This window comes from Methylocella sp. CPCC 101449, assembly GCF_031921685.1.
Lineage (GTDB): Bacteria > Pseudomonadota > Alphaproteobacteria > Rhizobiales > Beijerinckiaceae > Terripilifer.
Genome location: NZ_JAPDHU010000001.1, coordinates 519,045 through 575,445 on the forward strand (window position 1 = coordinate 519,045; position 56,401 = coordinate 575,445).

Sequence of the window (56,401 nt, forward strand, 5' to 3'; positions counted from 1 at the left end):
AACTGGGCATATGCGCGGCAAGCTGGTCGTCGATATGCAGGACGCGGCCGCTTCCTAAACGATTGCGCCCTGGCCTGGATCATGACCAGGGCGAGAATCGCCAATAAACGGTTTAGGGAGCTCGTTGGCTGAGCTGGCGGACAATCGCCAGCAGTGTCTCTCCGGAATCGACCAGTTCGCCGCTGTTGTCGATTTCGATCCACATACCGTTCTTTTCAGTATCGGGAGGATTACGCCGCAGCCGCGCTTCGATGCTTTCGGTATCCTCGCGGCCGCGCGCGGCCAAGCGACGGGCCAGGACCTCCGGCCGCGCCGTCACATGCACGACGGCGACGTGATCGAAAGAAGCCAGGATATCTGGCAAAGCGGCGCGCGAGCCATTGGCGATGGCGACGCCACCTGCCCGCACATGAACAGCCGCGCTCGTGGGAAGGCCGTAGTGCAGGCCATGGGCCTCCCAGGTCACTGCGAAACATCCCTCGGATGTGGCGGCGGCAAAGGCTTCCGGCGTCAGAAAATCATGGTCTTCCGTTGCGCCATCGGCGCGACGCGTCACGATGCGCCGCACGAAAAGAAAGGCTGTATCGGCGGCAAGCCGTTGCCGCACGAAGCTGATCAAACTGTCCTTGCCGGCACCACTGGGCCCGACAACGACAATCAATACGCCTTGCGGTTCACCCTTGGCTTGGTTCTTGGCCTGCGCGTCGCGAGGATCGGCCGAAACGTCAAGCAACGCGCTGTCCCTCACGCCACACCGAGCGCACGACCGGAACGCCGGACACGCGTTTCACACGAACGAGATCGCCGCGCAAGCCCGTTGCGATGCGACCGCGATCGTCGAGACCGACGGCGCGAGCCGGCGTCGCCGTCACCATACGGATCGTCTTAGCGAGCGGTATGGCGTTTTCGCCATCGGACAAGACGAAAGGCGCGTGGATCAGACTGAAGGGCACATAATCCGACGAGAGGACGTCGAGCACACCGATGCCTGCCAATTCCCGCGCCGAAATATTGCCGGAATGGGATTTGCCGCGCACGATGTTCGGCGCGCCCATGAGAACCGACATGCCAGCTTCGTGCGAGGCCTGCGCCGCTTCGATGCTGGTGGGAAATTCCGCGACCTGAACGCCGAAAGCCTTCGATTCCGCCACATGTTCCAGCGTCGCATCGTCATGACTTGCGGTGGCGATGCCGCAGTCATTGCAATATTCGGCGATTGTGCGCCGATGCCGGGCCGAATAGAGGTCGGAGGCGGCACGGCGCCGGTCGGCGAAAGCCGTAAAGGCCTCGTCGCTTAATCCGCGCTTCTTCTTGTAGTAAAGCGCATATTGTTCGAACGTCTGAAATTGCCGCTGGCCGGGCGCGTGATCCATCAACGAGGCCAGACGGACATTGCGATCGGTCTTGAAATCCTCGAACTGCTCCAAGACATCTTCGGATGAGACTTCGCAACGCAGATGGATCAAGTGATCCGCGCGCAAACGCAGTTCGTCGCGCGCGGTCTCCAATGCATCGGCGACCTCCCGCATTTCACCACGGCGAAAGCCGCCTTCCTCATCGGAACCGAGCCGCAGGCAATCGAGCACCGTCGTGATGCCGGAGGCCGCAACCTGCGCGTCATGGGCTTGGATGGCAGCGAGGCTATCCCAGCGCACGCCTGGACGCGGCGAATAATGCGATTCCAAATGGTCGGTGTGCAATTCGACGAGACCGGGCATGACATAGTCGCCCTCCATGTCCTCGCCGACATTGGTTGCGCCCTGATCGACCGCGGCAATCACTCCATCGCGCAACAGGATCGATCCGGTGACGATTTCATCCTCCAGGACGAGCCGGGCATTTCTGAAAACAGTTTCGATCGACATTTCAGGATAACCTTCCGGCCTCGACAGTCTCGAAGCGATGCATGCTGTGAACTTTGAAGGGGGCGCCGCGCTCGGGCTCGACGAACAAGGTGATGCTGTCGACGCAGACCGGCGCGGCGATGATCGGGGTGAAATGATCGGCAAGCGCGGCTTCGATCCCGTCAGGTGCATCGGCGACCGATCCGGTCAAAGTCATATGAAAGCGGAACTCGTCGCGCACATAGGGATAGCCGTAGCGCACCAGATAGTTGAACTGGCGCAGCGACAGGCCGACGGAGCTGCGGCGCTGGATTTCGCCTTCGCTCAGCGGCGCGCGCAGGCCATTGAAATGATCGACCGCCGACCAGGCCAGGGAATCGAGCGGCTGGCAGGGCTCCGCTGGCGTCAAAGCATAGAAATTGCCGAGGCGTTTCACCTCAAGCCGCGGAATATGAAACGGCCGGCACGCGCGCGCGAAATCCGTGATGGATCGCAACAAGTCCTGTTCCGAGAAACTCGGGGCCAGATGAAACGGCGCCACCAATGTCGCGTGGAAGCCATAGCGTCGCGGTTCAGCCGTATGATGCCACAGATCCCGGGCCGGCAGCCTGTTGTGATCGCTCGCGGGTATGGCCTCGCCGCTGAAAGCGTCACGGCCGAGCCAGTTTTGCGCGGCAATCGTCAATGGATCGGATTTTTCCGGCGTGAAATACACCGCGTAACGCATCAGATGAACACCTTCCGCAGTTGTTGCGACAGAACGTCGATGACCGAGACGGTCACCAGCATGATGATCAGCATGGCCGAGGCTTCCGGGTAGTAGAAACCGCGGATGTTTTCGAACAACACCTGGCCAATGCCGCCCGCCCCGATCACGCCCAGCACGGTGGCGGCGCGAACGTTGGATTCAAAGCGATAAAGCGCATAGGACATCCACAGGGGGAGGACTTGCGGAATGACGCCGAAGATCACTTCCTGAAGATGCGAAGCGCCTGTTGCGCGGATCGCTTCGACGGGACGCGGATCGATCGCCTCCACCGCTTCGGAGAACAGTTTGGCGAGGATGCCCGTGGTGTGCACGAACAGTGCCATGACGCCAGCGAAGGGGCCAAGACCGACCGCGACCACGAAGAGAACGGCGAAGACGAGTTCGTGAATGGCCCGGCAGGCGTCCATCAAGCGGCGAACCGGCTGAACGACATACCAAGGCGTGATATTGCGCGCCGAGAGAATGCCAAAGGGCACGGCGAGCACTGTCGCCAAGAACGTGCCCCAGAGCGCGATCTGGATGGTCACGCCCATTTCGTGCAGGTAATAGCGCCACTCGGCGAAATTGGGATGGCTGAAGCCGCGCGCATATTGCGCCATATTGCTGGCATCGGTGAACAGAAACGTCCACCGCGACATTTCCACCGGTCCCCAGCTCCAAACGAGCAAGATGGCCAGAACGGCCCAGATCGCGGCGTTCCAAATCGTGCGCGTCCAATCCCGTGCAACTTCAACACGGGGCTGACCGGGAGCGGTGAGATTGGCGAGCTGGCTCATCGTGAGGTTCTCATGAACAAGCGGTATGCCGACCGCCCATCACGGGTGGCCGGCTTGCCTCAACAACGTTAGCTCTGCGAGCTCTTGATCCGCGCTTCGTAATCGGCCTTTTCGGTCCGCAGCTTGTCGAGCTGGGTCTTCTTTTCTTCGGCCGAGAGTTTGCTGTCGGCTTCGATCTTGGCGATGGTCCGGGTCAATTCCATCACGCGGATCGGCAGCAGCTGATCATTGGTCGAGGCCTTGAACGGCGCCCATTGCAGGGCCGTCAGGATTTCACGTTCCTTGGCCGCATTACCCTTCGACTTGTCCGTGCCATAGGTGAGGAAGAAATTGCGGATCTTTTCCTTGGTCGCTTCCGGCAGATTCTTGCGCCACACGATCGGATCGGAGGGGATCAACGGCGACTTCCAGAGGATGCGCAGCTTGGCGAAAGCGGCGGGATTGTTCTTTTCGATCAGCGCCAGATTTTCGGTGTTGTTGGCGGCCGCGTTCACCTGACCATTGGCCACCGCCATGGCATTGGTCTCATGGTTGGCGTTGGTGACGTTCTTGAAGCACTGCTTCGGGTCGATCCCCTTGGCGGCGAAAACGAAGGTGGTCGGAACCAGATAGCCGGAGGTGGAGTTCACATCCCCCAGGGCCGAAGTTCAGGGTCTTGTCGCATTTCAGCAGATCATCGAGCGTGGCGAGCTTGCTGTCCTTGGGCACCAGGATCAGCGACCAATAGCCGGGGCTGCCGTCGGAGCTGACGCTCTGCACGAAAATCTCGCCATCGGCACGATCGACCGCTTCCATGGCCGACTTGTTGCCATACCAGGCCATCTGCACTTTGCCGAAGCGCATGCCTTCGATCACGCCCGCATAGTCGGACGCGAAGAAGGGTTTTACGTCGAGACCGGTCTCGCGCTTCATATCGGCGAGGAAGGGCTCCCACTTCGGCCGCAGGTTCTGCTGCGATTCCGTCGAGATGATTCCGAAGTTGATTTCCTCGGCCTGAACATAGGCCGTGGCGGTGAGCGTCAAAGCGACGGAGAGCGCCGCTATAGTCTTGAATGAAAACGTCATGGCTTGGCTTCCCTGTTTTTTGATTGACGACAGACTAGGCGGTGGCGAACGCGCCGGTTGGAATCAGCGGTTGGCCGAACGGGTTGGACGGAGCTGCGGGCGCCGGCATCTCCGGCAGGATCAGTTCCTCGGAATTGGCGCCGTAGAGTTCCATCAAGGATTGATTGGTCAGTTCGCAGGAAGGGCCGTCGAAAACGATGCGGCCGTCACGCAAAGCGATCGTGCGCGGGCAATAGCGGCGGGCATATTCGACCTGATGCAGCGAGACGATACAGGTGATCTGTTCTTCGCGATTGATCGTCGCCAGCACTTCCATCACCCGTCGGGCCGATGAGGGATCGAGCGAAGCGATCGGCTCGTCGGCGATCAGAATGTTCGAACGTTGTACCAGCGTGCGGGCGATGGCGGCGCGTTGCTGCTGACCGCCCGAAAGGGTCGAGGCGCGTTGCCAGGCCACTTCGGCAATGCCGACGCGGGCGAGGGCTTCGCGCGCCAGGCGCTTCTCCTCGGCGGTGAACAGGCCCAAGGTGCCGCGCCACATCGGAATGCGCCCGAGATTGCCCAGCAAAACATTAGAGAGAACCGAGAGGCGGCCAACCAGATTGAACTGCTGGAAGACGACGCCGATATTGCGGCGCATTTCGCGCGCTCGCGCCACCAGGCGTCCGCCGCGCTGCATCGGGCTGCCGAGGATTTCGATGGTGCTTTGGCCGGCTTGCGCGGTTTCAAGGCCGCAGATGTGCCGGATGAGCGTGCTCTTGCCGGAGCCGGATGCACCGATCAGAGCGACCATCTCGCCCTTCTTGATGTCCAGGCTGATGTCGTCCAACGCGCGTTTCTTGCCGAACGTCTTTGAAAGATTACGAATAGAAATGGCGTCCATGAAGTCGCTCCTAAGCTTGGGTCCGAAGACGACGGAGTGTTCTGGGCGATGTGGGTTTATCGACTGCGGTCATCACCATTTGGGAGACCTGAATTCCGGCCATTCAAGCCGAGCCTCTATTCGGCTAAGCGCGCGACATGACGGGCGCTTGTCGCTGTTATGTCAGTTTGATGATCGTTCACAGAAGGCTGATTTGATGCACTGTTTTCATATCTTTCGAGGAATTCTTCGGCGGTTAAATTACGGAAATCATCGAGGGTGGCGTGCAGGCGGTCATGCGACCAATCCCACCAGGCGAGCGCCTGCATGCGATCGGCAATTCGGTCGGAAAAACGCTGACGGATGATCTTGGCCGGGACGCCGCCTACGATCGTGTAGGGAGGGACATCCTTGGTGACCACGGCTCCGGCACCCACCACCGCACCATTACCGATGGTGACGCCGGGCAGAACGGTCGCGCCATGGCCGATCCATGTATCGTGGCCGATGGTGATGCGCTTGGCGCGCCGGGCGGCGAAAAAATCTTCTTCGTATTCGGCGTCTTCGAAATAGTCGGAAGCGCGATAGGTGAAATGGTGCAACGTGGCGCGCGACATCGGATGATGGGTCGCATTGAGACGTACCGACGCCGCGATATTGGCGAACTTGCCGATGGTGACGCACCAGCTCTGGCAATTCTCCATCACATAGGAATAGTCGCCGAGCATGGTTTCGGTCAGACGGCCGCCTTCCGCCACTTCGGTGTAACGGCCGAGCTGACAGTTTTCGACGCGGACGGTCGGATGGATCAATGGCGATATGGAGAGGCGCGGCATATCAGGCGGCCTTTTTGTCGGGGGAAAAACGGGTGACATCGATCACGATATCGGCCACGGCGGTGCGCACGTCGGCATCGTGGAAAATGCCGAGCAAAGCGGTGCCCCCGGTTTTTTTCTCGGCGATCATGTCGACGACCACAGCCCTATTGACGGCATCGAGCGAAGCGGTGGGCTCGTCGAGCAGCAGGATCGGATGGTCGGTGATGAAGCCGCGCGCGATGTTGATGCGTTGCTGCTCGCCGCCCGAGAACGTTGCCGGTGGCAAATGCCACAGGCGCTCGGGCAGATTGAGACGATGCAGGAGATCGGACGCGCGCCGTGCGGCCTTTTCCCGATCGACGCCACGATGGACCAGCGGTTCGGTGACGATGTCGAGAGCGCTGACGCGCGGCATGGCGCGCAGGAACTGGCTGACGTAGCCGATGGTATCGCGCCGAATCTCGAGGATCTTGCGCGGGCCGGCCGTCGCCAGATCGACGTCTTCGCCATGATGGCGAACGAGAATGCTGCCCGCATTCACCGCATAATTGCCGTAGAGCATTTTGAGGATCGAACTCTTGCCCGCACCCGACGGCCCGCCGAGAACCGCGCATTGCCCGGCGGTGAGTGTGAACGCCGCGTGAGTGACGACCGGCAATTCGATGCCGCCGCGCAGATGCATGGTGAAGGTTTTGACGATGCCCGTGGCAACGAGAGCGTGCGACATGGGTCAGGCCTGCAAAATCGAGGAGACGAGGAGCTGCGTGTAAGGCGCCTGCGGATCGTCCAGCAGCCGGTCCGTCAGCCCCTGTTCGACCACGCGACCGTCCTTCATGACGATCATGCGATGCGACAGAAGCCGTGCGACGGCGAGATCGTGGGTGACGATGATGACGGCCAGATTGAGGTCGTTGACCAGGCCGCGCAGCAGATCGAGCAGACGCGCCTGCACCGACACGTCGAGGCCGCCGGTCGGCTCGTCCATGAAGACGAGCCTTGGCGCGGTGACGAGATTGCGGGCGATTTGCAGGCGCTGACGCATGCCGCCTGAAAAGGACCGCGGCTGGTCATCGATCCGGTCGGCGCTGATCTCGACGCGGTCGAGCCAGTTGATCGCCGTTTCGCGGATGCGGCCATAGTGACGGCCGCCTACGGCCATCAACCGTTCGCCGACATTGGCACCGGCCGACGTGCTCATACGCAGGCCATCGGCCGGGTTTTGATGGACGAAGCCCCAATCGGTACGCAGCAGATAGCGACGTTCGGCTTCGCTCAGCGCATAGAGATCGGGCATGGCGCCGTCGCGCCGGCGATAGGTCACCGATCCGGATGAAGGTTCCAGACGCGTCGAAATACAATTGAGCAGAGTGGTCTTGCCGGATCCGGACTCGCCGACGATCGCCAGCACTTCGCCCGGCCAGACATCGAAGGAAATATCGGCGCAGCCCATGCGGGCGCCGTAATATTTGCAGAGATCACGCACCGACAACAGCGGCTGTTCGGTGCTGCGGTCTTGAAGATTGTGGATTTGAGAGACGGCGATGTTCATTAGATCGCCTCCTCGGCCGTGACGCCCGTGTGGCCGTCCGCCCGGCGGCTTTCGCAATGATCGGTATCGGAGCACACGAACATACGATTGCCGTGATCGTCGAGAATCACTTCATCGAGGAAGACCTGTTCGGCGCCGCAGAGCGCGCAGGGTTTGTCGAACTTCTGAATTTCGAAGGGGTGATCCTCGAAATCGAGGCTGACGACCTCGGTGTGCGGCGGCAGCGCATAGATGCGCTTTTCGCGGCCGGCACCGAAGAGCTGCAAGGCCTCTGACATGTGCATTTTCGGATTGTCGAATTTCGGGATCGGCGACGGGTCCATGACATAGCGACCCTCGACCTTCACCGGATAAGCATAAGTGGTGGCAATATGGCCGTTGCGGGCAATGTCCTCGTACAGTTTCACATGCATGAGGCCATACTCTTCCAGCGCATGCATTTTGCGCGTTTCGGTCTCGCGCGGTTCGAGAAAACGCAGCGGTTCGGGGATCGGCACCTGATAGACCAGCACCTGCCCTTCGGTCAGCGATTCCTCCGGAATGCGATGGCGCGTTTGAATGATGCTGGCGTCCGCTGTCTTCGTCGTCGTCTCGACGCCAGAAACGCGTTCAAAGAATTTGCGAATCGACACCGCATTGGTGGTGTCGTCGGCGCCCTGGTCGATCACCTTCAGGACATCGTCGGGTCCCAGGATCGAAGCCGTCACCTGCACGCCGCCGGTGCCCCAACCATAGGGCATCGGCATTTCGCGGCTGGCGAAAGGAACCTGATAGCCGGGGATCGCGATCGCCTTCAGAATGGCGCGACGGATCATCCTTTTGGTCTGTTCGTCGAGATAGGCGAAATTGTAGTTGGCCGCTCGGTGATGTTGGTTCATTCCGCCGCCTCCTTGGCTTCGAAAGCGACGTCATTCGCGGCTTTGTGCTCGGCCCGCATGGTTCGCACCAAACCGAGTTCCGACTGGAAGTCGACATAATGCGGCAGTTTCAAATGTTCGACGAAGCCGGTCGCCTGCACGTTGTCGCAATGGGACAGAACGAATTCCTGGTCCTGGGCCGGGGCGACAATGTCCTCGCCCAGCTCTTCGGCACGCAGCACACGGTCACATAGCGCCATCGCCATCGCCTTGCGCTCGGCTAGGCCGAACACCAGGCCATAGCCGCGGGTGAACTGAGGCGGCACCTTGGCCGAGCCCTTGAACTGATTGACCATCTGGCATTCGGTCAATTGCACGCGACCGATCGGAACGGCGAAGCCCAGCTCCGGCATGAAGATTTCGACCTCGACTTCGCCGATGCGGATTTCGCCGGCGAAGGCATGAGAGCGGGCATAGCCGCGCTGGGTCGAATAGCCGAGCGCGAGCAGAAAGCCTTCGTCACCACGCGACAGGGATTGCAAGCGCATGGCGCGCGACAGTGGAAATTCGACCGGCGTCTCAGTGATGTCGCCGGGCTCGCCAAAACCAGCCTCATCTTCCTCGATCAACCCTTCGGCACCGAGGATATCGGCGATGCGGGTGACCGGCTCCTGAGGATCGGTGCGCTTGTCGCCGGCCTCGATCGCCGGATCGCCATCGAGCTCTTCGTCCAACAGACGATGGGTGTAATCGAACGTCGGCCCGAGAAGCTGGCCACCGGGCAGATCCTTGTAGCAGGCGGAGATGCGGCGCTCGACCAGCATGGAACCGGTATCGATCGGTTCGCTATGGCCGAAGCGCGGCAACGTGGTGCGATAGGCACGCAGCAGGAAGATCGCTTCGATCATATCGCCGCGCGCCTGCTTGATCGCCAGCGCCGCCAGTCGTCGATCATAGAGCGAGCCTTCGCTCATCACCCGATCGACACCAAGCGCCAATTGCTCGGCAATCTGCTCGAGAGTGAGGGCCGGCACCGAACGGTCGCCGCGCCGGCGATCGGCGAGGAGCCGATGGGCATTGTCGATCGCGGCTTCGCCGCCTTTGACAGCAACATACATGGCTCAGCTCTCCAATTCGACAAGGCGCGCGGTGCGTGGCAGACAGGCGATGGCCTCGGCACTCGTCAGAATGAGATCGACACCGCAGGGGAAACGTTCTCCGTTGTCGCGCCATTGCACGGTGAAATCCGCTGGCAGGCCTTGCGGTGCAATGGTCTTGCGGCCTTTGATGCCGGGTCCCGCGAAGGCCAGCGGCGCGCCGCCATCGAGGCTGTCCACTTGCAGGATCAGCGTCGTCGATTGATCGGGATAATTGTGCGAACCCAAAGCGAAATGTTCGAGCGGCGGCATCGATTTGGGATCGCCGACGAGCGCGAAATGCGCTTCGGCTGGCGTTGCCGCGACACGAGCACCAGTGTGGAAGGTGAGCCAGGACTGCAGCGCCGAATTCGCCAAGGCCGGATCGAGCCAGAACGGCGTATCGACATCGAGCAATGTGCAGGCAACCGTGCCGGCGATCGCGCTCAGCGGCGCCGGCGGCGTGGCATGCGCCAGAATGGCGAGCACATGGCCCGGCCGCGCCATCGCATCCATGATCACGCGGAATGCCGATTGCGCGTTGAAAACGGGATCGGCGAATCCGCCGTCCAATGTAGCGGCCTGATCCATCATTGATCCTCTCCGCGTACCATCGTGAAAAAATCGACGCGCGTGGCCGCCGTTTCCTGGCGACGTTTTTCATCGGCGGCATCGAGTTCGGATTTGATCGGCGCGATCAACGCGGCATCGATCCGTGTCGCCATCGCCGCGTCCTGACACAGCGCATCGATGACCGCCGACAGGCGCGCCTTCTCAACGTCGCGACCGAGCGCCATGGCATGGCCGATGGAGCCGTCTTCCAGCTTGACGCTGGCGCGAGTGACCGTGGCCTCCCCGACATTGAACGCCTCGCCGGTGCCGCCCACGCGACCACGCAGCATGACGAGGCCGGCTTCAGGGCCCCGCACGGATTTGTAGGCGGGATCGAGACCCAGCGTGGACCAGAGGTCGCGCAGCCTGCCGCCGTTGCTGCGCGCCAGGATCGCCATGCGGTCCCTGCGCGGGTGGGGGATGATGTCCAGGCTCATGTAAGCTCCAAATTTGTCTATTGATATAGACAAATAGACAAGATATCTTTACGTACCGAGTCTTGATGACGACGGCGTGACAGCGCGTCGAAAGGGAGTTGAAAAAGTGCAGAGAGCCGGTTTGCAGCGCGGCGTCGGCGTCGCGCTTTGGCGCCAGATTGCCGATGGAATTCGCTCGGGTCTGACCAATGGCCTGGTCGACGACAACGGCCGGCTGCCACCAGAAAGCGAGCTGGCCGAACGCTTTGGCGTCAATCGCCACACGGTGCGCGCGGCGATTTCGGCCTTGGCGCATGAAGGCGTGCTGCATTCGGTGCAAGGCAGCGGCACATTCGTGCGCCGTCGCAAGCGGCTGGTCTATCCGATCGGCGCCCGCACGCGCTTTTCCTCAGGCTTTGGCCAGCAGACGCGCGACCGGCAGACGGAACTTCTCGATTATGCGCGCGAAGCGGCTTCGCCCGAAGTGGCGGAAGCGCTTGGCCTTGCCGCAGGCGCCGATGTGTTGCGCCTGGAAATGCGCGGCATCGCCGACGGCCTGCCCGTTTCGCGTGCTACATCCTGGTTCAGCGCGGACCGCTTTCCAACGATCGTCGATATTTATCGCGAAACGAAATCGGTCACGGCTTCGCTCGCCCGTTTGGGCATCGCGGATTATCTGCGTGCGTCCACCGGCGTCGAAGCGCGCCATGCCGATGAAGCCGATACGGAAGAGTTGCAACTGTCGCCCGGCGCCATCGTCATCGTCACGCGGGCGCTCAACGTCGATCCGGACGGCGTTCCCATCCAGTTTTCCTTCACCCGTTTTCCCGCCGATCGCGTGGAACTCACCATCGAGACGGCGCGGCCGACACGATGATGTTTGTGGGGGACACTATGGCCAGGTGGCTTTGATGATCGTCGGGAGTTCGCTGACGACGAACGCATCGATGGAGCCATTGGGAGCCAGAGCGGTGAATTTGCCGTCCAAGGTCAGTTGCAGAAAGCCATGCACCATGGACCATATCGCCAAGCAAAGCCGCATGACTTCGGCGTCGTCAACGGGACGCCCCTGCCCCGCCCTGTAGAGACGAACCGTTTCTTCCAGTTCCTTCATCGCCGTCTTGCCGGCCACATGCAGGCGATCGTCGTCCGGCAACAGAAGATCGTGCCGAAACATCAGTTGGAAGCGACCCGGCTGCTTGAGGCCATAGCGTACATAGGCAATGCCTTGCGCTTGCAGCCGTTCGGCCGGCGAAACGTTGCCTTCGGCAGCGCGTTGCAGATCTATGGCAAGCTGATCGAAACCTGAAATGGCGATTTCGGTGAGAAGCCCAGCCGCGCTGCTGAAATGATGGGCCGGCGCGCCAGGCGAAACGCCGGCACGGCGGGCCACTTCGCGGAGCGAAAAGCCTTCAGCACCACGCTCGGCCAGCAGTTCCTCAGCGGCGCGGATCAGCGCCGCGCGCAGATCGCCATGGTGATAGCCCCTGCGCTCCCCGGCCCGCCCAGGCCGGGCCTTTTTTTTCAGCGCCGCAATGATGCCATCTATACAGTGTTTAGATTCCATGTCATGACGATCTTATCAGTGTTCAGATCGATCTGGAAGATGCGATGAGCAAATGGACAGAACAGGCCATACCTGATCAGAGCGGCCGCACCGTTCTGGTGACCGGGGCCAATAGCGGGCTGGGCTTCGTCACCAGCCTGGAACTGGCCCGCAAAGGCGCCCATGTGCTGATGACGGCGCGCGACCCCGCGAAAGGCGAAGACGCCCTCGCCCGCATCCGCGTCGCCGTGCCCAATGCCTCCATCGAACTGCGACGGCTCGACCTCGCCGATCTCGATCAGGTGAAAAGCTTTGCCCGACAGCTCATTGACGACAAGGTTCCGCTCGACGTCCTCATCAACAATGCCGGCGTGATGATGCCACCACGCACGCTCACCGGCCAAGGCTTCGAGCTGCAATTCGGCGTCAATCATCTGGCGCATTTCGCGCTGACCGGCCTGCTTCTTGAAACGCTGGCCAAAAGACAGGAGAGCCGCGTCGTCACCGTCTCGTCGGATCTGCATCGACGCGGACATATTCACTTCGACGATCTCGATGGCGCGAAGACCTACGGCCGCATCGCCTTTTACGCGCAATCGAAATTCGCCAATGTGCTGTTCGCGCTGGAGCTCGACCGGCGTCTGCGCGCGGCGCGCCTGCCTGTCCGCAGTCTCCTGGCTCATCCAGGTTATGCAGCGACCAATCTGCAAACAAGCGGCCCGACGGGCCTGCTCAACCTGTTCATGCGCATCGGCAACCGTTTTATGGCGCAGAGCATGGAAATGGGTGCCTTGCCGCAGCTCTACGCCGCCACCGCGCCGCAAGCCGAAAGCGGCCAATTCATCGGACCCGATGGCCGCAACGAGATGAAGGGCTATCCGACCGTGGTGCAACCGATCGCGAGCGCCCGCGATCCCGAGGTCGCAGCGAAACTCTGGACGCTTTCGGAACGGCTCACGGGCGTCAAACCCTCTTTTGCAACGGAGACTTCTGTATGAGTGCGAGTGACATCCTGCCCTTCTTCCAGGCTTGGCTGTCGGCCCCTTTGCGTGTGGCTTCGATCACGCCATCGGGTCAGGCGCTGGCTGATCTCATCACGTCGGAAATCTCCGCCACCACCGGCCCCGTGCTTGAACTGGGCGTCGGCACCGGCGTGTTCACCCGTGCGCTTCTGGCGCGCGGCGTCCTTGAAAGCAACTTGACCCTCGTCGAGAACGGGCCGGAGTTTGCCCTTTTGCTAGATCAGCGGTTTCCAAAAGCCCGTGTTCTAACCATGGATGCGGCGCGGCTGAGACGCTGCGATCAGTTAGAGAGCACATCGCTGGGCGCTGTCGTCAGCGGCCTGCCTTTGCTGTCCATGCGCCCGCGCAAGGTCATCTCGATCCTTGCCGGCGCGTTCACGCATTTGAAGCCCGGCGGCTCGTTCTATCAATTCACCTATGGTCCGCGCTGCCCGGTGCCGCGCCCGCTGCTCGATCGGCTCGATCTGAAAGCCACGCGCATCGGCGGCACCTACTGCAATCTGCCACCGGCAGCGGTTTATCGGATTTCGCGGCGAGCGCCCTTTCCGACAGGCAACCCGTAAAAGCGAAGGGGACCGGCTCTCGCCGGTCCCCTCTGATTATTCGGCCGTCGCTTCGGGGGCCAATGACTGTTTGAACTGCGCCATCTCCGTGCGACCACGGCGCGTCAACCACGCCTGGATGAAGACGAACAGGATCGGCACGAACAGCAGCGCCAGGACCACCACCGAAATCATGCCGCCGATCACGCCGGTGCCCAGTGCCTGCTGGCTCTTCGAGCTGGCGCCCGTCGCGATCACCATCGGCGCTACGCCAAAGATGAAGGCGAAACCGGTCATCAGAATCGGACGGAAGCGCAGGAAGCAGGCTTCCACGGTCGCCTCGACCAGCGCCTTGCCTTGGGCGCGCAAATCCTTGGCGAATTCGATGATCAGAATCGCGTCCTTCGCCGCCAGCCCGATAATCGTGATCAGACCAATGGTGAAATAGACGTCGTTTGGCATGCTGCGCGTCGTCACGGCCAGAACCGCGCCCAACATGCCAAGCGGCACGACGAGCAGAACCGAGATCGGAATCGTCCAACTCTCATAGAGCGCCGCGAGGATAAGGAAGACCACCAGTGCCGACAGGGCGAGCAGCAGCGGCGCCTGCGCACCGGCGAGCTTTTCCTGTAGCGACTGGCCGGTCCATTCGAAGCCGAAGCCACGCGGCAGAGTGCCGGCGATGCGTTCCATCTCGCGGATGGCGTCACCGCTGGTAAAGCCCGCTTGCGCCGTGCCGCTCATGCGCACGGAGGGATAGTAGTTGAAGCCGACGAGCTGCGTCGGGCCGGTCAACCACTTCACCGAAGCGAAGGAGGAGAACGGAACCAGCTTGCCTTGGGCATTGCGAACGTTGAAGCCCAGAATGTCATTGGCTTGCATGCGGCCTTCCACATCGGCCTGCACGATGACGCGCTGCATGCGGCCGCGGTTGGGGAAGTCGTTGATATAGGCCGAGCCCAGATTGGTCGAGATCGCGTCGTTGATGTCCTGGAAGGTAACGCCCAAGGCGCCGGCGTTCTCGCGATCGATCACGAGTTCGAGCTGCGGCGCGGGCGGCAGGCCTTCGACGAAGACATCGCGGACGATGCGGCTCTTCTTCGATTCCTCCAACACCTGATCCTTGGCTTGCATCAGCGCCGTATAACCGCGCTGGCCACGATCCTGCAGACGAAAGCTGAAGCCCGAGGAATTGCCGAGGTTGTCGATCGGCGGCGGCTGCTGGGCGTTGATCTTCGCATCCTTGATCGAACCCAGATCGCGATTGATGCGATTGACCACGGCCTCGGCCGACTGATCGGCCGGGCGTTGCGACCAGTCCTTCAAGGTGATGAAGGCCTGCGCCGTGTTCATGCCCTGGCCGAGGAAGCTGAAGCCGGTGAGGAAGGTGACGTTGTCGACCGCCGGCTGCTGCTTCAGATAGGCCTCGACCGTCTGGATGACGTCGCGCGTACGGCCGAAGGCCGAATCGGACGGCGTCTGCACGTCGGTGGTGATGAAGCCCTGATCGTCCACCGGCAAGAAGCCGGCGGGCAGACGCATGAAGCCCCAGGCCATGGCCACCGTCAGCGCCAGATAGATCACCATCAGGCGGCCAGTGCGCGCCAGGCCCCAACGCACATAGGAGGAATAGCGCGTCTTGGCGCCATCGACCGTGCGGTTGAAGAAGCCAAAGACGCCGCCACGATGATGATGACCGGCGGCCACGGGTTTCAGCAGCGTGCCGCATAGCGCCGGCGTCAGCGACAGGGCCATCAAAGCCGAGAAGCCGATGGCGGCCACCATGGTCACCGAGAACTGGCGGTAGATTATGCCGACCGAGCCGGGGAAGAAGGCCATCGGAATAAACACGCCGATCAGCACCAAGGTGATGCCGACGATAGCGCCGGTGATCTGGCCCATGGCCTTGCGTGTCGCCTCCTTGGGCGGCAAGCCTTCTTCCGACATGATGCGTTCGACGTTTTCGACGACAACGATGGCGTCGTCGACGAGAATGCCGATCGCCAACACCATGGCGAAGAGCGTCAACACGTTGATCGAGAAGCCGGCGAGCAAGAGCACCATACATGTGCCGAGCAACGCCACCGGCACCACAAGGGTCGGAATGATGGTGTAGCGGATGTTCTGGAGGAAGATGAACATCACTGCGAAGACGAGCACCATGGCTTCGGCCAGGGTCATCAACACCTTCTTGATCGAAGCGTCGATGACCGGTGTGATGTTATAGGGAATGTCGTATTTGATGTTGTCAGGGAAGAAGCGCGACAGCTCTTCCATTTTCGCCTTCACCGCATTGGCGGTGGCGAGCGCATTGCCCGTCGGCGACATCAACACCGACAGACCGGCGCTTTGCTCGCCGTTCAGCCGGGTGGTGAACTGATAGCCCATGCCGCCCACTTCGATGCGCGCGACATCGCGCAGACGCACGGTCGAGCCATCGGCGTTGGCGCGCAGCACGATGGAGCCGAATTCCTGCGGCGAAGACAGCTGGCCCTTGACGACGACGAGGGCGGAAATCTGCTGCGAATTTCGGCTCGGCTCGGCGCCGACGCTACCGGAGGCGACCTGCGCGTTCTGCGCTTCGATGGCACGGGTGACGTCGGCTGACGTCAGATTGTAGCCGATCAGCTTTTCCGTATCGACCCATATGCGCAGCGAGCGTTCGGTGGAGAACAGCGTGGCGCGGCCGACGCCAGGAATACGACGGACTTCACCGATGACGTTACGCACCATGAAATCGCCGAGACCGACTTCATCGAGGCTGCCGTCGGTGGACCGCAGGGTGATGATCTGCAGCACGGCACTGGAAGCTTCCTCGACGAGGATGCCTTGCTGGATGACGGCGCGCGGCAAGCGCGCCTCGACGCGCTTGATGCGGTTCTGCACTTCCACCGCCGCCATGCTGGAATCAGTGCCCGGCACGAAGTTGGCGATGATTTCGACCTGTCCCAGGGAGTCGCTGGTCGATTCGAAGTTCAGAATGCCGTTGGCGCCATTCAGCTCTTCTTCAATCAGGCGAGTGACGCTGTTGTAGAGATTTTCCGGCGTCGCGCCCGGATAGCTGGTGCTGATGGAAATCGACGGCGGCGCGATGATGGGATATTGCGCCACCGCCAGAAATGGCAGGGAGAGAAGGCCGCCCAGACAAATGAACAGGGCGACGACAGCCGCGAAGATCGGCCGATCGATAAAGAAGCGTGCCATGGATGTGCTCGGCTACCGTACGGCGCCGGTCGTGGAAACGGTCGTGGGTTGCTGGCCAGTATTGGTGGCGCGGGCAAGCCGCGATTGCCAAGGGCTGGCATCGACCGCGTCGCCGACCACGAATTTCTGGAAGCCTTCCGCCACCACCTGATCGCCAGGCTTCAACCCGTCCATGATCAGCCAATTATCCTCGAAGGCCGAGCCAACCTGGACCGGCTGAATGCGGACACGCTTCTCGGAGTTGACGACGAAGACATAGGCATTGCCGACATCGTCACGTTGCACGGCCTGCTGCGGCACGGCAATCGAGTCATGGTCGATGCCCTGCTCGATCTGCACGCGCACATACATGCCCGGCAGCAGATCACGCTTCGGATTGGCGAATTCGCCACGCAAAGTCACTTGGCCGGTGGTCGGATCAACCGTCACGCCGGAGAATAGCAGTTTGCCGTGATGTTCGTAAGCCGTGCCATCGCTGAATTCGAGCCGCACCTTGGCGGTGTCGGCGGCAACCTTTTCCAAGGTGCCGTCGGCCAGATCGCGCCGCAGCTGCTGCAGTTCGGTCACCGATTGGGTGAAGTCGGCATAGATGGGATCGAGCTGCTGAATGGTGGCAAGGCGGGTCGCCTCACCTTGGCCGACCAGCGCGCCTTCCGTCACCAGAGCCGCATCGACGCGGCCCTTAATGGGCGCCCGCACGGTCGTATATTCGAGATTGAGCTTGGCCCGCGCCACATCGGCGCGGCGCGCGGCCACGTCGGCTTCCGCCTGTTTCCAGGTGGCGACGGCGGTCTCTTGCTGAACGGTCGAGGCTGCGCTGGTGGCGACCAGCTTGTTGACGCGGCCGACCTGCGCTTCGGCCTGCTGCCGGGCGGCTTCAGCCTTGGCGAGAGCGGCATTGGCCGCCGACAGTTCGACCTCGAACGGCGCCGGATCGATGCGGAAAAGAACTTCGCCCGCTTCGACGTCGGCGCCCTGGGTAAAGGTGCGCGCCACGACGATGCCGGCGACGCGCGCCCTCACATCTGCGATACGGGCCGGAGTGACCCGGCCCGGCAGTTCGCGCACGAAGGAACGTGCTGATGGCTCCACGGTAACAACAGCGACCTGCGGCACTGCCTTGACTTCGGCCGTTTGAGCCGGCTGCGGCTCATTGCACCCGGCGAGGGCGAGAGCCGACAGAGAAACGGCCACAAGAAAGAATGCACGACAGCGGGCTGTCATCAAAAGCTCCTAATGTCCCCAATTGCATCGCAACACGACAGGCCTACCGGCGGGATAGGGCAACAGTTTGGCGCGCCAAAGATTTTCTCGGCGAAGTCGGCTCACTGCACTGCGGCCGATCTATATTGCGATGCACACATTCATATCGCATTGCACAATTTGTAACATGGGCCGGCCTGCGAAGAAAATCACAAATATGTAATCCAAGCCTTAAGTGTATTAAATCTCAGTAATATCTGTATATTTATCACCGTAAATATACATATATCGTGAGATTTCCGAAGCGTAGACCTATCTCGTGCGCGCGCCAATCGGCAGAAATACCTGTACAAAACAAGCCGCATATTCTTAAATTACTTTTATTATTTAATTCTACTGTGATTGATACGAAAATAATTGCGAGATCAGCCTCTTATTGCTTGGAGGTCATCCCGTCGAACTCTGCCCGCAGGGCGTGATCGTCCTGACCCAGGGCTGGCGTCGCGCCGGCATAAAGTGGCTCGCCATCGTGCAGAGCGCCCGGCGCGATCATGCGAATCACGCCGGCCGGCGTCATCACGTCGATCAGCCTGTTCTGTGGATGCGCCGCCAGATCCTCCATGGTGCTGACGCGGCCATAGGCGATCTTGGCCTTTTGCAGCCGTTCGACCACGCCTTCCCGGGGATGTGCCTGGAAAAGGCGGCCGATGATCGCATCGAGCTCGGCGCGATGCGCCACCCGCGCCGGATTGGAATTGAAACGCGCATCGACCGCCACCTCCGGCTGCCCCAGCGTCGTTTCGCAGAAAGACACCCATTCACGTTCGTTCTGAATGGAAAAGAGCACGGCCTTGCCGTCGCCGCAGGTATAAGCGCCATAAGGCGCAATGGTCGGATGATTGAGGCCGGAGCGTTCAGGCGTATAGCCGCCATAGGTGAATTGCAGGAACGGCACATTCATCCAATCGGCCAGCGCGTGAAACAAGGAAACGGCGATATGCCGGCCTTGGCCGGTGCGCTCGCGCGCGTAAAGCGCCGTGAGAATGGCTTGCACCGCTGTCATGCCGGCGCTGATATCGCACACGGAAACGCCGACCCGCGCCTGGCCCGCGGTGTTGCCGGTGATCTCCGACAAGCCGCTCTCCGCCTGCACCAGCAGATCATAAGCCTTCATGTTGCGGAACGGTCCTTCCTCGCCATAGCCTGAGATCGAGCAGGTGATGAGACGCGGATAGGCCTTACGCAAATCCTCCGGCGCGAAGCCGAGGCGTGCGATGGCGCCGGGCGCCAAATTCTGAATGAAGACATCGGCCTTGGCGATCATGCGGCGCAAGACGGCCTTGTCGCGCTCTTGCGACAGATCGAGACGGATCGACTGCTTACCGCGATTGAGCCAGACGAAATAAGCGCTCTCGCCGTTCACATAGCGATCGTAGCCACGGGCGAAATCGCCTTCCGGCCGCTCCACCTTGATCACCCGTGCGCCAGCATCCGCCAATTTTTCCGATGCATAGGGCGCCGCCACCGCCTGTTCGATGGACACCACCAGAATGCCGTCGAGATCCTTTGCCGCTTCCTGTTCCATATCCGCTCCCTGCTCCGTCTTTTTTCTATGACAGGAGAGACGAGCGCAAGCAGGTCTATCGCGACACTCTACAGGCTGCGGCCCCTCAACTGCGCCCAAAGGCCGGCGAAGGGACGGAAGACGAAACGCACCTGATGTTGGCCGGGCGTCAGTTCGACGGCGCGGAAGATCACATCGGCGCGCAACAATGGCGCCGGCACGCCATCTACCTCAACCTGCCACCAGGGATGCCAGACATCGTTGAGCACCAGCCAGCCGCCTTCGGGCGAGGACGCTTCGATGACGACCTCGGTGTTGCGATAGCTGACGATGCGGCCCGATCCTGGCGCCTTGGCCATCACGGCTTCAGGCGGATTTTCCAGGAGAACGGTCGAGCGATAGTCGACGTCGGGCCATTGCCCATTCTCGATCATCGCGGCGAAATCGGCTTTGCGCGCCGTGGTGGCGAAGAGCACGCGCGGCAGGGCTCTGGGATTTTCGTAGATGTAGGCGTTCTTGGTGCGCGTTAGCGGGATCAGATCGCCAGCTTTGAGATTTTTATCGAGCTGCTCGGCCGGCACGCCGGTGGCGATGTAGCGAATGCCGAGCAGATCGGCCATGGGCGAGCGATAGGACGCGAACAGGGGCGCGAAGCGACGCTGATCGGGAATGGCGACATGATCGATGGCGCCGGTCGCATCGGCGAACCATTTCAAACGCACCGGATTGTAACCGAGCCAATGATCGATGTTCTGCGACAGCGAGGCATTGGGCCAGTGGAAATCGATGGCGGCAAGCTCGACACGATCGCGTCGATCGGGCGTTTGGTTCTCCGCCAGTTTTTGCCGCAGGAAGGCCAGTGTCGGGTCGTTACTGCCGGGAACGAGCGCCTCGAAATTCTGGGCCGGCAAAGCCGTGGATTCATTCGGCCCATTGTTGAGACGCAAGTCCGCCGTCATGAACACGGCGACAAGGGCGATGCAGGCGAAGGTGTTGCGCGCCAGCGGCCGCATGATCATCGCCAACACGAGAGCGCCGAACAGACACAGTGCCGTCCATATCAAAGGCTGCGTCGCCTGCGCCAGCCGGCCTTTATCGAAGGCGATGCCAACACAGGCAAGAAATGCCACGGCAACTAGTGCCGCACCCATGGCGATAGCTCGTCGCGACAAGACCTGCTCGGCCGTTGCCAGGCGATGCACCAGATAGCCACCGACGATGGCGAGCATGGCGCCCAAGGGGAACGTCGCATCGGCCGGGCGGCGGAACAGGTCGGAACCTGGAATTTTGAACAGCAGTTCGAACACCGGTGTATAACCGCCGAGCGCGTAGAGCGTCATCAAAACAGCCGCGGCCGTGAACATACGAATGTCGCGCGAAAAGATGCCGCCCCGCACAAGACCGAAGGTCAGGATGGCGACGACAGGCAGAGCGCCGAGATAGACGTCGGCCATGTTGCGGGCGAGCGCCAGATCATTCGCGCCCCAAACCTCCGACACCGGCGGCCCCCAATAAGCGGCGAGCGGTCCATCGGTGCCGAAGAGATTGGCGCTGATCAAGGTGAAGAACGATGGTGGCGGCAGAGAGCCACGGACGGCGCCAGCAAAATCGATGACCGCGCGGTTCGACTGTTCGGCCAAAGCCAGCGTGAAGGCGATCGGCACGGCGATAACGATCACGCCGGTGATCGCGCCCGCCAGCAGCGCCGGCAGCGCGGACCATAAACGCCGGCCCAGACTTTCGCCGTCATTCTCGATCAGCCGCCATGCGGCGAATATCGCGAGCAGCAAGGCGCAGAGCAGCGCAACCTGATCGCGATCGATGATCATGAGACCCGCAGCCAGTCCCGCCAAAGCGCCATAAAAGGCCGAGCGACGGCGCAAGGCGCGCAGCAACAGCCAAAGCGCGATGGCGAACCAGGCCATGGACAGCACCTGGCCGACATGCTGGATGCGCCAGGCGTTGGACGCTCCGAAGGCAAAGGCAAAAGCCGCGACAGTGGCGCCGGCCGGATGCCAATGCTCATCCTTGAACAGCAGGATGATGGCGACACCGCCGGCAAACAGCATGAAGAAAAGCATGCCATCGAAAGCGGCGAAGCTCGGCGCCGGCGACAGGAGGGCGAGCAGCAGATAAGGCGGCGAGAAGATCAGCGATTGCGGATCGGCGATCTGCGGATGCCCCCCGAAAACGTTCGGCGTCCAGAACGGCAACTGTCCTTCGTGGATCGAACGGGCGAGGAAGGCGAGCTGCGGATAGAAATGCGCCTTGGCATCCCAGGGAATCGTCCAACCACCGAACAGCCAGGGCCAGGCGAAGACCAGCGAGCCGATGGCAAAAGCCAGAATCGCCAGCCCATAGTGCCAAGCGGGATGGGCCGGTTGCGACGCCGGACGATGAGAGGAATTCATGCGGTCAGTCTTTGCTGACACCATGAACCGTGGGCTGGACCGTAAGCTGATCCGCATCGATCAAATGGCCGGCGCGGTCACGCTTGGACGTGAGATAGCGGACATTGTGATCGTTCATGCGACCGATGATGCGCTCGTCGGCGGCAACGTCGAGGCCCGCCTCTTCCAGAGCGGCGATCTTGACCGGATTGTTGGTCATGATGCGCACGGATTTGACGCCAAGCTGCTTCAGCATGTCGGCGGCGAAATCGAAGCGGCGTTGATCATGGCCGAAACCCAAGGCTTCGTCGGCATCATAGGTGTCGAAGCCATGCGCCTGCAGATAATAGGCTTTCATCTTGTTGGAGAAGCCGTTGCCGCGTCCTTCCTGATCGAGATAGAGCAGGATGCCGCCGCCATTCTCCGCCATCGCCCGCGCGGTGTAGCGCAATTGATCGCCGCAGTCGCATTTCAGGCTGCCGAAGAGATCTCCGGTCAGGCAGGCCGAGTGCAGACGCACCGCCACCGGCTTCGACAGATCGGGCTTGCCGATGATCACGGCGACCTGATCGCGCAAACCCTCGCCGCCGCGGAAGACGACGAATTCGGTCTCCGGCGCGCCTTCCAGCGGCACGGGCGCGCGGCTGACGATCGACAGTTCGGTGACCTGGTGGGCGCGATAGGTTTCGATGGCGCTGGCATCGACGGTGGCGAGCATGGTGCCGGCGATCGACTTCGCCGCCACCGGCACGACGACCACGGCGGGCGCCACCAGTGACAGGCGCACGAGTTCCATCGCCGCCTTGTCGAGCTTGGACAGATGGGCGGCCGGCGCGTCGTAACGGGCGCCGATTTCCATGGCGAGTGTCTGAATGCGTTTGACGTCGATCAGCGGCAAAGCGATCACGCCGGGACCAGAGCGATCGAAGCCGAGCTTCTTCAGGCGTGGCGCCGTCAGCGCCAACCGCGCCCGACCACGCGCCAGGCTTTCGAGCAGATGCGCGGCGCCATCATCCAGCCCTTCGACGCCGACGGCGATCGCCAGCGATCGCCCAGCGCGGATCAGCACCGGTCGGCCAGAGCGAATTTCGGAAATAGCCCGCTCGACGGCGATCGAGGCGAAATCCCGGTCCGGTCGGAGAAGGCTCTTAATGTCAGACACGCGCATCCTCGTTACGTATAAACTCGCGGCACTTTCAAACGCGCTGGCCATGAACTAGTTGCGCAAGTTGACATTTCAATAGCTTATATAGCGAGGATTCTCCAGAAAATCCCTGAACAGCCAATGAATGCGATCACGATCCGGGTAGGGACCGGCCAGGGACCTGAGCAAGGACTTGAACAAGAACCTGGAAAGAAGGGACTGGTTCTCGAAGAATGACCGACCATGACTACGAACAGATTCTGGCGGCCGTTGGGCGAGCCGACCGGATCGTTTTAGGCCAGATCGGCCAATCGCTTGACGGCCGCATCGCGACCGCCAGCGGCGAATCCAAATATATCAATGGCCAAGCCGCTTTGGCCCACCTACACCGGCTGCGCGCCAGCGTCGATGCGGTGCTGATCGGGGCCGGCACCCTGGTGGCCGACGACCCGCAGCTCACCGTCCGCTTCTGTGATGGTAAAAATCCGGCCCGGATCGTCATCGATCCTTCGGGACGCGGCATTCCGGGTGGCCGCTGGCTAGCGCCGGATGGTGCCCTGCGCCTGGCGCTCAGCCCAACGGGCAAGGCGCCGGTCGAATGCGACGAGGTGCTGGCCTTCGAGCCGCCGGGCGATGCCCCCTTCGATCCAAGACAGATCGTCCAACTGCTCGCCGAACGGGGGCTGCGGCGCGTCCTCGTGGAAGGCGGGTCCCGGCTTTTATCAGCCTTTTTGGACGCGGACGCGCTCGACCGGTTGCATGTGATGATCGCGCCCCTAATCATCGGATCGGGCCGGATCGGGCTCGATCTCGCGCCCCTGGCCCGGCTCGCCGACGCGCGCCGGCCCCGCGTCCAGACCTTCGCCTTTAGCGACGGCGACGTTCTGTTCGATTGTGATCTACGATCAAACGCCGCGCAGGCCGACGGATTTGCCGATCAATCCGCCGATCAAGGAGCAAAGCCATGAGTGTGACTGGAAGCCAGCCCACCCGTTATGCCCCCACGGCGAAATGGCTGCATTGGATCATCGCCGCCTGCATCCTCTTCGTCATTCCTGCCGGCATCGTCATGGGGCGCCTGCCGGAAGGCGCATTGCAGAACCAGCTTTTCGACCTGCATCGCTCATTTGGTGTCTTGATCTTCGCGCTGGCGGTCTGGCGCGTCTATGTGCGGCAAAGCCGCGGCGCGCCGCCGCCCTATCCCGAGCTTTCGCGGCTGGAACGGATCGCCTCCACCGCCGTGCATCACACGCTTTATCTGTTGATCATCGTCATGCCAATCCTCGGCTGGCTGATGACCTCAGCCTATCGGGTCGACGTTTCGGTGTTCGGGCTTTTCACGCTGCCGCATCTGATGCCGCAGAGCGACAAGACCTACGAAGTGCTGTCGACCATCCATAAGATGGGTGGCATCCTGATGACCATTCTCGTGCTGGCCCATATCGCGGGCGCGCTGAAACACACGATCATCGATCGTAACGATCTCATCTGGCGCATGTTGCCGCAGCGGCGCTCGGACTAAATTTCCGCGTGTCACCACGCGAGATGCGAGGTGGATTCAAGACGTTGCAGGCGCCACCTCCGACTTCTTTGAATAATTCTAAACTATTGATATTGCAAGCAATTACGCTGGTAGCTATAGGACGACATGCGCGGCTCGCCGCTTTGGGTGCCATGTCCGATACGTTTTTCCTCACGCCTTCGCGGATCATCGAGGCCTATTATGACGAGTTGCAGCGCTTCACGCGCCGCAGGCTTCGTGGCGCGCCGGCGGCGGAAGATCTCGTGCAGGAAGCCTGCCTGCGCTTCACCCGCCTAGAGACGGCAAAGCTCACCAATCCCCGTGCCTTTCTCTATCGCATCCTCTCCAATCTCGTTGTCGATCATCAGCGCCAGCAACAACGCGAGCGTGCGGTCCCCATCGAAAGCGAAGCCGATATCGTCGATGAAACGGCGGATGCGGAGCGCACCATCATTTCGCGCGAGCGATTGCTTCTGCTGAGGCAGGCGGTGGAAGAATTGCCGCCACGTTGTCGCGAGTGCTTCGTGCTGCGCCGCTTCGACGACCTCTCCCAAGAGGAGATTGCTCAACGCATGGGTATCTCGCGCAACATGGTCGAGAAGCATCTGCGCACCGCCGCCCTTCACTGCATGAAGCGCCTGAGCGAAAACGGCTGACCCTTTCAAATTTTTCTGGCGAGAAGCTCCTGTTCCAAGCGGCTGAAGCGTCACAGCATTGAGCCCGTGCTATAGGAGCAGACGGATTCGGTTCTCGCGGGACGCCCCGGCGATGGTGGAAAATAAAGAAGTGGCACGGCAGGAAGCAGCGGAGTGGTACTTTCGCCGTGACGCTGGCGCACTGAGCGCAGAGGAAGACGCCCAATTCCAGCTCTGGTTCGCCGTACCCGCGCATCGCCGCGCCTACGAGGAGCTTGCCGCGACCTGGGTGGCGCTCGGCACGATCCCGCGTCCTAAGACCCCTCTCCCTGCCCGCCCGCCTGTTTGGCGCGGCCGCACCGGCCTGGCCGGTGCCGCGCTCGCGGCAGCCATTGTGCTGGCGCTGATCATCCCGCAAAGCGGCTGGTTTCTGCTTTGGCAAGCCGATGCCGCGACCGCCGTCGGCGAAACGCGCGAGGTGACGCTCGCGGACGGTTCCGTCGTCACACTCAATACCGATAGCGCCATTGCCATCGCTTACGATACGAGCGAGCGCCGTATCCGGCTGTTGCGTGGCGAAGCGCTGTTCACGGTGGCCAAGGATGCCGGGCGTCCTTTCACGGTGGAAACGCAAGGCGGCACGGCGCAAGCCTTGGGGACTGCCTTCACGGTTCGAGATGAAGACGACGGCGCGACCGTTGCCGTCGTCGAAAGCCGCGTCGCGGTTCGCTATCCCGCGAACGCCACCGGAACCGTCACCGTCTCGCCTGGAGAAGCCGTCAGTTACGCGCATGGTCGCCTCGGCCCCGTGGAACCCGTCGATATCGACGAGCTGACAGCCTGGCGACGCGGCAAGCTGATCTTCGTCGATCGCCCCCTTGGAGAGGTGATCGACGAACTCAATCGCTACCATCGCGGGCGCCTGCAGATTATCGATCCCGCGATCCGCTCGCATCGTGTCAGCGGCGTCTTCTCGACGGGAGATCCGCTCGCCGTGGTCGACGCGCTCGAAACTTCGCTCGGCCTGCACTCGACGCGGCTCACGCGCTACCTCGTGCTTCTGCATCGTTGATTTTTTTTGGTGCTCGACCTCCTGTTTTGAACCCCACCGTCGTCACAGCCATAACGGGCCTGTCTCAAGGTCCTGGACTGACCGGAGATGGGGATGCGTATCTTGAACGAAGGGCGGCGCTTGCCGTTGATGCTGGCTCTGAGCACGACGACCATGCTCGTCGGGCTGGCCCTCCCGAAAGCAACTTTCGCCCAGTCCCCGCAACCGGCCGCTGATACGCTGCGCGGTTTCGCGATTCCGGCCGGCCCGCTCGCGCAAGCGCTCAACCGTTTCGCCGATGCCGCACGGCTCCAGCTCGTCTATAGTGGCGTCGCCACGCGCGGTCTGCGCAGCCCCGGCCTCAACGGGAACTTCACGCCGCAACAGGGCTTGGCGCGTCTCCTGGCGGGAACCGGACTAAGCTATCGCATGACCGGACCGCGCACGGTGACGATCACCTCCGCGAACGCGTCCACGTCGGGCGCGAGCAGTGCGATCCCCTCGGAGGCGATCACGCTCGACATCATCGATGTCACGGGTCGCGGCGAGACGATCGGTTATGTCGCGCGCAACAGTGCGTCCGGATCGAAGACCAACACGCCGCTGATCGAAACGCCACGTTCGATCAGCGTGATCACCCGGCAGGAACTCGACGATCGCGTCGTCACCAATGTGGCCGATGCGGTGCGCTACTCGGCCGGCACGACCACGGGTGGTTACGGTTTCGACCCGCGCTTCGACCAGATTTACATTCGCGGCTTCCCAACGACGACGCTCGGCGATTTCCGTGACGGGCTCAAACAGTTCCCGGCGGGCTTCACCACGTTCCGCACCGAGCCTTATGGGCTTGAAAGCGTCGAGATCATCAAGGGCCCGGCTTCCGTGCTCTATGGCCAGGGCGTGCCCGGCGGCCTCATCGACCGCCGTTCCAAACTGCCGACCGACACGCCCATTCGCGAGATCAGCTTACAAGGCGGCACCTTTGGCCGGTTGCAGGGCGCATTCGATATCGGCGGGCCGATCGACCCCGAAAAGACCATGCTTTACCGCGTCGTCGGACTGGGACGTGATGGCAACACCAATTTCAACATTGCCGACAAACGTATGATGATCGCGCCGTCCTTCACCTGGCGGCCGACGGCGGCAACGTCGTTGACGATCTACGCGCTCTATCAACAGGACGAAACGGATTCGAGCGCCGCCGCGCTCAACTGGAACGGCCGTGTTCTCAAAATGCGCGCCAGCGACCCGAATTATGACTATCTCAAGCAGAAGCAAGGGCAAATCGGCTACAGCCTCGAGCATAAGTTCAACGAGGTTTTCACCTTCCGCCAGAAAGTCCGCTACAGCGCCATCGAAGCTGAATCGCGCTATCTAACCGGCAGCTTCAATAGCGCCACTCCGACCATCTACGATCGCGGCGCCGCGGCGGTTGGCGACCGGCTCGCCAGCTTTCAGGTCGACAACAATCTCGAGGCCAAATTCCGCACCGGTCCCCTCGCCCACAAGGTGCTCCTGGGCGTGAACTACGACTACAATCTCTGGCGCTTTGCCTATGGCTACAGCGGCGTCGTGCCGGCCTATGCATTGAACATCCTCAATCCGGTCTACGGCTTTATGGGGCCGACGCCGGCCTACACGACCCGCTCGCGCTCGCGGCAGGAACAGGTCGGTGTCTATGTCCAGGATCAGATCAGCTTCGGCAATTGGCGCCTGGCATTGAGCGGCCGCCAGGATTGGACCGACCGCACGCAGAACAATCAGATCACCGGCGCGGTCACAGGCGCGCGCAAGGACAATGCTTTCACCTATAGCGCCGGTCTGCTTTATCTCTTCGACAATGGCATCGCCCCTTATGCAAGCTATGCTACCTCCTTCCAGCCGGTCACGAGCCAAGGTGCCGGCGGCGCGATCCTCGCGCCCTCGAAAGGCGAGCAGATCGAAGCCGGCGTGAAGTACCAGCCCGGTGACGGGCGGATGCTGCTGACATTCTCCGCCTATCAGCTCAAAGAAAAGAACGCGCCGAAACTCGGCGGCTATGTCAATGGGCTGCCCTATTATGTCTCCGTCGGAGAGGTAACAGTACGCGGTATCGAACTTGAAGCGCGCGCACGCTTGACGGATTCCTTCGATACCGTCGCGGCCTATACGTTCTCCGACGCCAAGATTACGAACACCACGGTTGCCAGCGAATACGGCAAGATTCCCGCGGTAACGCCGCGCCATGTCGCCTCGCTCTGGTTGAACTATAATGTTCAAACCGGACCGTTCGCGGGCTTCGGCGCGGGCTTTGGCGTCCGCTACGTCGGCGACACCTGGACCTCCAATGCCAACACCGCCAAGAATGACGCCTACACGCTGTTCGACGCGGTGCTGCGCTACGATTTCGGCAAGTCGAACCCGCAGCTCGCCGGCCTCAGCGCCTCGGTCGCCGCCAACAACATTGCCGACAAGCAGGCCAGTGTCTGCAACGCGGGCTATTGCTATCTCGGCCAGGGCCGAACCGTGATCGGCACGCTGACCTACAAGTGGTGAACCCCCGCTTGAAGGGCGTCCACTTGAAGGAAATGACGCGGCGCCAGCTCGCCGCCGGATTGGCCTACACGACGCTCGTGCCACGGGCGGCGCAGGCCAAACCGCTGCGACGCCTCGCCTCGATGGATTATGGATTGGCCGAGACACTCATCTGTCTTGGCTGCCCGCCCATCGCGCTCGTCGCGGCTCAAGATTGGAACCGCTGGGTCGTCGAACCACCTCTCCCCGAGACTGTTGTCAATCTCGGCACGAGCCGCGAGCCAAATCTGGAACTGCTGCAGGCGCTCAAACCCGACGCCATTTTGAGCACGCCTTATCTGGCGGGCATCCATCACAGACTGGAAGCCATCGCCCCGGTGGTGTCGCTGCCCCTCTATGTGCCGGAGGGAACGCCCCTCGCCCTGGCCGAGGCGGCGGCTCGCAAGCTCGCCCTCATGATCGGCGCACCGGAAGCGGCCGAAGCGCTGCAAGCGCAGGAACAGGCCTGTTTCGCCGAGGCCCGCGCGCGATTGGCCGCGCGCGCCCACATGCCGGTCTTCCTCGTCAATCTCATGGACGAACGCCATGTCCGCATCTACGGCGCCAAAAGTCTCTTTCAAGATGTGCTCGACCGGATCGGTCTGCGCAACGCCTGGACGGGTGCGACCAATTATTGGGGCTTCGCCACCGTTGGCATCGAAGCGTTGCAACACTACGGCGAAGCGCAGCTCGTCTATTTCGATCCGGTCCCGCCCGGTGTGCTCGCATCCCTCGCGCGCAATCCGATCTGGAACGCCTTGTCCTTCGTCAAGGCCGGCCATGTTTGCGGCCTGCCGCCGGCCCTGATGTTTGGCTGCGTTCCCTCGGCCATGCGGTTCGCGCGGCTGATGGCCGAGCGGCTGCCAAAGCTGGAGCGCCGATGAGCATGCTTGTCTCACGGGCTCCGAGGCCCTGGCCCTTGGCGGCGCTACTGATTGGACTGGCACTGGCGGCTACGGTTTGGAGCCTGTCGCGACTGCTGCCGCTCTCCGACTGGCTCACACTGCTGTCGGCGACAGACGTCGTCGATATGCGCCTCCTGATCGCCACCCAGTCTTTCCTGCCGCGCGTTGCGGTAAGCCTGCTCTGCGGGGCCGCCCTGGCTTTGGCCGGAGCGATCTTCCAGCAGGTTTTACGCAATCCGCTCGCCGCCCCGACCACGCTTGGCATCGCGGCCGGCGCCAAACTGGCGCTCGGTCTCGCCACACTTTGGGGTGCGCCTGCGCTTTTGAGCTTCGGACGCGATGGCGTCGCCATGGCCGGCGGTGTTATCGCCATGGCCGCGACGATGGCGCTCGCCTGGCGGCGGGGGCTTTCGCCCCTGGCGGTCGTGCTGGCGGGCATGATCCTGGGTCTCTACTGCGGCGCGCTATCGGTCATTCTGCTGCTGTTCAAGGAGCACTACCTCACCGGGCTTTTCATCTGGGGGAGCGGTTCGCTGAGCCAGCAGGGCTGGGATGTCGTGCAGGGTCTCGGCTGGCGGCTCGCCGTTCTCGCGATCTGCGCCGGATTGCTGTTGCGGCCGTTGACGCTGCTCACGCTCGATGACGCGGGCGCCCGCAGTCTCGGCCTCTCGCTGCAACTCATGCGCCTGGCCGCGCTCACTGTTGCTGTCGGATTGACCGCCGTCGTCGTCAGTCTTGTCGGCGTGATCGGTTTCATCGGACTTGTCGCGCCGGCCGTGGCGCGGTTCGCCGGCGCGCGACGCCTCGGCGCGCAACTGCTCTGGGCGCCGCTCTTCGGCGCGGCCCTGCTGTGGCTCACCGACCAGAGCGTGCAGATCTTCGATGGACCGGCCGGCAGCCTGTTGCCGACCGGCACGGTGACCGCGCTCTTTGGCGCGCCCATGATCCTATGGCTGATGCGGCAGCGTATCGCAGGAGGCCTCGCGGCAGCCGAGGCACGCACTGAGTGGCGAATCCCGCGGCCCGGCTTATTGCTTAGCGCATTGGCGTTTGGGCTCGCCGTCCTTCTAGCGCTCGCATTGACACTGGGGCGCGGGCCCGATGGCGGCTGGTCCTTGGCGTTCGGCGCGGCCTTCGTCGATTTGTCGCCCTGGCGCGTGCCGCGCACACTCGCCTCGCTTTGTGCCGGTGCCATGCTCGGCGCGGCCGGCACGATCCTGCAACGGCTGATGCGCAATCCGATGGCAAGCCCGGAAGTGCTCGGTATCAGCGCCGGCGCCTCATTCGGACTGATGGCTGTGCTGTTCCTGACCAGCGTCGCCAGCCGCGACCTGCAAATCCTCGGCGCCACGCTGGGGGCCGGCGCGGTCCTCGTCGCGATGCTGCTGCTTGGACGCCGTTCCAGCTTCTCGCCCGAACGCATGTTGCTGACGGGCATCGCGCTTGGCGCGCTTCTTGACGCGCTCGTCGGCGCGCTGGCGGCAAGCGGCGATCCCCGCGCCATGCTGCTCATGACGTGGATGACGGGCTCGACCTATGGCGTCGACTGGGTGCAGATGTTTTGGGCGGCGGGAGCTGCTGCCCTCCTTCTCGCCCTGGCGCCGCTCGCCTTGCGCTGGCTCGATCTGATCGCGCTCGGAGATGCCGCCAGCACCGCGCTCGGTCTGCGACTGTCTCTGGTCCGACTGCTACTCCTCCTCCTGACCGCAGGATTGACAGCGGCCGGAACGCTTGTCGTCGGTCCCTTGACGTTCGTTGGTCTGATGACACCCCACCTGGCGCGGCTTCTCGGCTTGCAGCGGGCGGCACCGCAGCTTGCCGGCGCGGTGCTGCTTGGCGCGCTGGTGATGGTGAGCGCCGACTGGCTCGGCCGCATTGTCGCCTTTCCCTGGCAAATGCCGGCCGGGCTGATCGCCACGCTCATCGGCGGCCCCGTGCTCATGACCTTGCTCGCACGGAGATGATCATGAATCAGACGAGCTCGCTTCCCGACACCGTTCAGTTCGATCTCACACCTGACGATGGTGGCCCCGCTTATCGTATTTTCCTGCGCCTGCCGGCCGGGCCGCCGCCGGAGGACGGATGGCCGTCGCTCTATCTGCTCGATGCCAATGCGGTGATCGCCACGACCGTCGAAGCTTTGCGCGTGCAGGCGGCCTATCCGCTGGGCACCGGCATCCGCGACGCGGTTGTCGTCGGCATCGGCTATCCGACCGAGGCCGCCTATGACAGCGTGCGCCGCTCCTGGGATTATGGTCCGCCACCAGGAAAAATCTATCCGCCGCACAGCGTCGGCGGCCCTGATGTGCGCACCGGCGGCGCCGAACTTTTTCTGGATTTCATCGAGAACCAACTCAAGCCGGAAATCGGACGGCGCGCGCCGCTCGATCCCACCCGCCAGGCATTGTTTGGTCATTCTTTCGGCGGGCTCTTCGCGCTTTTCGCGCTCTTCACGCGGCCCAAAGCTTTCAGCGACTGGATCGCGATCAGCCCGGCGATCTGGTGGGAAGAGCACAATCTGTTGCGCTTTGCCGCGCTCGGAAGATCACACGACGATCTGACGCCACGCGTCCTGCTCGGCGCCGGCGAATACGAGCAGCAACTCGCGCCTTTTCAAGTCGGTGCAGCGGACGAGGCGCAGCGTCGCAAACGCCAGGATGAAGCCAAGACCATGGACGAGACGCGCGCCATGGCCGAGCGCCTGGAACGGCAATTCCGCTGTTACACGGAATTCGCCGTCTTTGAGGGTGAGACACATATGTCGCTGCTGCCGGTGGCGATCAATCGCGCCATCCGCTTCGCGCTGGGACCAAGATAGTCAGGCTTTCAAGGCCTGGGCATTGTCCCTGGCATAGGTTACGAGCGTGCGCGGCACCTTGCCTGTGAGCGTCTCGACATCGCCTGTGACGGCGGCGGTCCAGCCTTCACGCACCGGATAGAAGATCGAAGCCAGGAAGGTCGCATAATCATTGGGCACGCCAGCGCCCGTGAGAATGCCAATGAAGGTTTCGTCGCTGATCGCCGTGTAAGCGACCGGCTTGCCGATGACGTCAGAAATGATCTTCGCCGCATCGCCGTAACCCAAGGCCTTGGGACCCGTGAGATTGAAGGCTTTGCCGTCGAACTTGTTACTGGTCAGAGCAGCAGCGGCGCTCGCGGCAATGTCGCGCACGTCGATGAAGCTGGATTTGCCTTCGCCGGCAGGAACGGCGATCTGGCCGTGGTCGATGCCCGCCTTCCAATAGGTCTGGAAATTGTCGGAGAACCAATTCGGCCGCAGAATGACATAGGGCAAGCCGGATTTTTCCAGTGCGATTTCAACCTGGCGATAGGGAATGGAATCGTCCGCATCGACGCCGAAGACGCTCTGGAACACCACTTTGACTTGGGCAGCCTTGGCCGCTTCGATCACCGGCAGAAGTAGCTCCTTGGCGTTCACATAGCCGCTCGGCAACATGACATAGGCGCGGTCGACGCCCTCGAAAGTCGGACCGAAAGTCGAGGGATCGGCATAGTCGAACGCAACGCCTTCGGCGCCCGCCACCGGCTTGCCGGAGCGCGAAGCGGCCTTCACCGCCTCGCCTTGGGCCCGCAGGGCTTTGACGAGCGGCGCTCCGACATTGCCGGTGGCGCCCAGAATCAGAATTTTGCCAACCATCGTAATCTCCTATAGTATCCATTGGAAACCATGTTTCTGATGGATAGATACAGGCGATTCTGAAGAGGCAAAAGAGAGCACTTTTGGCTCACATAGTTTCTGCCAGGAAACCGAGCCAAGAAACTGAGCCAAGAAACTGGCGATTTGGACGGACCGATGATGACCATGCTTCAAGCCTACAATGTCTATGAGGATCGCTGCCCAACGCGGATGGTCCTGGACCGGCTGGCGGATAAATGGGCGCTGCTCATTCTCGATCGACTTGAAAGCGGCCCGGTGCGCTTCAATCATCTGCGCCGCGACATCAAAGGTATCTCGCAAAAGGTGCTGTCGCAGACGCTGAAGAAACTGGAGCGGGACGGATTGTTGTCGCGCGCCGTTTTTCCCACCGTGCCTGTCACCGTTGAATATGCGCTGACGCCACTCGGTCGCACGTTGACGCAAACCGTGGCGGCGCTGGCCCATTGGGCCGAGCACAACATGGACGCGGTTCTTGCCGCTCAGGACGCCTATGACGCGAGCGCTGATCGATGACATGTCCCTGACGCATGTTGTCGCAAGGCTGCTCGGAAGAAAGGAGGACTTCCGCCATCCGGCAAAGACGCGTACATCTGAAGCAACTCAACAGGGAGGCTGACATCGATGACGGTGATCGTGTCCGATGGCGCGCAGTTCGACTATATCATCTGCGGCGCTGGTTCGGCTGGATGCGTTCTGGCGAACCGATTGTCGGCCGATCCGAAAAACCGCGTGCTGTTGCTGGAAGCCGGCGGCAACGACAATTGGATCTGGTTTCACATTCCCGTCGGCTATCTCTTCGCCATCGGCAATCCACGCGCCGACTGGATGTTTCGCACCGAGAAAGAGCCGGGCCTCAACGGCCGCGACCTCGCCTATCCGCGCGGCAAGGTGATCGGCGGCTGCTCGGCCATCAACGGCATGATCTACATGCGCGGACAGGCGGCCGATTATGATGGCTGGCGCCAGATGGGCCTGAACGGCTGGGGCTGGGACGATGTGCTGCCGCTCTTCCGTAAACAGGAAGATCACTATGCTGGCGAAACGCCCATGCATGGCGCGGGCGGCGAATGGCGCATCGAGGAACCGCGCATTCGCTGGCAATTGCTCGACGCGGTGCGTGAAGCGGCCGCCGAAGTCGGCATTCCCGAGATCGACGACTTCAACACCGGCGACAATTTCGGTTCCTCCTATTTTCAAGTGAACCATAAACGCGGGCGACGCTGGAGCGCGGCGCGTGGATTTCTCAAGCCCGTTCTCAACCGGCCGAACCTGACCTTGCTCAGCAACGTGCATGTGTCGGAGATTCTCTTCGAAGGCAAACGCGCCACGGGCGTGCGCTACAAGATCGACAACGAGACGCGCACCGCGCGTGCAGCCGGCGAAGTGGTGCTGAGCAGCGGCGCCATCGGCACGCCCCAGATTCTCGAACTGTCGGGCATCGGCAGCGGCGAACGCTTGCAGCAGCTCGGCGTCACGCCGGTGCATCATCTGCCGGGTGTCGGCGAGAATCTGCAGGACCATCTGCAATTGCGGGTGATCTATAAAGTCTCGCGCGGGCGTACGCTCAATGTCGACTATCAATCGCTGATCAAACGCGGCTGGATGGGCGTGGAATATGCCTTCTTCCGGCGCGGCCCGATGACCATGGCGCCATCGCAGCTCGGCATTTTCGCCCGCTCGGCGCCGCAGTACGCGACACCCAATGTGCAATTCCACGTGCAGCCGCTGTCATTGGACAAATTCGGCGACCCGCTGCACAGCTTTCCCGCCATCACCATGAGCGTCTGCAATCTGCGGCCGACGAGCCGTGGCAGTGTGCATGCGGTGTCGCGCGACGCGCAAACGCATCCGTCGATCAAGCCGAACTATCTGTCGACCGATGCCGACAGGCAGGTGGCCGTCGATTCCATCAAACTGGCACGCCAGATCGCCGCCGCGCCGGCGCTGAGCAGCTACGAACCGCAGGAATATCTGCCGGGCGCGAACATCCAATCCGACGAGGATCTGGCCAAGGCGGCCGGTGCCGTCGGCACCACCATTTTCCATCCAGTGAGCACGGCGAAAATGGGCATCGACAGCGATCCCATGGCGGTGGTCGACGAGCGCCTGCGCGTGCGCGGCCTTCAGCGCCTGCGCATTGCCGATGCTTCGGTGATGCCGACGATCACCTCCGGCAACACCAATTCGCCGACCATGATGATCGCCGAGAAAGCGGCGATGATGATGCTGCAGGACGCGCGTTAAGTCGCGCGTTGAGCATTCGCCTTACATAACGATGTATTGCAACGGCTCGCGGCGCAGAAATCGCTCGGCATTGGCGCAGGCTTTGTCAGCGATGCGCCGATAGAGCAATGGCCCGCAAGCCGCCGCCACATGCGGCGTGATCAACAGATTGGGGGCGCGCCACAGCCTGTGACCTTCCGGCAAAGGCTCAGGATCGGTGACGTCGAGCCCGGCGCCGCCGATGACGCCACCTTCCAGCGCATCGGCCAGCGCTTCCGTATCGATGATGCCGCCGCGCGCGATGTTGACGATCAAGGCCGTCTTCTTGCACAGCGCCAATTGCGACCGGCCGATCAGCCCGCGCGTGCTGGCATCGAGCGGCGCTGCCACCATGATCGTATCGGCCTGCGGCAAGAATTCATTCAGACGATCGATCGTTGCCGTTTCGGCAAAGGCGCTCGGCCGCGCCGTGCGCGACAGGCCGACGATGCGAGCGCCGAAGGCGTGCATCAGCCGGCCGATCTCCTGGCCGATACTGCCGAAACCGATGATCAGGCATGTGGATTCCGCAGGGGTCACCAAGCGCGCACCGGCGCCCTTGCGCCATTGACCCTGGTCCTGCGCCCGCACCATCGCCGGTACATCGCGTTGCAAGGCCAGCGCCAGAGACACCGCATGGGTGGCGACCGACGGGGTCAGCGCATCGCCGGCATTGGTCACCTGCACGCCCTGGCGCACGCCATGTCGCTCAACACGATCGAAGCCGGCGGAAAGAAGCTGCACCCACCGCAAGGTCTGGGATTGCGTGGCGGCACGGCCGATGGCTTCGGAATAATCGAAAACGGTGATGATCAGCGCATCGGCATCCGCCAGCTCCGCACAAACCGCGGCTTCATCGGCGGCTACGACGGCCGTGCTACCCAGCATGTCGGTCAGGCGCTGCCGGATGATGTCATTGGGCGTGAAAACAACAATTTTCATAAGCCTCCCCATTTTCTTTTCCCAGATCTTTTGGATGAGCCCAGATCTTTGGGTGAGCAATGCCAGCCTTGCCGTCGCTTGTCCATGGCCGCGCACCGCACCCTGGAACCCGATGCCGCATGCCTGCGTTACGATTATGATTTCTTTCTTCAATCCGGTTTGTAAAACTGGCGTCGACGCGTACAATCCGCGCAAGACGAAACCCGGAGGCGAAAATGTCAATCAAGGATGTGCTGCTCGTTCTGGAAACGGGCGCGCCGCAAGCGGCAAAAGATTATGCGCTGTCCTTCGCCTCGCAACTCGGCGCGCATCTGTCGATCGCCGCCGTACCGGCGCAGTTGATCACGCCGATGAGTGCCGGCGGCGACTATCCCTATGAATTGATCGCGATGATCGCCGAGGAAGCCAAGACCGACGCGAAACAGGCCTATGACAAGATCGCGGCCGAAGCGCCGGCCAATGTGAAGACGCAGATGGTCAGTGTCGACGGCATCAGCGGCCTGGCGCAATCGGAGGTCGGCGGGCTCGCCCGCCATTTCGATCTGGCGATCACGGCGCAGGCCGGGCCCGATTCCAGCAGCGACGACAGCCTGATCAACGTCACTTTGTTCGATTCCGGCCGGCCCGTCATCATCGTGCCGTTCATCCAGAAGCAGCCGGCGAAATTCGGACACATCCTCGTCGCCTGGGACGGCAGCGCCGTGGCGGCGCGCGCCTTGAACGATGCGCTGCCGCTGCTGCGTAAGGCCGGCAAGGTCGAACTGGTGCGGATCACGCCGGAAGGCACGCCACCGGAAGAGCTGCCGGGCTATAACATCAGCCGGCATCTCGCCCGCCATGGCATCAATGCCGAATTGCGCATGCTGCCGGCGGCGAGCGACGTCGCTTCGGCGCTTCTGTCCTATGCCGCCGATTCAGGCGCGGACCTGCTGGTGATGGGAGGCTATGGCCATTCGCGCATGCGCCAGTTCTTCTTCGGTGGCACGACCCGCGACATCCTCAAATCGATGACCCTGCCGATCTTCATGGCGCGTTAAGAGAACAGAATGTTGCGCCGGATGCGTCCGGCGCAACATGATCGTTCAAATCTGCGGCGGCACGCCCATGAAATCGCGCTTGCCGATATCGACGCCATTCTTGCGCAGCAGATCGTAAGCGGTCGTCGTGTGGAAATAGAAATTCGGCAGGCTGAAATTCAACAGCAGCGACTGGCCGGTGAATTTGCGCTCTCCGCTCGGGAAAGCGATGACGATTTCCTTATCTTCCGTTCCGTCGATCTGCTCCGGCTTGATCGCTTTGATGAAATCGATGGCCTTGCCGATCCGCACTTTTAGATCGGCGATCGAGCTTTCATTGCCCTCGAATTTGACCGGCTCAATGCCGGCCAGACGGCTGCAAGCCGATACGGCATGATCCGTCACCGCGCGCACCTGGCGCACGAAGGGAAACATGTCCGGATACATGCGCATGTTCAGGAAATAGACCGGATCGAGCTTCTTGGTCTCGATATGGGAATCGGCCTTGTCGAGCACGTTGGACAGCGCGGTGAGGAACTGCACGAAAATCGGCACCGACGCTTTATACATAGAGATCGCCATGAAGGGGTTTCCTCGTCAAAACAAGGGCGACAATCTACTGGACGGAAAGATGCGGCGCCAGTGATCCTTACACTGGACATCACCCGCCTTGCCGCTAGATTTTCCCGATACGCCTCAGCAATCCAGCTTCCTGCCACCGAGACCTCCATGACCGATCTGTTCCAGCTTTCCGCCGTCGAGGCCGCGCAGAAAATCCGGGCCGGCGAACTCAGCGCCTATGCGCTGACGCGCGCCTGTCTCGACCGGATCGAAGCGCTGGACGGCGACATTCGGGCCTGGGCTTACCTCGATGCGGAACGAGCGCTGGCGCAGGCACATGAAGCCGACCGGCAGCAGGCGGCCGGCGCCATCGGCGGTCCGCTGCACGGTGTGCCCGTCGGCATCAAGGATGTGATCGACACCGCCGATCAGCCGACCCAATTCGGGTCGCCGATTTTCGCCGGCCGCCAGCCGGAAGAGGATGCTGCTTGCGTCGCCGCGCTGCGTGGCGCCGGTGCCATCATCCTGGGCAAGACGGTGACGACGGAGCTGGCTTCGCTGACGCCAGCTGGCACGCGCAATCCGCTCGATCATGGCCGCACGCCCGGTGGCTCTTCGTCCGGTTCGGCGGCGGGGGTGGCCTGCGGCATGATGCCTTTGGCGCTCGGCACGCAAACCGCCGGCTCGGTCATCCGCCCAGCTTCCTTCTGCGGCCTGTTCGGCTTCAAGCCGACGCCGGGTTTTATTTCACGCTCGGGCGTGCTGCTGCAATCGCACACCCTCGACACCATAGGCGTCTTCGCCCGCTCATTGCCGGACGTAGCGCTGATCGCCGATTGCCTAGGCGCACAGGACCGCAGCGACGAGATCAGCTATCCACGCGCCCTGTCGCGCCTGTTGGCCTTTCTCACCGAAGCCCCGGCTGCAAACGGCCAGTTCGCCTTCTGGCGCACGCCGGCCTGGGAACATGCGGAAGCCGGTACGCATGCGGCTTTCGGCGAATTGGTGCGTGAACTGGGCAGCGCCTGCCAGACGATCGAGATGCCGAACGAGTGCGACAATCTCATTGCTTATCAGCACACCGTGCAGAGCGCCGAGAATGCCGCCTGGTACGGCTCCATCCTCGATCGTCACGCCGCGCAATTGAGCCCGGCCATGCGGGCACGACTGGAAGCCGGTCAGCAGGTGACGGCGCGCGCCTATCTCGAAGCGGAAACCGCTCGCGACGTGCTCTATGCCGCGATGGCGCCGGTGCTGCATCGCTACGAGGCGATCATCTGTCCGGCAGCACCTGGCCCAGCGCCCCAGGGGCTTCAAGCAACCGGTAATCCGATCTTCAACGCGATGTGGACCTATCTCGGCGTGCCGGCAGTGACGCTGCCACTGCTTGAGGTCGATGGCCTGCCGGTCGGTGTGCAGCTCATCGGGCCGCGACGCGGCGAGGCGCGGCTATTGCGCGCCGCGCGTCAACTGATGGAACGGCTCGGCGCCAAGATGTAAGTTCAGGCGTTCTGCACCGCCGGCAGTAGCGGCTTGCCGAGGATCATGTCGGCCGCCCGTTCCGCCATCATGATCACGCAAGCGTTGATATGGGCGCCGACGATGCTCGGCATGGCCGAGGCATCGACCACGCGCAGGCCTTCAGCACCACGCACGCGCATCTGCGGATCGAGCACCGTACCGATCGGTGCCGAACAACAGGGGTGATGCACGGTGATCGCCGTCTTGCGGAACCATTCCTCGATATCGGCGTCGCTGTTGACCGGCGGCGGCCCCACCGGCCGGCCACGAAACGCATCCATCATCTTCTGATGCGTGATGTCGAGCGCATGCCGCGTGCCCTTAATGATCGTTTTCAAATCGTCGGGATGGCTCAGGAAGTTGTATTTGATGCGCGGATGATCGTCCGGATTGGTCGAGCGCAACAACACCTGGCCGCGGCTCTTTTGATGCAGCAGCGTCGGCCTTATCGCGAAGGAATCCTCGAACGCTGCTTTCAATCCGGGAAACCAAAGATCGGCCGCGCCCGACGTGCCGCGGAAAATGTATTCGATGTCGGGATAGTCGAGCCCGCTCTCGCTCTTGATGAAGGCGAAAAGGCTGGTCGGCACCGAGGTCGCCGGCCCCGTGCCGAAGAGATAAGCCTGGACCATGGCGAGGCTGATGCGGTCGGCCCGCATCAAAGCATGGAAAGGTCCCGGCCCGTTGCGCGCCCAGGAAAACCAGGCCGCCAGATGATCCTGCAAATTGCTGCCGACAGGCAGATCGATCAGCGGTGAGACGCCGACCTCAGTGAGATGCGCGGCCGGACCGACACCCGACAGCATCAACAGTTGCGGCGTGTTGAACGTGCCGGCGCTGAGAATGAGCTCCTTGTTGATCGTTACCTTATGGGTCTGGCCGTCACGGCGATATTCGAGGCCCGTGGCGCGCGTGCCATCGAAAAGGATTTTCGTCGCCTGGGCCTTGGTTTCGATCGTCAGATTCTTGCGGCCGCGAACTGGATGCAGATAGGCGCGCGCCGTCGAATGGCGTTTGCCGTCCTTGATGGTGAATTGGACCGTGCCAAAACCTTCGCTGGTCGCGCCGTTGAAATCGGCATTGACGGGAAAGCCGCAGGCCTTGCCGGCCTCGATCCAGGCATCGGAGAGGGGATCCTTGGCGCGCCCCCATTGGGTGCGCAGCGGGCCTGAGCCACCACGCCAGGTGTTCTCGCCGTCTTCCCAGGTTTCGCTGCGTTTGAAATAGGGCAGCACCTCCCGATAGGACCAGCCGTCCGCGCCCTCTTCGCGCGCCCAGCGATCGTAGTCGCCCCGGTCACCGCGCGTGTAAGCCATGACGTTGATGGAATGGGAGCCACCCACAACCTTGCCGCGCATCGCTTCGATGGGCCGATTGTGCAGGTTGGGTTCAGGATCGGTGTCATAGCCCCAGTCATGCAGCCGGTGCTGGTGCAGCTTGCCGAGGCCAAGAGGGATGCGGATCAGCGGATCGGTGTCCCAGCCGCCGGCTTCGAGGATCAGAACGCTGTGGCGGCCGTCTTCAGTCAGGCGGTTGGCGAGGATCGACCCGGCAGAACCCGCACCGACAATTACGTAGTCATACCCTCCGCTCCCAGCCATCCGTTGCCTCCGCTTAACGACGTTGCGAGATTTGGCAGGACCGTAAGGGAGATTCTAGGGTTAAGCCAATGGTTTCAGGGAGACCGAGCCGTTTCCCATTAACTTTTGCCGCCTAGCCTGCCGGCCATCTCGCGGGCCGTGCGCCCCGCCGACCCCAAGATCTGGACCTGTTTCACCATGGCACAGCCGACCGGCCTGTCGATCCTGCTGATCCTCTTCACCGTCACCACCAATGCGGCGGCGCAAATCATGCTCAAACACGGCATGACCCGCCACGGCCCGCTGACGATCTCGTCCGACGGGCTCATCTGGACGGTGCTGTCGGTGGTGTTCAACCCCTGGGTGTTCCTGGGGCTGTGTACCTTTGTCGTCAGCATGGCCTCGCATCTGGTGGTGCTGTCCCGGGTTCAGCTCTCCTTCGCCTATCCGTTCCTGAGCCTGGCTTATGTTATCGTCACGGCCTGGGCTTATTTCGCTTTCGGCGAGAACGTCGGCGCGCTGCGCATTGCCGGCATCGCCCTGATCTGTTTCGGCACAGTGCTTATCTCCATGAGCTGAGCACGCTTTTTGCCATCATGCCGTGGAAAAGCGGGACACGACACAACATGAAACACATCATCATCGGCGGTCACGGATTTGTCGGCCAGCAATTGGCGGCCAATCTGGTCAAGGACGGCCATCAGGTGGTCGTCGCCGATATCGAGGACAAGCAGACGGCGCACGCCTCGCAGGTCGAATTCGTCCGGATCGACGTGACGAGCCGCTCGAGCCTCGACCGGGTCACGGTGACGCCCGACGACGTGGTCTACAATCTGTCGGCGAAAATGCTGAGCCCGATCATGCCGCGGGCCAAGCGCCGCGATTTCTTCTGGCCAGTGAACTACCACGGCGTCGCGAATATTCTGGACTGGATGGACAAGGCCAATGCCCATCGGCTGGTGCATTTCACCACCGATATGATCTATGGCCACACCCATGAAGTGCCGACGCGCGAGGATGCCCCGGCGAAACCGCTCGGCGAATATGGCCAGTCGAAGCTCGAAACCGAATGGATGTGCGCGGACTGGCGCACGCGCGGCTTCGACATTTCGATCTTCCGCCCGCGCCTCATCATCGGGCCCGGCCGGCTCGGCATTCTCGAAAAGCTGTTCAAGCTGATCGACTATAATCTGCCCGTTCCGATGATCGGCTCCGGTCACAATCCCTATCAGTTCATCTCAGTGTTCGATTGCGCTTCGGCAGCGGAAGCGGCCTGGCGGGCCGGCTTTCCGAACAAATCCTACAATCTCGGCTCCGACGATCCGCCGCCCGTGCGCACCTTGCTGCGCGACCTGATCAACGAAGCCGGCAGCAAATCGATCCTGCTACCGACACCGGCGCCGCTGGTGAAACTGACGCTGACCACGCTCGACCTCATCAACATGCCGTTGATGGACCCCGAGCAATATCTGATCGCCGACGAAGTATGCATTCTCGACACCACGGCGGCCAAGACCGATCTCAACTGGAAACCACTTTATCGCGACGAGGACATGCTGAAGGCGGCCTATCGCGAATATCGGGCGAGCCGCAGCAAATCAGGCGCCTCGCCGACCTCCGTCGCCCTCCATCGCCAATAATAAGGCCCAAGCAATGACGATGACCCAGACGACCGACACGACCGTTGCGCGCCCGAACCTGCTTTCGGTCGAGGATGCAAAAGCCCTCGACCTCGACAGCGTGCGCAAACTGACCATGGCCCATCTCAATCCGGGCCAATTGCACTTCATGCGCCTGCTCGGCTTCGACCGCGTGCTGATCGAGCGCGCCGAAGGCATGCATTACATCGACACGAATGGCCGCAAAATCCTCGACTTCTTCGGCGGCTTCGGCTCGGTCGGTTTCGGCCACAACCATCCGCGCATCATCGAAGCGCGCAAGAAATTCCAGGACGAGCAGCGCCAGGAAATCTGCATGGCGTTCATGTCGCAATATGCGAGCGCGCTGGCCAAGAACCTCGCCGCCATCGCACCGGGTGATCTCGACATGGTGTTCCTCGGCTCTTCCGGTTCGGAAGCCATGGAAGCGGCGCTGAAGATCGCCGAACAGGCGCAGGGACCGGAACGGGCGACCGTCGTTTACGCGGAGAATTCGTTCCACGGCAAAACCAAGGGCACCTTGGCGGTCACCGACGGCGCGCTCTATCGCTCGCAATTCAAGCTCGCCGACAATGCGCGGCGGGTGCCGTTCGGCGATATCGAGGCGCTGCGCAAGCTATTCGCCGAGGATCGCAGCATCGGTGCCGTGGTGCTTGAAACCATTCAAGGCGGTGCCGGCATCGTCGAAGCGCCAACCGCCTATTGGAAGGGCGTGCGCAAGCTGTGCGATGAATACGGCGTGCTGTGGATCGCCGACGAAGTGCAATGCGGCATGGGCCGTTCCGGCCGCTTCTTCGCCTTCGAGCACCATGGCGTCATTCCCGACATCACGGCGCTCGCGAAGTCGCTCGGTGGCTCCAAATGCGCCATGGCGGCGATGATCGCGCGCCGCGACGTGTTCATGAAAGCCTATGGCCAGCCCAAGAAAGCCCTAGTGCATGCGCCAGCGACATTCGGTGGCATCGGTGAAGCCTGCGTCACCTCCATCGAAGGCCTCAACATCATCTATGACGAAGGCCTGATGGAAAATGCCGCGGCGCAGGGCAATTACCTGATCGCTCGGCTCAATGAGCTGAAAGCGAAATATCCGACGTTGATCAAGGATGTGCGTGGGCGCGGCTTGATGATCGGCGTCGAATTCGCCGATATCAGCAATACGATGCCGTTCGGCCTGCGCCACATGGTGGCGCTGCTCGACGACAAGTTGAAGGGCTCGATCTGCGGCTTCGTCGGCGCTCTGCTCCTGGCGCAGCACAATGTGCTCGTCGCCTTCACCGAATATAACCGCAACGTCATCCGGCTGGAGCCGCCGCTGATCGTCGAACAGGCCCATGTCGACCAGTTCATCACGGCGCTCGACGACATCCTGTCACGCGGCATCGCCGGCATCGTGAAGGATTATATTTCGCAAGTGACGCTGTCGAAGTAACGGCGCTTCTCTAAAAATGCGATGGCCGGGCAATGCCCGGCCATTTTGTTTGGCGCCTTTGAAAGCTCAGTCCAATCCCAGCTTGAACAGTTTCGACGCATTGGTGCGGCCGATCTTGCGGCGATCTTCCTCGCCGATCGTCGCGGCGTCGAACCAATCGCAGGCATGGTCGATGTTTTCGAACGGCCAGTCGGTCGAGAACAGAATGCGGTCTGCGCCGACTTCCAGCATGGTGTTGATCAACGCCTGGGTGCGGAAATTGCCCGAGGTCGTGATCCAGAAATTGTTCTGGAAGTAGTAGCCGATCGACTTCTCGCCCTTGTGCTTCTTGGAATTGACCCACAGGTTGCGATTGTCGACGCGCCACATGGAGAACGGCAGGCCTTCACCCATATGGCCAATGACGATCTTCAGTTTTGGGTGTTTGTCGAACAGGCCCGAGCCCATCAGGCGGAGCGAATGAACCGCCGTTTCCTGGCCGAAAGCCCAGGTCGGGCCGAGCAGCCATTCGGCGCCCTTGTAGATCTGCGCCCAGCTATCGATCGGATTGCGCGGGTGCAGATAGAACGGCACGTCGAGCTTTTCGCATTCGGCCCAGAAGGGAAGATATTGCGGCAGGTCGTAGTAGAGGCAGGTTTCCATGTCGCCGGCATTGGAGAAGCCGTTGACGAGCGAGCCCTTGAAGCCGAGATCCTTGACGCAGCGTTGCAACTCGCGAATGGCAAGATCGGGATCTTGCAACGGCAGAGCGGCGAGGCCTTGAAAGCGATCCGGCCGCTTGGCCACTTCTTCGGCCAGATAATCATTGGCGCGGCGCGCCATCTCATCGGCTTTCTTCACATCGGCGATGGCCTGAACGGCCGGCGCGTTGAAGGACAGCAGCATCATCTCCATGCCGTGCTTGTCCATCAGCTTCAGGCGCATGTCCTGAATGTCGAGAAGGCGGGCTTCCAATTCGTCGGCGAATTGCGGCGGCACGAAGGGCAGTGAATCGCCCAGTGTCTCCCGAAGCGCGAAATGTTCCTCCAGTCCAATCTTACCCTGCATCGCGAACCTCCCAATCGAATTGCGTGCAATTGCACCCATTTGAGCCGACGTTGCTTTTTTGTCAATCCGCCCGTTGGCCGCCCATTGGCAATGGATCATGCCTGCCCGGTCTCTTACCCTGCCCGCGGGTTGCCCAAGCAACGCGAACGGGAGGAAACATGCACATCCGTGGGCCGCAGGCGCGGCTTTTGGCTGGGATTCTGGTCAGCACATTTATCGGCTCCGGGGCGGCCAACGCTCAAAAGGCCAAGGACACGGTTCGGATCGGCTTTTACGAACCGATCGGCAGCGTGCTCATCTACGACGATCCGCAGCCGCAGAACGCTTTCACGACCCGGGCCGCCTTCGACACGCTGATTTGCTATGCCTCGGATTCAAAAAGCTTCGTGCCGAGCCTCGCCAAAGCCTGGCGACAGCCCGATGACAAAACGCTGGAATTCGACCTGCGCGACGATGTGAAGTTTCACGACGGCGTGGCGCTGACCGCCGAGGATGTCGCCTATACGCTGAATTGGCTGATCGATCCGGCCTCGCCCTATCGCTTCAAGGAGAATTTCTCCTGGGTGAAAGAGGCTGTCGTCGTCAGCCCGCTGACCGTGCGCATCACCTTCCGCGAGGTCAATCCGACGGCGCTCGCCCGGCTCGCCAGCAGCCTCTACATCCTGCCCAAGCACGTGCATGCGGCACTGGCCGACAAATCGACCTTCGGACGCCGCACGCCGATCGGCACCGGGCCTTATCGCATCGACAGTGTCGATATCGCCAAGGGGGTTACGCTCGCGCGCGCCGCCGCTTATCCGCAGGCGAGCCCGTGCAAGCCGGCGGCGACGGTCGGGCGGGTCGTTGGCCTGCCGATGCCCGACGTGCAGACGCAAGCCGCGCAACTGCTCACCGGCGGTCTCGATGTGATGCGCATTTCGACGCGCGAAGCCGGCGAAACTTTCGAGCATGACAAGCGCTTCGTCATGACCTCGATCGACGGCATGATGGTGCAATACATCTCCTTCGACGCCGCCAATCGCTCCGGCAATAAGATCCTGTCGGACGTGCGCGTGCGCCGCGCTCTGGTGCAGGCCATCGACCGGCAGGCCATTGCCACGAGCGTGACGCCGGGGCAGAAACCGCCGCTGAAGACCGACGCTCTGTGCTTCCCGGTGCAGATCGCCTGCGCCTGGAATACGACGCCGCCGCCCTTCGACCGCGCCGCCGCCAAGAAACTTCTGGCGGACGCCGGCTATCCCAATGGCTTCGATCTGGAACTCACCGCCTTTGCCTCAGCCGCCCAATTGGCGGAAGCGATTGCCGGCGAGTTTCACAAGATCGGCGTGCGCGCCAAGGTCAGCCCGGTGACCTTGGCCGCCTATCGGCAGAAACAGCGCGACGGGAAATTGCAGGCGGTGGTGGCGCTGTGGACCTCGGGCGGCCTGCCCGATTCCTCTTCCACCGTCGATTTCCTCTTCGGCAAGGGGCCGCGCGACTTCGCCCGCGACGACCAGATCCACCAATTGGCGGACGAGGCGATGCGCACCAATGACGAGGGCAAACGCAAGGCGCTCTATGCCAAGATCTACGACCGGGTGAACGAGCAGGCTTATGCTTTGCCGATCTCCGGACGGCCTGACGTCTTCGTCCATCTGAACGAACTGGACATCGGGCCGGGATCGCTCAGTCCCTATAGTATCGAAGCCAACGAGTTTCGCTGGAAGTAGCCGCAAGCTCGACCAGACATTCGTGAGGCGGCCGGAGCTTGGCTCTGGCCGTCTTTCTTGGCAGCTTGCCGGGAGCGAGCGGCCACCGCACAATCGCATCAGCCCCTTGCGATGGAGCTCCCATGCGGTTGCCCCCGAAACTCGTTCAGTTCCTGAAAAAATACGTCTGGAACACCACCACTTTCAAAGCCATCCTTTTCCTGTCGCCGGCGATCCTGACGTCGATCGGCTCGACCGCCATGTCGGTGTCGATCGACAATCGGGTGGCAGAGCTCAACAGGGATCGCGAAGCGGTCACGAGCAGCAGCAGCAAATTGGAAAGCTTCACACGCGATTTCGATGCCTATCAGCTGCAACGCGCGGCCAATCTGATCATCCTTGCCAGTTCGAACGGCGAGGACAAGCTCAAATACATGCTGGACAAGCGCTATCGGCTGGGGGCCCAGGCTTCGATGCGGCGCATCGTGTCGATCACTCATCCTGCCGATTGGCAGGTCCGGATGGGCGATTACGAGAAGATCACCGCCACCGACTATGAAGATGTGGCAACGGTGCAAAAGCTACAGGCCATGGAGAACGAGGTTTCCATTGAAGCCGGCCGCCGACTGACAGCGCTGCAAGCCGAAAACAACAAGCTCTCCGAGCAGATCGACAAATTGGCCAATTGGAAAACGTTGATCACCAATATCGGCAATTACATCATGTATGGCCTGACCATCTTCCTGTTCTTCCTGCGCACCAACAGTTGAGGCGAAACGCTTTCTTTGAACGCTTGCTTGAAACACTTGCTTGCAATCCCTTCCGTTCGCCGCAAAACTCATCGGATCGAGATGGAGGGAGAGAAATGACATCGTTGCGTCGCGCGCTTATGGGTGTGAGCCTGTTGTCGCTTTGCGCCGGCCCGCTGGCAGCGCAGGATGCGACCTACACCGTCAAACAACTGACGCCGGAAAGCGCATTGAAAATCGCGCAAGGCGCACTTGAGACCTGCCGCAAACAGGGCTTTCAAATCGCGGTCGCCGTCGTCGATCGCGCCGGGGTGACGCAGGTGCTGCTGCGCGATCGCCTCGCCGGACCGCATACGGTCGATGTCGCCACCAACAAGGCGTGGACGGCCATCAGCTTCCGTCTCGACACGTTGCAATTGGCGGAAGCCACGGCGTCCGGCGGGCTCTCAGGCTTGCGATCGATCGCGCGATTCCTGCCGGTCGGCGGCGGCGTGCCAGTGGAAGCGGGCGGCAGCCTGCTCGGCGCGGTCGGTGTTTCCGGCGGTCCCGGCGGACAGGCGGACGATGCTTGCGCACGCGCCGGCTTCGAGGCGGTGCGCGCCGATTTGGAATTCTAAGTCTGTCCCGGTTTCAACTTGTAGAAAATATGCGCGCCGATGCGATCCATGCGGAGCAGGCGGCGCGACCAGCCGGGGCGCACGTAATTGGCGTGATAGTGGGTCGAGCCGCCGACATCGGCGAGCCAAGTCTTGCCGTCGAGCACTTCCTCGGCGATGCGCTGCGCGGTCGCCCAGGATTCCGGTTCTGTGACGCGCAGCGACTTGCCTTCGCAGGCGAAGGAGAACTGGCAGGCCTTGTAGCGATGGCGGTTCTGATAGACGACGCCGCAAACGGAAGCGGGATAGAGACCGCTGACGGCGCGGTTCAACACGACTTGTGCGACCGCCGCCTGGCCTTCTTCCGGTTCGCTACGCGCTTCGAAATAGACCGCTTCGGCGAGGCAGCGCTGTTCCTTCTCGGTGCGCGCCTGTTCGATGATGGCGGCGTAGTCGGGGCGTTCGTTGCGGGCGATCACGGTCATGCCGCCCTTCTCGGCGACCGGCGCGCCGCCGATCGGCACATAGACGACTTCGACCTGCGCGCCCGAGGGCAGCGGCGTGGTCGAACTCAACATCACGGCGCGGCGCGGCGAGGGCGTCGAACCGTCGAGATGCAGCGGCGCGGCTTCCGGCTGCAATAAGGTGCGCAGGACCGAATGGGTCGGCGAAGCGCCATCGGGACCATGATCGCGATTTTGCGGGCTGTTGCTGCCGAGAGGCGCCGCCAGCACGGCGCCTACGCCAAGGCCGTCTTCCGGCTGTTCGAAACCGTCGAAAGCGAGGTAAGTGTCGCCTGAGATCTGGCTGCGCGCGATAAAATTCGCCGTATCGCCGGGCTTGCGCAGTTTGGCATCGAAAGAGGGCCGCAGGCCGACGACCGGATCGCCCTTGCGGCTGCGATCGGGGGTCGGGAATTGCGTCGCGTGGCGCTTGAGCACTTTGCGCGGCTCGATCTCATCGCTGGCGATCAGATCTTCCTTCTCGCCGACGGTGAGGCTTGCTTCGCGCACCAGCGCGGCGGCATAGACACGCGGCAGAGCGATCGAATTGCGCAGGCTGGAGCCGCTCGGCAGAATGAGATCGCCGGCATTGGCACGCTGGAAAGCGGTCATCGGTGCGAGCGACGAGCCGATGGAGGCATCCTGCCCGGCGTCGGCCGCCACCGTCACCGCGAGCACAAGCCCGAGGCACCACGGCGCCATTGCACCCAACGCCCAACCGAAACGCGAACGGCCCATACGCACCCTGCGTGACCAGGATCAGAATGATTTTGGATCGATTCGATCCAAAATCATTCTGATCGATTCCAAAAGGAGAGCAGGATTCTGCGCGAAAAACCGGTGACCACTTTTTCGCATCCTGCTCTATGCACCGCAGAACGGCGCGAAAAACAGTGATTCTGCCGCGAGAGCGATTTGGACCCGCAATGCCGCGGCGGCTTCAAAAAGTTATCACTCATTAGGCTTGCCGGCTTATTACTGGGCCGCGCGGCGCCCTGTTTCAAATCGAAGCAAATTGATTAAGCTCGCGGTAACCAGTTTGGCGACGGAGGGACGACACCATGGGTATGTACATCACCGGCTTCTATGCCGGCCTTCTCGGCCTGATCATGCTGGCCCTCATCGCCAATGTCGGGCGCCTGCGCGGTCAGACCGGCGTCTCCCTCGGCAATGCCGGCCAGGACCGCGCGCTTCTTATCGCCGACCGCAGGCACATGAACTTCATCGAGAACGTGCCGCTCGCCCTCGTATTGCTGGCGATCATCGAAACCAATGGGGCGCCACATCTGTGGGTGCATGTCCTCGGCATCGTCTTGGTGATCGCGCGGGTGATTCACCCCTTCGGCCTGAAGCCGGAATCGATGCGCAGCACCTGCCGCCTGATCGGCGCCGGCGGCACGATGCTGGTGACCCTGGTAGCCTCGCTGATGGCGATCTGGTTGTTCGTGAGGTAGCCCGCTTCACTTCATCGCCTCGATCGTGGCGCGCATCGCATTGAGGAGCGCGCGCACCTGTCTCCGCCTCGTGATCGCCTCAGCGCTGTATCGGCCGTGCTTGAGGGCGTTCCGGTTGCCCGGCGGCGGGCCGCTCGACAGACCGCCGTGCATCCGGCAGCGGCCATTGCTCATCGCCGGCGCGCGGCAGGTCATCCCCCCTCGGGTGCGCGCACCGCAGGCCGCAAAAGGCGCGGGAAAATGATCAAGAAAATTACCTTGCATGGGGTTGTTCCTCAGAATCGCGCAACACCCCCTCCTGCGTGAGATCTTGCGCCAGGATCATGCGGCTGACGCGACCACCCGTGTGAGCATGCCCCGGCATGTCCAGTTGCCGATGGACATGTTCGACGGTGATCTTCTGCTGGCTCTTGCCGCGATAGCGATGGAGCGCATCGAGCAAGGTTGAAAAGGTGCGCGACAGGCTATTGGCCTGCGTCATCGCCTCCCGCCACATGTTGAAGGAACGCTCGACCTCAATGGCGCGGCGATAGGCTGCCAAACTGGCGTTATGCGCCGCGACCAATTGCACGGCCATCATGCCTTCCAGCTCATCCTTCGGCGCGATGCCCTTCAGCCCGTCGACGACGGCCTTTTCCTGTTTCTTCTCTTCGTCGGGACTTAACCCCTCCAGCCAAAGCGCCTCCATCGCCTGATCGGCCAGCACTTCGGTCCAGTCCTGCGATGGCGTGTCGCCCACAGGCGCGCCAAACGCCGCGCTGTCGCCGGCGGTCGCATCCTGACCGCGTGGTTTCGATGTTTTGGTTCCCTTACCCAAAAGCCATTCTCCCCGATGCCCGCCGCGACGCTCGCGGCCGTGGACCTAAAATACGAAGGGAGGGTGGCGGAATTTTGTTCTTGTTTTGTTCTTAAATTTAGAGGAGATTTCAACATGTCGAGCGTTGCAACGCCTGTAAGCTACGCTCCAGCTTATGGATTGCTTCGCTGCGCTCGCAATGACGGTGGAGGCCAGAGAGAAAAAGTGAAGGCACCCTCTGTCTACATCATGACCAACAAGCGCAACGGGACCTTATATACCGGCGTGACCGCTCATCTTTCATTGCGTGTCCACCAACATCGTATGGGTGAACTCGACGGTTTTACCAAGAGATATGGCTGCAAACGGTTGGTCTGGCATGAATCTCACGAGCGCATGGATGATGCGATTATACGCGAGAAGCAGATCAAGGCAGGTAGTCGGTCGAAGAAAATTGCCTTGATCGAGGCCATGAACCCACAATGGCATGATCTGTATAGCGAGCTTTAGCCTACACCGTCATTGCGAGCGCAGCGAAGCAATCCAGGGGCCAAGGTGTAGAAACGCAGGCACGGATACGTCTGCGCCATGTGCTTTTCTTTCCGCTCTACCACACGCCCCTGGATTGCTTCGTCGCATTGCTCCTCGCAATGACGGTGAGAGCGTCGCGCTTCGCCCCCTAAAGCACCTTCCCCGGATTCAAAATCCCCTTCGGGTCCAGCGCTTGCTTCAACGTGCGCATCACCTCCAGCGCCACCGGGTCTTTCACCGTTGGCAACAAGTCGCGCTTCAAGGTGCCGATGCCGTGTTCGGCTGAGATCGAGCCGTTCAAACGCGTGACGATGCCGTGCACCACGGCGTTCATCTCGTACCAGCGGTCGAGATAGGCCTGTTTGTCCATGCCGACGGGCTGGGTCACGTTGTAGTGGATGTTGCCGTCGCCGAGATGGCCGAAGGGCACGAGGCGGGCGCCGGGCATGAAGGCTTCCACCGCAGGACCAGCTTCGTCGAGGAATTGCGGCACTTTCGCCACCGGCACGGAGACGTCGTGCTTGATCGAGCCGCCTTCGAACTTCTGCAATTCGGAGAGCAGTTCGCGCAGCTTCCAAAAATCGGCGCGCTGATCGAGGGAGGCGGCCACCACCGCGTCTTCGATGAGGCCCTGCTCCATGCCCTGTTCGAGCACGTTCATCAGAGCGGCTTCGCCGCCCTCGATCTGCGAGCCCAATTCCAGCAGCACATACCAATTGTGCTTGCCGGCCAGCGGATCGCGCGTACCTTCGCCGTGCGTGACGACGATGTCGAGGCAGAAGCGCGACATCAGCTCGAACGTCTTTACGTCGGCGCCGGCGAGCGACTGGGCGAGATTAAGGAGCTTCAGCGCTTCGTGCGGTGAGTTCAAACCGATGAAGGCCGTGTGCATTTCTCTGGGGCGCGGATAGAGCTTCACCACCGCGGCGGTGATGATGCCGAGCGTGCCTTCCGAGCCCATGAACAGATGTTTCAGGTCGTAGCCGGTGTTGTCCTTCTTCAGCTTCGACAGATTGGACAGCACGCGGCCATCGGCGAGGACGACTTCGAGGCCGGTGACGAGATCGCGCGCATTGCCATAGGCGAGCACCGCCGTGCCGCCGGCATTGGTGGAGAGATTGCCGCCGATGGTGCAGGAGCCTTCGGCCGCCAGCGACAGCGGAAACAGAGCGCCGGCCTTCTCGGCTGCTTCCTGCACGGCGAGCAGAGTGAGGCCCGCCTCCACCGTCATGGTCATCGAGGCCGGATCGGTCTCGCGCACCTTGTCCATGCGCTTCAGGGACAGGACCACTTCGTCCTTGCGGCTGCCCTGACCCGGAATCTGGCCGCCGACCAGGCCGGTATTGCCGCCCTGGGGCACGACTGGCGTGTCGGTCTCGGCGCAGAGTTTCAAGATGGCGGCGACTTCGGCGGTCGAACCGGGCCGCACGACACAACGTGCGTGGCCGTGGAAGAGATCGCGCGGCTCGGCCAGATAGGCGGCCATGTCACCGGCTTCGCGCAGCACGTGACGCTCGCCGACAATGGCGGCCAGGCGGGACAACAGCGGATCGGCGGCAACGTCGGCGGCGGTGGTCATAGATCAGGTTCCTGAGATTCATATCCTTAAGCCGAGCGGTCTGCCGGCACGCCCGCCTTTTCTCACTCCGTTGCTATAGTCGCAATATGGCGACAGTGACAGGTCCGGGCATTCGGCCGCGCTTTGCGTATTGACGCGGGGCCGCTCGCATGGTGTTTCGCGCCCTCAACCGACCGAATGGCCGCTTTTTCCGGATTTCATGACCGCCGCCGCCCATACATTCCAGATTGTCCACGACCCGCAGGTGCCGCCGACCGGACTGCGGGGGGCCGTCTATGCGCTCGGCAATTTCGATGGCGTGCATCGCGGCCATCAAGCGGTGATCGGCGAGGCGCTGGCCTTGGCGCGGCAGCTCGGCAAGCCCTGCGCGGTTTTGACCTTCGAGCCGCATCCGGCCGATTTCCTGGCCGGCAAGCGGGTGGTCGAGCGGATCACCCCGCCACAGGCGCAGGCGCGCGCGCTGGAACGGCTCGGCATCGACGGCGTCGTCGTGCTGAATTTCAACGCCGAGATCGCCAAGCTCGATGCGGAAACCTTCATCGCAGAAGTTTTGGTCAAGCGGCTCGGCGCCTCGGGCATCGTCGCCGGCTACGATTATCATTTCGGCAAGGGCCGCCAGGGCACGCCGGACGCGCTGAAAGAGATCGGCCAGCGCCATGGGCTCAGCGTCCATATCGTCGCCAAAGTGGCGGCCGATGCCAATGGCTCGCTCGACGCGGTGCATTCGAGCGCCGTGCGCAAGGCCTTGGCGGAAGGTGACATGACCCTCGCCGGCCATCTGCTCGGCCATGATTTCTTCGTCGTCGGCGAAGTCATCCACGGCCAGGCACTGGGCCGCACTCTGGGCTTTCCCACCGCCAATCTCGAGCTTGACCCCTCGATGCATGTCGCGCACGGCATTTATGCAGTGCGCCTCAGCGTGGACGGGCGCACCTATAATGGTGTCGCCAGCTATGGCCGGCGCCCGACCGTCGACAATGGCGCGCCGTTGCTCGAAGTCTTCGTCTTCGATTTTTCCGGCGATCTCTACGGCAAGACGGTGGAAGTCACCTTCGTCGCCTGGCTGCGGCCGGAACTGAAATTCGACGGCCTCGATCCGCTGATGGTGCAGATGCGCAAGGACGAGGCGGAGGCGCGGGCGATTTTGCAGGCTTCCTGAACGATCGCGTCCTGAACCATCGTATTCTGAACTATCTTGGCCTCCGGCGGTTAAATCCGCAAATAAGGAGGCACCATGTCGGCGATCTGCCAGGAATTGATGCAGAAACTCTATGGCCGGAACATCTGGGACGGTTTCGTCTCCGGCCCAGCCGAAGACGACATTCAGGGCTGGAACGGCGACCACCCGGCGCTTTCGCGCCTCGCCGGCCACGGTTCCCGGCCGATTATCGTCGATGTCGGCGTCTGGAAGGGGCAGTCGACCATCAATCTCGCGGAAAACCTCAAGAAAAACCGCATCGATGGCGTGGTTTTATCCGTCGACACGTTCCTCGGCTCGCTGGAACACTGGGTCTATTATCCTGATATGTTTCAAAGAACTCAGGGATTGCCGAATTTATACGAGACCTTTCTGTCGAATGTCGCGGCACGCGGGCTGACCGACTACGTCATCCCGATGCCGCAGACCTCGTCCACAGCCTGCAAAATCCTCCGGCATCAGGACATCCGGCCGACCCTGGTCCATATCGACGCCGCCCATGAATACCGGGAGGTGCGCAACGATCTGGAGGATTACTGGTCGATCCTGGCCGAGGGCGGGGTTTTGATCGGCGACGATTACCATGCCGGGGCCTGGCCGGAGATCGTCCAGGCGGCGGACGAATTCGCCGCGAAAATCGGCCGGCCGATGACGGTCGAGGAGCCGAAATTCATTCTGAAAAAGTAGGTTCGCCCGGGCTCCCGGATCACGCTTCGCGTGTCCGGGATGACACAGAGTTCCTTGCGTCGCCGCAAAGCGATGCTAAAACGCCTGCCATGCGTTTTCTTCTGCCCATATCGCGAATTATCGGCCCGGCACGCCGCTGAGCGGGCCGGGCACGAGCGCCGGCCTTATCCGGCGACTTCCGCACATCTGCCTTCGATTTCTTGGCGCCCTTGGGCGCCGACGCCTGAATTGGCTCCAAAACCATGAACGACACGTCCGTAAAAGGTCCCGATTACTCCAAAACCCTGTTCCTGCCGCAGACGGATTTTCCGATGCGCGCCGGCCTGCCGCAGAAGGAACCGGAACTCCTCGCCCGCTGGGCCAAGATCGATCTCTACCGGAAGCTGCGCGAGGCCGGCCGCGGGCGGCCGAAATTCGTGCTGCACGATGGCCCGCCCTATGCCAACGGCAACATCCACATCGGCCATGCGCTCAACAAGATCCTCAAGGACATGGTGACGCGCAGCCAGCAGATGCTGGGCAAGGATTCCAACTATGTGCCGGGCTGGGACTGCCACGGCCTGCCGATCGAATGGAAGATCGAGGAAGACAATTACCGCGCCAAGGGCAAGCAGAAGCCCGACTGGTCGGACCCCGCCGCCATGATCGCCTTCCGCAAGGAATGCCGCGCCTATGCCGAAAACTGGGTGTCGATCCAGCGCGAGGAATTCAAGCGCCTCGGCGTCGAGGGCGATTGGGCCCATCCCTATCTGACCATGAGCTTTCCGGCGGAAGCGCAGATCGCCCGCGAGATCATGAAATTCGCCGCCAACGGCCTGCTCTATCGCGGCTCAAAACCCGTGATGTGGAGCGTGGTCGAACAGACGGCGTTGGCGGAAGCCGAGATCGAATACGAGGACTACACGTCCGACACGGTCTATGTCGCCTTTCCGGTAAAGAA

At 61.9% G+C, this 56,401-nt stretch carries 55 protein-coding genes and 1 pseudogene (2 of these 56 only partly in view); 27 read left to right on the top strand and 29 right to left on the bottom strand.

Going from position 1 to position 56,401, the window contains the following annotated elements; translation table 11 throughout:
• On the top strand, positions 1-58 hold the 3' portion of the coding sequence (locus OIM99_RS02310; protein WP_311848700.1) for an NADP-dependent oxidoreductase. It extends 884 nt beyond the left edge of the window; 58 of the gene's 942 nt are visible here — the last part of the coding sequence; its start codon lies off the left edge, out of view; it ends in the stop codon at positions 56-58.
• A gap of 54 nt (positions 59-112) precedes the next feature.
• Here the strand turns inward: OIM99_RS02310 and phnN are convergent, their stop codons facing one another.
• The 14 genes from phnN to phnG form a co-directional block, all read right to left on the bottom strand.
• A complete protein-coding gene (gene phnN / locus OIM99_RS02315; RefSeq protein ID WP_311848701.1) occupies positions 113-733 on the bottom strand; it encodes a phosphonate metabolism protein/1,5-bisphosphokinase (PRPP-forming) PhnN in 621 nt (206 codons plus the stop codon).
• Complete coding sequence (locus OIM99_RS02320) at positions 726-1,865, bottom strand: alpha-D-ribose 1-methylphosphonate 5-triphosphate diphosphatase (RefSeq protein ID WP_311848702.1); 1,140 nt, start codon at positions 1,863-1,865, stop codon at positions 726-728. The genes phnN and OIM99_RS02320 overlap by 8 nt, the downstream gene beginning before the upstream one ends.
• 1 nt (position 1,866) lies before the next feature.
• On the bottom strand, positions 1,867-2,571 hold the full coding sequence (locus OIM99_RS02325) for a DUF1045 domain-containing protein (RefSeq protein WP_311848703.1): 705 nt from the start codon (positions 2,569-2,571) through the stop codon (positions 1,867-1,869).
• Positions 2,571-3,389, bottom strand: coding sequence for a phosphonate ABC transporter, permease protein PhnE (phnE, locus tag OIM99_RS02330; protein WP_311848704.1), 819 nt, complete (start codon positions 3,387-3,389; stop codon positions 2,571-2,573). Before phnE ends, OIM99_RS02325 begins: the two co-directional genes overlap by 1 nt.
• Positions 3,390-3,457: 68 nt before the next feature.
• Entirely contained in the window at positions 3,458-4,018 is a 561-nt protein-coding gene (phnD, locus tag OIM99_RS02335; RefSeq protein WP_311848705.1) for a phosphate/phosphite/phosphonate ABC transporter substrate-binding protein, read from the bottom strand.
• A complete protein-coding gene (gene phnD, locus OIM99_RS02340) occupies positions 3,915-4,454 on the bottom strand; it encodes a phosphate/phosphite/phosphonate ABC transporter substrate-binding protein (protein ID WP_311848706.1) in 540 nt (179 codons plus the stop codon). The genes phnD (OIM99_RS02335) and phnD (OIM99_RS02340) overlap by 104 nt, the downstream gene beginning before the upstream one ends.
• A 34-nt stretch (positions 4,455-4,488) precedes the next feature.
• Positions 4,489-5,337 carry a phosphonate ABC transporter ATP-binding protein gene (phnC, locus tag OIM99_RS02345; protein WP_311848707.1) on the bottom strand — a complete coding sequence of 283 codons (849 nt, stop codon included), beginning with the start codon at positions 5,335-5,337 and terminating at the stop codon, positions 4,489-4,491.
• A gap of 116 nt (positions 5,338-5,453) precedes the next feature.
• Positions 5,454-6,152, bottom strand: coding sequence for a DapH/DapD/GlmU-related protein (locus tag OIM99_RS02350; RefSeq protein WP_311848708.1), 699 nt, complete (start codon positions 6,150-6,152; stop codon positions 5,454-5,456).
• Between the two features lies 1 nt (position 6,153).
• Positions 6,154-6,861 (bottom strand): phosphonate C-P lyase system protein PhnL, encoded by a 708-nt coding sequence (phnL, locus tag OIM99_RS02355; protein WP_311848709.1) that lies wholly within the window; start codon positions 6,859-6,861, stop codon positions 6,154-6,156.
• Between the two features lie 3 nt (positions 6,862-6,864).
• A complete protein-coding gene (phnK, locus tag OIM99_RS02360) occupies positions 6,865-7,683 on the bottom strand; it encodes a phosphonate C-P lyase system protein PhnK (protein WP_311848710.1) in 819 nt (272 codons plus the stop codon).
• Positions 7,683-8,561, bottom strand: coding sequence for an alpha-D-ribose 1-methylphosphonate 5-phosphate C-P-lyase PhnJ (locus tag OIM99_RS02365; RefSeq protein ID WP_311848711.1), 879 nt, complete (start codon positions 8,559-8,561; stop codon positions 7,683-7,685). Before OIM99_RS02365 ends, phnK begins: the two co-directional genes overlap by 1 nt.
• Complete coding sequence (locus tag OIM99_RS02370) at positions 8,558-9,658, bottom strand: carbon-phosphorus lyase complex subunit PhnI (RefSeq protein WP_311848712.1); 1,101 nt, start codon at positions 9,656-9,658, stop codon at positions 8,558-8,560. Before OIM99_RS02370 ends, OIM99_RS02365 begins: the two co-directional genes overlap by 4 nt.
• 3 nt (positions 9,659-9,661) lie before the next feature.
• Positions 9,662-10,267 carry a phosphonate C-P lyase system protein PhnH gene (phnH, locus tag OIM99_RS02375; protein WP_311850328.1) on the bottom strand — a complete coding sequence of 202 codons (606 nt, stop codon included), beginning with the start codon at positions 10,265-10,267 and terminating at the stop codon, positions 9,662-9,664.
• Positions 10,267-10,725 carry a phosphonate C-P lyase system protein PhnG gene (phnG, locus tag OIM99_RS02380; protein WP_311848713.1) on the bottom strand — a complete coding sequence of 153 codons (459 nt, stop codon included), beginning with the start codon at positions 10,723-10,725 and terminating at the stop codon, positions 10,267-10,269. Before phnG ends, phnH begins: the two co-directional genes overlap by 1 nt.
• Before the next feature lie 106 nt (positions 10,726-10,831).
• On the opposite strand from phnG, the gene phnF reads away from it, so the two are divergent.
• Entirely contained in the window at positions 10,832-11,581 is a 750-nt protein-coding gene (gene phnF / locus OIM99_RS02385; RefSeq protein WP_311848714.1) for a phosphonate metabolism transcriptional regulator PhnF, read from the top strand.
• A gap of 15 nt (positions 11,582-11,596) precedes the next feature.
• Here the strand turns inward: phnF and OIM99_RS02390 are convergent, their stop codons facing one another.
• On the bottom strand, positions 11,597-12,271 hold the full coding sequence (locus OIM99_RS02390; RefSeq protein WP_311848715.1) for a TetR/AcrR family transcriptional regulator: 675 nt from the start codon (positions 12,269-12,271) through the stop codon (positions 11,597-11,599).
• A gap of 44 nt (positions 12,272-12,315) precedes the next feature.
• Between OIM99_RS02390 and OIM99_RS02395 the strand changes: the two genes are divergently transcribed.
• Positions 12,316-13,248 carry an oxidoreductase gene (locus OIM99_RS02395; RefSeq protein WP_311848716.1) on the top strand — a complete coding sequence of 311 codons (933 nt, stop codon included), beginning with the start codon at positions 12,316-12,318 and terminating at the stop codon, positions 13,246-13,248.
• On the top strand, positions 13,245-13,835 hold the full coding sequence (locus OIM99_RS02400; protein WP_311848717.1) for a methyltransferase domain-containing protein: 591 nt from the start codon (positions 13,245-13,247) through the stop codon (positions 13,833-13,835). The genes OIM99_RS02395 and OIM99_RS02400 overlap by 4 nt, the downstream gene beginning before the upstream one ends.
• A gap of 36 nt (positions 13,836-13,871) precedes the next feature.
• Here the strand turns inward: OIM99_RS02400 and OIM99_RS02405 are convergent, their stop codons facing one another.
• The 5 genes from OIM99_RS02405 to ribA form a co-directional block, all read right to left on the bottom strand.
• Positions 13,872-17,018, bottom strand: coding sequence for a multidrug efflux RND transporter permease subunit (locus OIM99_RS02405; RefSeq protein ID WP_311848718.1), 3,147 nt, complete (start codon positions 17,016-17,018; stop codon positions 13,872-13,874).
• 12 nt (positions 17,019-17,030) lie between these two features.
• Positions 17,031-18,242: an efflux RND transporter periplasmic adaptor subunit gene (locus tag OIM99_RS02410; protein ID WP_311848719.1), complete on the bottom strand. Its 1,212-nt coding sequence runs from the start codon at positions 18,240-18,242 to the stop codon at positions 17,031-17,033.
• 412 nt (positions 18,243-18,654) lie between these two features.
• On the bottom strand, positions 18,655-19,806 hold the full coding sequence (locus OIM99_RS02415) for a CaiB/BaiF CoA-transferase family protein (RefSeq protein WP_311848720.1): 1,152 nt from the start codon (positions 19,804-19,806) through the stop codon (positions 18,655-18,657).
• A 68-nt stretch (positions 19,807-19,874) separates the two neighbouring features.
• Positions 19,875-22,196: a hypothetical protein gene (locus OIM99_RS02420; RefSeq protein ID WP_311848721.1), complete on the bottom strand. Its 2,322-nt coding sequence runs from the start codon at positions 22,194-22,196 to the stop codon at positions 19,875-19,877.
• A 4-nt stretch (positions 22,197-22,200) separates the two neighbouring features.
• Positions 22,201-23,337, bottom strand: coding sequence for a GTP cyclohydrolase II RibA (gene ribA, locus OIM99_RS02425; protein WP_409371459.1), 1,137 nt, complete (start codon positions 23,335-23,337; stop codon positions 22,201-22,203).
• 215 nt (positions 23,338-23,552) lie between these two features.
• On the opposite strand from ribA, the gene OIM99_RS02430 reads away from it, so the two are divergent.
• The 8 genes from OIM99_RS02430 (at position 23,553) to OIM99_RS02465 (ending at position 32,803) form a co-directional block, all read left to right on the top strand.
• Positions 23,553-24,287, top strand: a complete 735-nt coding sequence (locus tag OIM99_RS02430; RefSeq protein WP_311848723.1) for a RibD family protein — start codon at positions 23,553-23,555, stop codon at positions 24,285-24,287.
• Positions 24,284-24,841, top strand: coding sequence for a cytochrome b (locus tag OIM99_RS02435; protein ID WP_311848724.1), 558 nt, complete (start codon positions 24,284-24,286; stop codon positions 24,839-24,841). The genes OIM99_RS02430 and OIM99_RS02435 overlap by 4 nt, the downstream gene beginning before the upstream one ends.
• An 8-nt stretch (positions 24,842-24,849) precedes the next feature.
• Positions 24,850-25,497, top strand: coding sequence for an RNA polymerase sigma factor (locus OIM99_RS02440; protein ID WP_311848725.1), 648 nt, complete (start codon positions 24,850-24,852; stop codon positions 25,495-25,497).
• Positions 25,498-25,609: 112 nt separating this feature from the next.
• Positions 25,610-26,548, top strand: coding sequence for a FecR family protein (locus tag OIM99_RS02445; protein ID WP_311848726.1), 939 nt, complete (start codon positions 25,610-25,612; stop codon positions 26,546-26,548).
• Positions 26,549-26,641: 93 nt separating this feature from the next.
• Complete coding sequence (locus tag OIM99_RS02450) at positions 26,642-29,062, top strand: TonB-dependent siderophore receptor (RefSeq protein ID WP_311848727.1); 2,421 nt, start codon at positions 26,642-26,644, stop codon at positions 29,060-29,062.
• 8 nt (positions 29,063-29,070) lie between these two features.
• Complete coding sequence (locus tag OIM99_RS02455; RefSeq protein ID WP_311848728.1) at positions 29,071-29,964, top strand: ABC transporter substrate-binding protein; 894 nt, start codon at positions 29,071-29,073, stop codon at positions 29,962-29,964.
• Positions 29,961-31,949, top strand: a complete 1,989-nt coding sequence (gene fhuB / locus OIM99_RS02460) for a Fe(3+)-hydroxamate ABC transporter permease FhuB (protein WP_311848729.1) — start codon at positions 29,961-29,963, stop codon at positions 31,947-31,949. The genes OIM99_RS02455 and fhuB overlap by 4 nt, the downstream gene beginning before the upstream one ends.
• A gap of 2 nt (positions 31,950-31,951) precedes the next feature.
• On the top strand, positions 31,952-32,803 hold the full coding sequence (locus tag OIM99_RS02465) for an alpha/beta hydrolase-fold protein (protein ID WP_311848730.1): 852 nt from the start codon (positions 31,952-31,954) through the stop codon (positions 32,801-32,803).
• Here OIM99_RS02465 and OIM99_RS02470 read toward each other — a convergent pair whose 3' ends face one another.
• Entirely contained in the window at positions 32,804-33,643 is an 840-nt protein-coding gene (locus OIM99_RS02470) for an SDR family oxidoreductase (protein WP_311848731.1), read from the bottom strand. It abuts the gene before it with no gap.
• A 165-nt stretch (positions 33,644-33,808) separates the two neighbouring features.
• On the opposite strand from OIM99_RS02470, the gene OIM99_RS02475 reads away from it, so the two are divergent.
• Together OIM99_RS02475 and OIM99_RS02480 are read left to right on the top strand one after the other, a co-directional pair.
• Positions 33,809-34,177, top strand: a complete 369-nt coding sequence (locus tag OIM99_RS02475) for a helix-turn-helix domain-containing protein (RefSeq protein WP_311850329.1) — start codon at positions 33,809-33,811, stop codon at positions 34,175-34,177.
• Between the two features lie 108 nt (positions 34,178-34,285).
• On the top strand, positions 34,286-35,908 hold the full coding sequence (locus OIM99_RS02480; protein WP_311848732.1) for a GMC family oxidoreductase N-terminal domain-containing protein: 1,623 nt from the start codon (positions 34,286-34,288) through the stop codon (positions 35,906-35,908).
• A 21-nt stretch (positions 35,909-35,929) separates the two neighbouring features.
• Here OIM99_RS02480 and OIM99_RS02485 read toward each other — a convergent pair whose 3' ends face one another.
• Positions 35,930-36,868: a D-2-hydroxyacid dehydrogenase gene (locus tag OIM99_RS02485; RefSeq protein ID WP_311848733.1), complete on the bottom strand. Its 939-nt coding sequence runs from the start codon at positions 36,866-36,868 to the stop codon at positions 35,930-35,932.
• Between the two features lie 215 nt (positions 36,869-37,083).
• Here OIM99_RS02485 and OIM99_RS02490 point away from each other — a divergent pair, with 215 nt between their 5' ends.
• Entirely contained in the window at positions 37,084-37,905 is an 822-nt protein-coding gene (locus OIM99_RS02490; protein WP_311848734.1) for a universal stress protein, read from the top strand.
• A 45-nt stretch (positions 37,906-37,950) separates the two neighbouring features.
• Here OIM99_RS02490 and OIM99_RS02495 read toward each other — a convergent pair whose 3' ends face one another.
• On the bottom strand, positions 37,951-38,466 hold the full coding sequence (locus tag OIM99_RS02495; RefSeq protein ID WP_311848735.1) for a DUF1993 domain-containing protein: 516 nt from the start codon (positions 38,464-38,466) through the stop codon (positions 37,951-37,953).
• Between the two features lie 147 nt (positions 38,467-38,613).
• Between OIM99_RS02495 and OIM99_RS02500 the strand changes: the two genes are divergently transcribed.
• Complete coding sequence (locus OIM99_RS02500) at positions 38,614-39,945, top strand: amidase (RefSeq protein ID WP_311848736.1); 1,332 nt, start codon at positions 38,614-38,616, stop codon at positions 39,943-39,945.
• Positions 39,946-39,947: 2 nt separating this feature from the next.
• Here the strand turns inward: OIM99_RS02500 and OIM99_RS02505 are convergent, their stop codons facing one another.
• Positions 39,948-41,567 carry a GMC family oxidoreductase N-terminal domain-containing protein gene (locus OIM99_RS02505; protein ID WP_311848737.1) on the bottom strand — a complete coding sequence of 540 codons (1,620 nt, stop codon included), beginning with the start codon at positions 41,565-41,567 and terminating at the stop codon, positions 39,948-39,950.
• A gap of 177 nt (positions 41,568-41,744) precedes the next feature.
• On the opposite strand from OIM99_RS02505, the pseudogene OIM99_RS02510 reads away from it, so the two are divergent.
• From OIM99_RS02510 to OIM99_RS02520, 3 genes and pseudogenes are all read left to right on the top strand, one after another.
• Positions 41,745-42,122: pseudogene (locus tag OIM99_RS02510) on the top strand (transporter); the annotation flags it as partial.
• A 50-nt stretch (positions 42,123-42,172) separates the two neighbouring features.
• Positions 42,173-43,186 (top strand): NAD(P)-dependent oxidoreductase, encoded by a 1,014-nt coding sequence (locus OIM99_RS02515; RefSeq protein WP_311848738.1) that lies wholly within the window; start codon positions 42,173-42,175, stop codon positions 43,184-43,186.
• A 13-nt stretch (positions 43,187-43,199) separates the two neighbouring features.
• On the top strand, positions 43,200-44,633 hold the full coding sequence (locus tag OIM99_RS02520) for an aspartate aminotransferase family protein (protein ID WP_409371460.1): 1,434 nt from the start codon (positions 43,200-43,202) through the stop codon (positions 44,631-44,633).
• A gap of 66 nt (positions 44,634-44,699) precedes the next feature.
• Here OIM99_RS02520 and OIM99_RS02525 read toward each other — a convergent pair whose 3' ends face one another.
• Positions 44,700-45,680, bottom strand: coding sequence for an amidohydrolase family protein (locus OIM99_RS02525; protein WP_311848740.1), 981 nt, complete (start codon positions 45,678-45,680; stop codon positions 44,700-44,702).
• Positions 45,681-45,838: 158 nt separating this feature from the next.
• Here OIM99_RS02525 and OIM99_RS02530 point away from each other — a divergent pair, with 158 nt between their 5' ends.
• The 3 genes from OIM99_RS02530 to OIM99_RS02540 all read left to right on the top strand — a co-directional run bounded on the left by OIM99_RS02530 (position 45,839) and on the right by OIM99_RS02540 (position 48,734).
• Positions 45,839-47,389 (top strand): ABC transporter substrate-binding protein, encoded by a 1,551-nt coding sequence (locus tag OIM99_RS02530; protein ID WP_311848741.1) that lies wholly within the window; start codon positions 45,839-45,841, stop codon positions 47,387-47,389.
• 122 nt (positions 47,390-47,511) lie between these two features.
• Positions 47,512-48,138 carry a hypothetical protein gene (locus OIM99_RS02535; protein WP_311848742.1) on the top strand — a complete coding sequence of 209 codons (627 nt, stop codon included), beginning with the start codon at positions 47,512-47,514 and terminating at the stop codon, positions 48,136-48,138.
• A gap of 95 nt (positions 48,139-48,233) precedes the next feature.
• Positions 48,234-48,734 (top strand): heme-binding protein, encoded by a 501-nt coding sequence (locus tag OIM99_RS02540; RefSeq protein ID WP_311848743.1) that lies wholly within the window; start codon positions 48,234-48,236, stop codon positions 48,732-48,734.
• Here OIM99_RS02540 and OIM99_RS02545 read toward each other — a convergent pair.
• Entirely contained in the window at positions 48,731-49,954 is a 1,224-nt protein-coding gene (locus OIM99_RS02545; RefSeq protein ID WP_311848744.1) for a cell wall hydrolase, read from the bottom strand. The two genes, OIM99_RS02540 and OIM99_RS02545, sit on opposite strands and share 4 nt — an antisense overlap.
• 323 nt (positions 49,955-50,277) lie before the next feature.
• Here OIM99_RS02545 and OIM99_RS02550 point away from each other — a divergent pair, with 323 nt between their 5' ends.
• Positions 50,278-50,670, top strand: a complete 393-nt coding sequence (locus OIM99_RS02550; RefSeq protein WP_311848745.1) for an MAPEG family protein — start codon at positions 50,278-50,280, stop codon at positions 50,668-50,670.
• Positions 50,671-50,676: 6 nt separating this feature from the next.
• Here the strand turns inward: OIM99_RS02550 and OIM99_RS02555 are convergent, their stop codons facing one another.
• The gene (locus OIM99_RS02555; RefSeq protein ID WP_311848746.1) at positions 50,677-50,934 is read right to left on the bottom strand and encodes an HGGxSTG domain-containing protein; all 258 of its coding nucleotides are present in this window, start codon (positions 50,932-50,934) and stop codon (positions 50,677-50,679) included.
• A complete protein-coding gene (locus tag OIM99_RS02560) occupies positions 50,924-51,487 on the bottom strand; it encodes a hypothetical protein (protein ID WP_311848747.1) in 564 nt (187 codons plus the stop codon). Before OIM99_RS02560 ends, OIM99_RS02555 begins: the two co-directional genes overlap by 11 nt.
• 204 nt (positions 51,488-51,691) lie before the next feature.
• Here OIM99_RS02560 and OIM99_RS02565 point away from each other — a divergent pair, with 204 nt between their 5' ends.
• The gene (locus OIM99_RS02565; protein WP_311850331.1) at positions 51,692-51,976 is read left to right on the top strand and encodes a GIY-YIG nuclease family protein; all 285 of its coding nucleotides are present in this window, start codon (positions 51,692-51,694) and stop codon (positions 51,974-51,976) included.
• 169 nt (positions 51,977-52,145) lie between these two features.
• On the opposite strand, the gene OIM99_RS02570 is transcribed toward OIM99_RS02565, so the two are convergent.
• Positions 52,146-53,576 (bottom strand): FAD-binding oxidoreductase, encoded by a 1,431-nt coding sequence (locus tag OIM99_RS02570; RefSeq protein WP_311848748.1) that lies wholly within the window; start codon positions 53,574-53,576, stop codon positions 52,146-52,148.
• A gap of 199 nt (positions 53,577-53,775) precedes the next feature.
• On the opposite strand from OIM99_RS02570, the gene OIM99_RS02575 reads away from it, so the two are divergent.
• The 3 genes from OIM99_RS02575 to ileS form a co-directional block, all read left to right on the top strand.
• Positions 53,776-54,735: a bifunctional riboflavin kinase/FAD synthetase gene (locus OIM99_RS02575; protein WP_311848749.1), complete on the top strand. Its 960-nt coding sequence runs from the start codon at positions 53,776-53,778 to the stop codon at positions 54,733-54,735.
• A gap of 75 nt (positions 54,736-54,810) precedes the next feature.
• Complete coding sequence (locus tag OIM99_RS02580) at positions 54,811-55,461, top strand: class I SAM-dependent methyltransferase (RefSeq protein ID WP_311848750.1); 651 nt, start codon at positions 54,811-54,813, stop codon at positions 55,459-55,461.
• Positions 55,462-55,703: 242 nt separating this feature from the next.
• Positions 55,704-56,401, top strand: partial view of an isoleucine--tRNA ligase gene (ileS, locus tag OIM99_RS02585; RefSeq protein WP_311848751.1) — the 5' portion only. The gene runs 2,371 nt beyond the window's last position; the window shows 698 of its 3,069 coding nt (coding positions 1-698); its start codon is at positions 55,704-55,706; its stop codon lies beyond the right edge, outside the window.

What these genes read in the sequence shown, in the direction of transcription:
- phnH (WP_311850328.1), bottom strand. Translation starts at nt 10,267, where the DNA reads ATGGATCAGGCCGCTACATTGGACGGCGGATTCGCCGATCCCGTTTTC.
- OIM99_RS02555 (WP_311848746.1), bottom strand. Translation starts at nt 50,934, where the DNA reads ATGCAAGGTAATTTTCTTGATCATTTTCCCGCGCCTTTTGCGGCCTGC.
- OIM99_RS02365 (WP_311848711.1), bottom strand. Translation starts at nt 8,561, where the DNA reads ATGAACCAACATCACCGAGCGGCCAACTACAATTTCGCCTATCTCGAC.
- OIM99_RS02530 (WP_311848741.1), top strand. Translation starts at nt 45,839, where the DNA reads ATGCACATCCGTGGGCCGCAGGCGCGGCTTTTGGCTGGGATTCTGGTC.
- OIM99_RS02400 (WP_311848717.1), top strand. Translation starts at nt 13,245, where the DNA reads ATGAGTGCGAGTGACATCCTGCCCTTCTTCCAGGCTTGGCTGTCGGCC.
- OIM99_RS02325 (WP_311848703.1), bottom strand. Translation starts at nt 2,571, where the DNA reads ATGCGTTACGCGGTGTATTTCACGCCGGAAAAATCCGATCCATTGACG.
- OIM99_RS02465 (WP_311848730.1), top strand. Translation starts at nt 31,952, where the DNA reads ATGAATCAGACGAGCTCGCTTCCCGACACCGTTCAGTTCGATCTCACA.
- OIM99_RS02575 (WP_311848749.1), top strand. Translation starts at nt 53,776, where the DNA reads ATGACCGCCGCCGCCCATACATTCCAGATTGTCCACGACCCGCAGGTG.
- OIM99_RS02570 (WP_311848748.1), bottom strand. Translation starts at nt 53,576, where the DNA reads ATGACCACCGCCGCCGACGTTGCCGCCGATCCGCTGTTGTCCCGCCTG.
- OIM99_RS02535 (WP_311848742.1), top strand. Translation starts at nt 47,512, where the DNA reads ATGCGGTTGCCCCCGAAACTCGTTCAGTTCCTGAAAAAATACGTCTGG.
- OIM99_RS02475 (WP_311850329.1), top strand. Translation starts at nt 33,809, where the DNA reads ATGCTTCAAGCCTACAATGTCTATGAGGATCGCTGCCCAACGCGGATG.
- OIM99_RS02490 (WP_311848734.1), top strand. Translation starts at nt 37,084, where the DNA reads ATGTCAATCAAGGATGTGCTGCTCGTTCTGGAAACGGGCGCGCCGCAA.
- OIM99_RS02390 (WP_311848715.1), bottom strand. Translation starts at nt 12,271, where the DNA reads ATGGAATCTAAACACTGTATAGATGGCATCATTGCGGCGCTGAAAAAA.
- phnD (WP_311848706.1), bottom strand. Translation starts at nt 4,454, where the DNA reads ATGACGTTTTCATTCAAGACTATAGCGGCGCTCTCCGTCGCTTTGACG.
- OIM99_RS02405 (WP_311848718.1), bottom strand. Translation starts at nt 17,018, where the DNA reads ATGGCACGCTTCTTTATCGATCGGCCGATCTTCGCGGCTGTCGTCGCC.
- OIM99_RS02395 (WP_311848716.1), top strand. Translation starts at nt 12,316, where the DNA reads ATGAGCAAATGGACAGAACAGGCCATACCTGATCAGAGCGGCCGCACC.
- OIM99_RS02410 (WP_311848719.1), bottom strand. Translation starts at nt 18,242, where the DNA reads ATGACAGCCCGCTGTCGTGCATTCTTTCTTGTGGCCGTTTCTCTGTCG.
- OIM99_RS02500 (WP_311848736.1), top strand. Translation starts at nt 38,614, where the DNA reads ATGACCGATCTGTTCCAGCTTTCCGCCGTCGAGGCCGCGCAGAAAATC.
- OIM99_RS02550 (WP_311848745.1), top strand. Translation starts at nt 50,278, where the DNA reads ATGGGTATGTACATCACCGGCTTCTATGCCGGCCTTCTCGGCCTGATC.
- OIM99_RS02480 (WP_311848732.1), top strand. Translation starts at nt 34,286, where the DNA reads ATGACGGTGATCGTGTCCGATGGCGCGCAGTTCGACTATATCATCTGC.
- OIM99_RS02350 (WP_311848708.1), bottom strand. Translation starts at nt 6,152, where the DNA reads ATGCCGCGCCTCTCCATATCGCCATTGATCCATCCGACCGTCCGCGTC.
- OIM99_RS02505 (WP_311848737.1), bottom strand. Translation starts at nt 41,567, where the DNA reads ATGGCTGGGAGCGGAGGGTATGACTACGTAATTGTCGGTGCGGGTTCT.
- OIM99_RS02420 (WP_311848721.1), bottom strand. Translation starts at nt 22,196, where the DNA reads ATGAATTCCTCTCATCGTCCGGCGTCGCAACCGGCCCATCCCGCTTGG.
- OIM99_RS02515 (WP_311848738.1), top strand. Translation starts at nt 42,173, where the DNA reads ATGAAACACATCATCATCGGCGGTCACGGATTTGTCGGCCAGCAATTG.
- OIM99_RS02470 (WP_311848731.1), bottom strand. Translation starts at nt 33,643, where the DNA reads ATGGTTGGCAAAATTCTGATTCTGGGCGCCACCGGCAATGTCGGAGCG.
- OIM99_RS02545 (WP_311848744.1), bottom strand. Translation starts at nt 49,954, where the DNA reads ATGGGCCGTTCGCGTTTCGGTTGGGCGTTGGGTGCAATGGCGCCGTGG.
- OIM99_RS02415 (WP_311848720.1), bottom strand. Translation starts at nt 19,806, where the DNA reads ATGGAACAGGAAGCGGCAAAGGATCTCGACGGCATTCTGGTGGTGTCC.
- OIM99_RS02430 (WP_311848723.1), top strand. Translation starts at nt 23,553, where the DNA reads ATGACCGACCATGACTACGAACAGATTCTGGCGGCCGTTGGGCGAGCC.
- OIM99_RS02520 (WP_409371460.1), top strand. Translation starts at nt 43,200, where the DNA reads ATGACGATGACCCAGACGACCGACACGACCGTTGCGCGCCCGAACCTG.
- OIM99_RS02450 (WP_311848727.1), top strand. Translation starts at nt 26,642, where the DNA reads ATGCGTATCTTGAACGAAGGGCGGCGCTTGCCGTTGATGCTGGCTCTG.
- phnC (WP_311848707.1), bottom strand. Translation starts at nt 5,337, where the DNA reads ATGGACGCCATTTCTATTCGTAATCTTTCAAAGACGTTCGGCAAGAAA.
- OIM99_RS02445 (WP_311848726.1), top strand. Translation starts at nt 25,610, where the DNA reads ATGGTGGAAAATAAAGAAGTGGCACGGCAGGAAGCAGCGGAGTGGTAC.
- OIM99_RS02495 (WP_311848735.1), bottom strand. Translation starts at nt 38,466, where the DNA reads ATGGCGATCTCTATGTATAAAGCGTCGGTGCCGATTTTCGTGCAGTTC.
- phnG (WP_311848713.1), bottom strand. Translation starts at nt 10,725, where the DNA reads ATGAGCCTGGACATCATCCCCCACCCGCGCAGGGACCGCATGGCGATC.
- OIM99_RS02540 (WP_311848743.1), top strand. Translation starts at nt 48,234, where the DNA reads ATGACATCGTTGCGTCGCGCGCTTATGGGTGTGAGCCTGTTGTCGCTT.
- OIM99_RS02525 (WP_311848740.1), bottom strand. Translation starts at nt 45,680, where the DNA reads ATGCAGGGTAAGATTGGACTGGAGGAACATTTCGCGCTTCGGGAGACA.
- OIM99_RS02580 (WP_311848750.1), top strand. Translation starts at nt 54,811, where the DNA reads ATGTCGGCGATCTGCCAGGAATTGATGCAGAAACTCTATGGCCGGAAC.
- OIM99_RS02320 (WP_311848702.1), bottom strand. Translation starts at nt 1,865, where the DNA reads ATGTCGATCGAAACTGTTTTCAGAAATGCCCGGCTCGTCCTGGAGGAT.
- phnE (WP_311848704.1), bottom strand. Translation starts at nt 3,389, where the DNA reads ATGAGCCAGCTCGCCAATCTCACCGCTCCCGGTCAGCCCCGTGTTGAA.
- fhuB (WP_311848729.1), top strand. Translation starts at nt 29,961, where the DNA reads ATGAGCATGCTTGTCTCACGGGCTCCGAGGCCCTGGCCCTTGGCGGCG.
- phnL (WP_311848709.1), bottom strand. Translation starts at nt 6,861, where the DNA reads ATGTCGCACGCTCTCGTTGCCACGGGCATCGTCAAAACCTTCACCATG.
- OIM99_RS02485 (WP_311848733.1), bottom strand. Translation starts at nt 36,868, where the DNA reads ATGAAAATTGTTGTTTTCACGCCCAATGACATCATCCGGCAGCGCCTG.
- OIM99_RS02370 (WP_311848712.1), bottom strand. Translation starts at nt 9,658, where the DNA reads ATGTATGTTGCTGTCAAAGGCGGCGAAGCCGCGATCGACAATGCCCAT.
- phnK (WP_311848710.1), bottom strand. Translation starts at nt 7,683, where the DNA reads ATGAACATCGCCGTCTCTCAAATCCACAATCTTCAAGACCGCAGCACC.
- OIM99_RS02435 (WP_311848724.1), top strand. Translation starts at nt 24,284, where the DNA reads ATGAGTGTGACTGGAAGCCAGCCCACCCGTTATGCCCCCACGGCGAAA.